Annotated in this window: 44 protein-coding genes and 2 pseudogenes (1 of these 46 running past the window's edge); 17 read left to right on the forward strand and 29 right to left on the reverse strand. The window is 43.5% G+C overall.

The annotated features are described in order from the left end of the window. Nucleotides 1-184: 184 nt before the first annotated feature. From HXY43_RS14750 to HXY43_RS14780, 7 genes are all read right to left on the reverse strand, one after another. Nucleotides 185-4075: a GAF domain-containing protein gene (locus tag HXY43_RS14750; protein ID WP_290884066.1), complete on the reverse strand. Its 3891-nt coding sequence runs from the start codon at nucleotides 4073-4075 to the stop codon at nucleotides 185-187. Next, nucleotides 4076-4624, reverse strand: a complete 549-nt coding sequence (locus HXY43_RS14755; RefSeq protein ID WP_290884068.1) for a chemotaxis protein CheW — start codon at nucleotides 4622-4624, stop codon at nucleotides 4076-4078. Between the two features lie 12 nt (nucleotides 4625-4636). After that, nucleotides 4637-5002, reverse strand: a complete 366-nt coding sequence (locus tag HXY43_RS14760) for a response regulator (RefSeq protein WP_290884140.1) — start codon at nucleotides 5000-5002, stop codon at nucleotides 4637-4639. Nucleotides 5003-5082: 80 nt separating this feature from the next. Then, complete coding sequence (locus HXY43_RS14765) at nucleotides 5083-6273, reverse strand: response regulator (protein WP_290884070.1); 1191 nt, start codon at nucleotides 6271-6273, stop codon at nucleotides 5083-5085. 730 nt (nucleotides 6274-7003) lie between these two features. Beyond that, a complete protein-coding gene (locus tag HXY43_RS14770; RefSeq protein WP_290884072.1) occupies nucleotides 7004-8137 on the reverse strand; it encodes a glycosyltransferase family 4 protein in 1134 nt (377 codons plus the stop codon). 26 nt (nucleotides 8138-8163) lie between these two features. Further along, nucleotides 8164-9030 carry a glycosyltransferase gene (locus tag HXY43_RS14775; RefSeq protein ID WP_290884074.1) on the reverse strand — a complete coding sequence of 289 codons (867 nt, stop codon included), beginning with the start codon at nucleotides 9028-9030 and terminating at the stop codon, nucleotides 8164-8166. Nucleotides 9031-9117: 87 nt separating this feature from the next. After that, complete coding sequence (locus tag HXY43_RS14780; RefSeq protein WP_290884142.1) at nucleotides 9118-10290, reverse strand: glycosyltransferase family 4 protein; 1173 nt, start codon at nucleotides 10288-10290, stop codon at nucleotides 9118-9120. Nucleotides 10291-11367: 1077 nt separating this feature from the next. Between HXY43_RS14780 and HXY43_RS14785 the strand changes: the two genes are divergently transcribed. Further along, nucleotides 11368-13743, forward strand: coding sequence for a hypothetical protein (locus HXY43_RS14785; RefSeq protein WP_290884076.1), 2376 nt, complete (start codon nucleotides 11368-11370; stop codon nucleotides 13741-13743). A gap of 81 nt (nucleotides 13744-13824) precedes the next feature. On the opposite strand, the gene HXY43_RS14790 is transcribed toward HXY43_RS14785, so the two are convergent. Next, on the reverse strand, nucleotides 13825-13995 hold the full coding sequence (locus tag HXY43_RS14790) for a hypothetical protein (RefSeq protein WP_155960508.1): 171 nt from the start codon (nucleotides 13993-13995) through the stop codon (nucleotides 13825-13827). Nucleotides 13996-14337: 342 nt separating this feature from the next. Here HXY43_RS14790 and HXY43_RS14795 point away from each other — a divergent pair, with 342 nt between their 5' ends. Both HXY43_RS14795 and HXY43_RS14800 read left to right on the forward strand, forming a co-directional pair. Continuing rightward, the gene (locus HXY43_RS14795; protein WP_290884079.1) at nucleotides 14338-15456 is read left to right on the forward strand and encodes an RRXRR domain-containing protein; all 1119 of its coding nucleotides are present in this window, start codon (nucleotides 14338-14340) and stop codon (nucleotides 15454-15456) included. A 68-nt stretch (nucleotides 15457-15524) separates the two neighbouring features. Continuing rightward, nucleotides 15525-16448, forward strand: a complete 924-nt coding sequence (locus HXY43_RS14800) for a tetratricopeptide repeat protein (RefSeq protein WP_290884145.1) — start codon at nucleotides 15525-15527, stop codon at nucleotides 16446-16448. 105 nt (nucleotides 16449-16553) lie between these two features. Here the strand turns inward: HXY43_RS14800 and HXY43_RS14805 are convergent, their stop codons facing one another. From HXY43_RS14805 to ligA, 7 genes and pseudogenes are all read right to left on the reverse strand, one after another. Further along, the gene (locus HXY43_RS14805; RefSeq protein WP_290884149.1) at nucleotides 16554-16823 is read right to left on the reverse strand and encodes a hypothetical protein; all 270 of its coding nucleotides are present in this window, start codon (nucleotides 16821-16823) and stop codon (nucleotides 16554-16556) included. A 134-nt stretch (nucleotides 16824-16957) separates the two neighbouring features. After that, on the reverse strand, nucleotides 16958-17830 hold the full coding sequence (truB, locus tag HXY43_RS14810; protein WP_290884081.1) for a tRNA pseudouridine(55) synthase TruB: 873 nt from the start codon (nucleotides 17828-17830) through the stop codon (nucleotides 16958-16960). A gap of 131 nt (nucleotides 17831-17961) precedes the next feature. Next, nucleotides 17962-19626, reverse strand: coding sequence for an alpha/beta hydrolase (locus HXY43_RS14815; RefSeq protein WP_290884083.1), 1665 nt, complete (start codon nucleotides 19624-19626; stop codon nucleotides 17962-17964). Between the two features lie 455 nt (nucleotides 19627-20081). Further along, a pseudogene (locus tag HXY43_RS14820) lies at nucleotides 20082-20351 on the reverse strand (EamA family transporter); the annotation flags it as partial. Further along, on the reverse strand, nucleotides 20264-20503 hold the full coding sequence (locus HXY43_RS14825) for a hypothetical protein (RefSeq protein ID WP_290884151.1): 240 nt from the start codon (nucleotides 20501-20503) through the stop codon (nucleotides 20264-20266). The gene HXY43_RS14825 and the pseudogene HXY43_RS14820, both read right to left, overlap by 88 nt. A 104-nt stretch (nucleotides 20504-20607) precedes the next feature. Then, complete coding sequence (locus HXY43_RS14830) at nucleotides 20608-21174, reverse strand: TetR/AcrR family transcriptional regulator (RefSeq protein ID WP_290884085.1); 567 nt, start codon at nucleotides 21172-21174, stop codon at nucleotides 20608-20610. Between the two features lie 47 nt (nucleotides 21175-21221). Continuing rightward, nucleotides 21222-23270: an NAD-dependent DNA ligase LigA gene (gene ligA, locus HXY43_RS14835; RefSeq protein WP_290884087.1), complete on the reverse strand. Its 2049-nt coding sequence runs from the start codon at nucleotides 23268-23270 to the stop codon at nucleotides 21222-21224. 359 nt (nucleotides 23271-23629) lie between these two features. On the opposite strand from ligA, the gene HXY43_RS14840 reads away from it, so the two are divergent. The 4 genes from HXY43_RS14840 (at nucleotide 23630) to HXY43_RS14855 (ending at nucleotide 27913) form a co-directional block, all read left to right on the forward strand. Next, nucleotides 23630-24613 (forward strand): glycerophosphodiester phosphodiesterase, encoded by a 984-nt coding sequence (locus tag HXY43_RS14840; protein ID WP_290884089.1) that lies wholly within the window; start codon nucleotides 23630-23632, stop codon nucleotides 24611-24613. 747 nt (nucleotides 24614-25360) lie between these two features. After that, entirely contained in the window at nucleotides 25361-26395 is a 1035-nt protein-coding gene (locus tag HXY43_RS14845; RefSeq protein WP_290884091.1) for a chlorophyll a/b binding light-harvesting protein, read from the forward strand. 188 nt (nucleotides 26396-26583) lie between these two features. Continuing rightward, the gene (locus HXY43_RS14850) at nucleotides 26584-27543 is read left to right on the forward strand and encodes a chlorophyll a/b binding light-harvesting protein (protein WP_290884093.1); all 960 of its coding nucleotides are present in this window, start codon (nucleotides 26584-26586) and stop codon (nucleotides 27541-27543) included. 91 nt (nucleotides 27544-27634) lie between these two features. Further along, nucleotides 27635-27913: a hypothetical protein gene (locus HXY43_RS14855; RefSeq protein ID WP_290884095.1), complete on the forward strand. Its 279-nt coding sequence runs from the start codon at nucleotides 27635-27637 to the stop codon at nucleotides 27911-27913. Here HXY43_RS14855 and HXY43_RS14860 read toward each other — a convergent pair. The 3 genes and pseudogenes from HXY43_RS14860 to HXY43_RS14870 all read right to left on the reverse strand — a co-directional run. Next, nucleotides 27910-28071 (reverse strand): annotated as a pseudogene (locus HXY43_RS14860) (SAM-dependent methyltransferase); the annotation flags it as partial. The gene HXY43_RS14855 and the pseudogene HXY43_RS14860 sit on opposite strands and share 4 nt — an antisense overlap. Before the next feature lie 407 nt (nucleotides 28072-28478). Then, nucleotides 28479-30305 (reverse strand): penicillin-binding protein 2, encoded by a 1827-nt coding sequence (locus tag HXY43_RS14865; protein ID WP_290884097.1) that lies wholly within the window; start codon nucleotides 30303-30305, stop codon nucleotides 28479-28481. Between the two features lie 66 nt (nucleotides 30306-30371). Then, nucleotides 30372-30968 carry a hypothetical protein gene (locus HXY43_RS14870; protein WP_290884099.1) on the reverse strand — a complete coding sequence of 199 codons (597 nt, stop codon included), beginning with the start codon at nucleotides 30966-30968 and terminating at the stop codon, nucleotides 30372-30374. 23 nt (nucleotides 30969-30991) lie between these two features. Between HXY43_RS14870 and HXY43_RS14875 the strand changes: the two genes are divergently transcribed. Continuing rightward, nucleotides 30992-31156 (forward strand): hypothetical protein, encoded by a 165-nt coding sequence (locus tag HXY43_RS14875; protein WP_290884101.1) that lies wholly within the window; start codon nucleotides 30992-30994, stop codon nucleotides 31154-31156. A gap of 249 nt (nucleotides 31157-31405) precedes the next feature. Continuing rightward, entirely contained in the window at nucleotides 31406-31603 is a 198-nt protein-coding gene (locus HXY43_RS14880) for a hypothetical protein (RefSeq protein WP_290884103.1), read from the forward strand. Nucleotides 31604-31989: 386 nt separating this feature from the next. Here the strand turns inward: HXY43_RS14880 and HXY43_RS14885 are convergent, their stop codons facing one another. The 5 genes from HXY43_RS14885 to HXY43_RS14905 all read right to left on the reverse strand — a co-directional run bounded on the left by HXY43_RS14885 (nucleotide 31990) and on the right by HXY43_RS14905 (nucleotide 37334). Beyond that, nucleotides 31990-32778, reverse strand: a complete 789-nt coding sequence (locus tag HXY43_RS14885; RefSeq protein ID WP_290884105.1) for an ABC-2 family transporter protein — start codon at nucleotides 32776-32778, stop codon at nucleotides 31990-31992. 68 nt (nucleotides 32779-32846) lie between these two features. Then, nucleotides 32847-33833 carry an ATP-binding cassette domain-containing protein gene (locus tag HXY43_RS14890; RefSeq protein ID WP_290884107.1) on the reverse strand — a complete coding sequence of 329 codons (987 nt, stop codon included), beginning with the start codon at nucleotides 33831-33833 and terminating at the stop codon, nucleotides 32847-32849. A 226-nt stretch (nucleotides 33834-34059) separates the two neighbouring features. Continuing rightward, the gene (locus tag HXY43_RS14895; RefSeq protein WP_290884109.1) at nucleotides 34060-35703 is read right to left on the reverse strand and encodes an AarF/ABC1/UbiB kinase family protein; all 1644 of its coding nucleotides are present in this window, start codon (nucleotides 35701-35703) and stop codon (nucleotides 34060-34062) included. Nucleotides 35704-35818: 115 nt separating this feature from the next. Then, nucleotides 35819-36079: a membrane protein insertion efficiency factor YidD gene (yidD, locus tag HXY43_RS14900; RefSeq protein WP_290884111.1), complete on the reverse strand. Its 261-nt coding sequence runs from the start codon at nucleotides 36077-36079 to the stop codon at nucleotides 35819-35821. Between the two features lie 190 nt (nucleotides 36080-36269). Then, entirely contained in the window at nucleotides 36270-37334 is a 1065-nt protein-coding gene (locus HXY43_RS14905) for a mannose-1-phosphate guanylyltransferase (RefSeq protein WP_290884113.1), read from the reverse strand. 117 nt (nucleotides 37335-37451) lie between these two features. Between HXY43_RS14905 and HXY43_RS14910 the strand changes: the two genes are divergently transcribed. The 4 genes from HXY43_RS14910 (at nucleotide 37452) to HXY43_RS14925 (ending at nucleotide 42305) form a co-directional block, all read left to right on the forward strand. Further along, entirely contained in the window at nucleotides 37452-38891 is a 1440-nt protein-coding gene (locus tag HXY43_RS14910) for an LCP family protein (protein WP_290884115.1), read from the forward strand. 1 nt (nucleotide 38892) lies between these two features. Continuing rightward, nucleotides 38893-39045: a hypothetical protein gene (locus HXY43_RS26960; protein ID WP_367161486.1), complete on the forward strand. Its 153-nt coding sequence runs from the start codon at nucleotides 38893-38895 to the stop codon at nucleotides 39043-39045. A 332-nt stretch (nucleotides 39046-39377) separates the two neighbouring features. Next, on the forward strand, nucleotides 39378-40994 hold the full coding sequence (gene murJ, locus HXY43_RS14920) for a murein biosynthesis integral membrane protein MurJ (protein ID WP_290884117.1): 1617 nt from the start codon (nucleotides 39378-39380) through the stop codon (nucleotides 40992-40994). A 768-nt stretch (nucleotides 40995-41762) separates the two neighbouring features. Further along, nucleotides 41763-42305 carry a DUF6174 domain-containing protein gene (locus HXY43_RS14925; RefSeq protein WP_290884119.1) on the forward strand — a complete coding sequence of 181 codons (543 nt, stop codon included), beginning with the start codon at nucleotides 41763-41765 and terminating at the stop codon, nucleotides 42303-42305. Between the two features lie 259 nt (nucleotides 42306-42564). On the opposite strand, the gene HXY43_RS14930 is transcribed toward HXY43_RS14925, so the two are convergent. The 5 genes from HXY43_RS14930 to HXY43_RS14950 all read right to left on the reverse strand — a co-directional run bounded on the left by HXY43_RS14930 (nucleotide 42565) and on the right by HXY43_RS14950 (nucleotide 52630). Beyond that, the gene (locus HXY43_RS14930; RefSeq protein ID WP_290884121.1) at nucleotides 42565-45024 is read right to left on the reverse strand and encodes an acyl-CoA dehydrogenase; all 2460 of its coding nucleotides are present in this window, start codon (nucleotides 45022-45024) and stop codon (nucleotides 42565-42567) included. Nucleotides 45025-45140: 116 nt separating this feature from the next. After that, nucleotides 45141-46322: an acetyl-CoA C-acyltransferase gene (locus HXY43_RS14935; protein ID WP_290884124.1), complete on the reverse strand. Its 1182-nt coding sequence runs from the start codon at nucleotides 46320-46322 to the stop codon at nucleotides 45141-45143. 100 nt (nucleotides 46323-46422) lie between these two features. Next, nucleotides 46423-48747: a 3-hydroxyacyl-CoA dehydrogenase/enoyl-CoA hydratase family protein gene (locus HXY43_RS14940; RefSeq protein ID WP_290884126.1), complete on the reverse strand. Its 2325-nt coding sequence runs from the start codon at nucleotides 48745-48747 to the stop codon at nucleotides 46423-46425. Nucleotides 48748-48858: 111 nt separating this feature from the next. After that, nucleotides 48859-51162 carry a long-chain fatty acid--CoA ligase gene (locus HXY43_RS14945; protein ID WP_290884128.1) on the reverse strand — a complete coding sequence of 768 codons (2304 nt, stop codon included), beginning with the start codon at nucleotides 51160-51162 and terminating at the stop codon, nucleotides 48859-48861. Between the two features lie 562 nt (nucleotides 51163-51724). Further along, the gene (locus tag HXY43_RS14950) at nucleotides 51725-52630 is read right to left on the reverse strand and encodes an alpha/beta hydrolase (protein WP_290884147.1); all 906 of its coding nucleotides are present in this window, start codon (nucleotides 52628-52630) and stop codon (nucleotides 51725-51727) included. Between the two features lie 730 nt (nucleotides 52631-53360). Here HXY43_RS14950 and HXY43_RS14955 point away from each other — a divergent pair. Then, a complete protein-coding gene (locus HXY43_RS14955) occupies nucleotides 53361-53492 on the forward strand; it encodes a hypothetical protein (RefSeq protein ID WP_290884130.1) in 132 nt (43 codons plus the stop codon). 83 nt (nucleotides 53493-53575) lie between these two features. On the opposite strand, the gene HXY43_RS14960 is transcribed toward HXY43_RS14955, so the two are convergent. Continuing rightward, nucleotides 53576-54439 (reverse strand): hypothetical protein, encoded by an 864-nt coding sequence (locus HXY43_RS14960; protein ID WP_290884132.1) that lies wholly within the window; start codon nucleotides 54437-54439, stop codon nucleotides 53576-53578. 356 nt (nucleotides 54440-54795) lie between these two features. Between HXY43_RS14960 and HXY43_RS14965 the strand changes: the two genes are divergently transcribed. The 3 genes from HXY43_RS14965 to HXY43_RS14975 form a co-directional block, all read left to right on the forward strand. Continuing rightward, complete coding sequence (locus HXY43_RS14965; RefSeq protein ID WP_290884134.1) at nucleotides 54796-54933, forward strand: hypothetical protein; 138 nt, start codon at nucleotides 54796-54798, stop codon at nucleotides 54931-54933. Nucleotides 54934-55722: 789 nt separating this feature from the next. Next, nucleotides 55723-57072, forward strand: coding sequence for an efflux RND transporter periplasmic adaptor subunit (locus HXY43_RS14970; protein ID WP_290884136.1), 1350 nt, complete (start codon nucleotides 55723-55725; stop codon nucleotides 57070-57072). A gap of 125 nt (nucleotides 57073-57197) precedes the next feature. Then, nucleotides 57198-57671, forward strand: partial view of an efflux RND transporter permease subunit gene (locus HXY43_RS14975; protein WP_290884138.1) — the 5' portion only. Its footprint extends 2712 nt past the window's final position; only the first 474 of its 3186 coding nucleotides appear in the window; its start codon is at nucleotides 57198-57200; its stop codon lies off the right edge, out of view.

Below are 57671 nucleotides of genomic sequence, written 5' to 3' on the forward strand. Positions count from 1 at the left end.
GGATTGGGGATTGGGGATAAGGGGTAATGGGGATTGGGGATTGGAAATAACCAACCACTAACCACTAACCACTAACCACTAACTACTAACCACTAACCACTAACCACTAACTACTAACCACTAACCACTAACCACTAACCACTAACCACTAACCACTAACTACTAACTACTAACCACTAACCACTTAATTGACCTTAAATTGTTCGCTCTTGGACTGGAGGTCGTGAGCCATTGTCAGAAGATCTTTGAAAGATGCAGAAATTGTGATAGAATCCTTTGAGGTTTTGTTGGCAATGGCTGCTACCTTCGTCATGGTTTGGCTTAACGATTGGCACTGCTGGGTCTGTTCCTGGGTTGCGTGGGTAATACCTGTTACCAGTTCGCTAATTTGAGCCGTAGCATTGACGATCGCGTTGAGATTCTGGCGAGCCTCATTCACTACAGCGGTTCCGGAAGCAACCTGTTGGATACCCATCTCCATCGCCATCGAAACTTCTGCTGTATTCACCTGGATTTCCTGCACAAGTTCCTCAATCTCAGTGGCTGCATTCGCAGACTGACGAGCGAGCGAGCGCACTTCATCAGCAACGACACCAAAACCACGCCCAAACTCTCCAGCCCGTGTGGCTTCGATCGCCGCGTTCAAGGCGAGTAGTTGGGTTTGGGTCGTAAAGTTGCTAATCAAGCTGACGACTCTGGAAATCTTCTGGGAAGATTCAGACAGACGCAGAAGCCGTTGGTTGGTTTCCACCACAGTTTCTCGGATGTCTTCCATCTCATCCACGGTGCGATCGATCGCCGCATCCCCCGCCATCACCGTCTGGTTTGCCTGCTGAACTGCGGCTTCGACTTGCTGAGCATTGATCTTCACCGCTTCGGTTGAGTCAACCATCATCTCAATTCGTTCGAGGGCTTGTTCGAGAGCGTGGAATTGCTCTTGAGCCTGGGCTGCAAGCCTAGCGATGGCAGAGCCATTCGCTTGGGAGATTTGAGTAACTTGATTGGCAGCGGTTTGCATCTGGATGACGATTTGCCGTAAGCTGCCTAGGGTGTTGTTATAGGCATCAGCGACAGTACCCACTTCTGTATCTGTGACTGGAGCACGGACGGTGAGATTGCCTGCCAATGCAGGTCGCACTACTGTTAGTAATTGGATCACTTCCTGCTGAAGCCGCTCTTTAGCTGTTTTTTCTCGGTGGGCGGCTTCTGCCAGTTGCTGCGATTGTTGTTGGAGTTGCTTGATGTACTCTCCCTGTTGGATGGCAATGTTGAGTTGAGCGGCAATTTGTTTGACAAATTCAATGTCTGCTTCTTGCCACTGCCGAGGGCCGCTGCACTGGTGGATGCAGAACAATCCCCACAGTTCTTCCCCTTTGAGTAGGGGCACCACTAAATTGGCTTGCACCTGAAACTGCGAAAGAAGCTCAATATGACAATGTGCCAATCCTGCCTGGTAAATATCTTCGATCGCACAGAAGCGTCCTTTTTTGTACTGTTCAGCCATTTCTTTGCTGAAGCAATTATCTGTGACTTTGACTGCTAACGCTGAAACGTAACCTGGTCTGACATCTTCAGCAATAGTTTCTCCATCACGATAGCCAGAGTCGAACTTGAAGAGTGCGACGCGATCGACCTCCATGAAATTGCGGATTTCTCTGGCAGTGGTCTTAAAGGTCTTTTGCAAATCAAGAGACTGGCGAATTCGCTCAACTGTCTTTGTAATTAAGCGTTCTCGCTCTGCTGTCTTGGCTAGTTGCTCTGATGTGGTTCGCAGTTGCGTGATGTAGTCTATTTGTCGCATTGCTACATCCATTTGCACGCAGATCTGTTTTAGCGCTCTAACTTCAACCTCTGCCCATGAACGAGCTTCACTGCTTTGGTAGGCACCGAGTAAACCCCAGAGCTTGTCCTCCTTGAAAATTGGCGTAATTATATAAGCTTTGACCTCGATTCCCTCCAAGCTTTCAATTTCTTCGAGGGAGTAACCAGATGTGTAGATATTATTAACTACTAAGCTTTCACGCTGGCGATACACATCCTCGGTATTTGGGAAGATTGCTTTCAGATACTTTTGCTGCCAAGCATCCAAGCTTTTGATTGCTGACTCAGTCACGAGATCGCTACTCCCATCAGCATTGCAGCGACAAATTGCCACGCGATCGCACTTCAGCAATAGCCGAACCGCTTGGCTGGTAGTGCGAAAAATGGTGTCTAAGTCTTGAGATTGGAGGATCTTAGGAACGATCTGGGCAACTGCATGGTCTACTTGAGCTGCTTTAGCCATCTCAGTGGCTTGTGTCTCTAGGCGCGAGACGTACTCTCTCTCTTGCAGAGTTCTCCCCAGTTGCAGAGCAATGCCAGTCAACAAGTTGACATCAATCTCCAGCCAATGCTTGGGGCCGCTGTGTTGAAATGCACTCAATAAACCCCAAAGCTGATTTCCTTGCTTAATGGCAACAACTAGGCAAGATTTGATACCAAAGTACTCCAAGGACGCTAAATGGCAATCAGTTAGACCAGCCGTGTAGACGTTATTAATGATGTAGGGTTCATCGTTGCGAAACCTGCCCCCCTGGTGTTCTTTTATATAGGTGTCTTCCCAAGCGCTGCCAACCAGTTTTGGCCATCCCCCAGACTCAGACTCAAAGATAAAGTCACCGAAATAGTCTGGGCGAAACTTGTAAATGGCGACTCGCTCTACGTCGAGGAGTTGTCGGGCTTCTTGCACGGCAGTTTCGCAAGCTCTCTCAATGTATGAGGCAGTGTTAATCTTTTGGATGATTGTGGGGAGCGACTGCTTGTGCTTTACAGCTTTGGCTTTTTCTTCTAATAACTGTGCTTGCTGTAAAGCTACCCCAAGCTGGTTGCTAAACTGAGTCAGGAGCTTGATTTCATCTTCTACCCAATGGCGTGGGTTGCTGTGTTGATATACACACAGTAAGCCCCAAAGTTCCTGCCCTTGAAAAATGGGAGCGATCGCACAAGCTTTGATCTCGAATTTCTCCAAAAGTTCTACATGGCAATCGCTTAAACCAGCCTTGTAAATATTATCTACAAAATAGGGTTCACGATCGCGGAACCGAACGCCCTGATGTTCTTTAATACAATTATCTTCCCAAGTACTACCGACCATTGGGGATAAATCCCCTGCCTTAGACTCAAAGATAAAGTCACCAAAATAGTCTGAGCGAAGCTTGCAAATAGCAACTCGCTCTACGTTTAGCAGTTTCTGAACCTCTCGGGTTGCAGTCTGGAAAATAGTCTCAAGATCCGATGTTTGGCGGATCTTATCGCTCACACGGGCTAACGCTTGCTGTTCGTTGCGAAAAAGCAATGACTGCAAGCTGAGCCTCAGTTCAGTCACAACCTGATGGAGTAGGGCGATTTCATTTTCTTGCCATTGTCGGGGACGAGAACATTGCTGTACAACCAACAAGCCAAACAATTTATCTCTGAGGAAAATCGGCAAGCTCAAGCTAGCTTGAACCTGAAACCGCTCCAGTATTTGGCATTGGTAATAACTCAAGCCTGCATTGGTAGCATTATCAAAGCCTACGCATGGCTGCTGCTGGTAGTTCTCTGGCTTTTTGGCTCCGAAGGCGATCGCGGGTAGGGATTCTTTCAAGCTGGGCGTGTACCCGCTTACCAGCGACTCAGCCAGCACGACGCCCTGATTTTCACTTTGAACGCGGTAGATCAGCACTCGCTCGGCTCGTAAGTTTTGCTGAACTTTAGCGACTGTGGTTTCAAACAGAGCATCAATGGTTTGTGCCTGGTGCATTTGTTTAGCAATGGCAAATAACCAATCCTGACTGGCATAAGACTCACTCTCAACAACTACTTCAGTACTGTTGTCATTTCTAAATGATGAGTTACCAATAACAGTAGGGTTGGAGCTTGGTTCAGGTCGCCCTAGTTTTTGCATAGTTGTATCTTTATTTCCGTCATCATCTGGTTGAGAAAAACTGGGAAGATCTACCTCTGGAGTCGAACCTTCTAGCCGATCTGTAATCGTTTGGTCTTGTTGGCTATCACCTGTGATGAATTGCCTCATGAATCGCACGAATGGAGACATTTAAGGCTCTCCTTGCTGATGTTTTTGCCAGAGAGGGCAATGAATAATGTCTTGGAGGTCTAAGACAGCATCGCTGCACCCAGGTAGAGTCCCTCGAATCAGTGGCAGGAGATCGGGCGGAAATAAACCAACAGGCACGCTTTGGAGTTGCTGTAAATCGTGCAACTCAATGTCGTTGACTTGCTGAACTCCGAGTCCTAGCGACTGGTTATGAATTTGAACTACTATGACTGCGATCGAGGTTGAGGTTGGCTCCAATTGAAATAGGGACGGATAACCAACAAAGCTGTTGAAATCTACGAGCCAAAGCATTTCTCCTCGCCAGTTGCAAATTCCCAGAACGCAATTAGGCATTTCCGGAACTGGCAGAATTTCTACCACATCTATTTTGAGAATTTCTGCGATTTGCTCTAGAGGCAGCAGCATACTGTCCTGTACACCTAAAGGAAAGCGAAGCAGGCGCGCTCTAGTTTCTGGAGGAAGTGGGTCTAATATCAGCGTGTCAAGGCTGCTAGTTGCTATTAGCTGTGAATTGCGTGATTGCATCATAGACATGGGTTCCTATACAGCCGTTAATCGCAAGACCGTGTTTGTCAATTCTTTCTGGTCTACTGGTTTGGGGAGATAAGCATCAGCCCCTAGCATAGCACCCCACAATTTGTCAACCTCGGTTCCTTTCGTGGAACAAATCACGACCGGGATTTGCGAAGTACTGGCATGGGTTTTGAGTTCACGGCAGAGTTCAAAGCCGCTTTGCCCCGGTAGGATCACATCGAGAATCACCAGATCCGGTTTCTGCTGGCTGAGTTTTATCCGAGCCTCTTCACAATTAGTGGCGCTAACCACTGACAGACCCGCTTGCCTGAGGTAGTAGGTTAGCACCTCAGTTTCTGTCAAACTATCTTCAACTAAAAGGATCGTGGTCATAGCCATGTTCTTGTGGTAAAACGTTCTGCAAATCCATACTCCTCGGCTCCAAACCAATAAGCTGGAATTTTCTACCCCTGTTAAGCGGATAGGGGCGAAACTGATAGATATTGCTGCAAAACAGATAGTACTTTTTGCTGTTCAATCGGCTTTGCTAAAAAGCCTGAAGAACCGACAATCTTTGCCCGCACGCGATCGACAATGCCGTCATTACTAGTAATAATAATCACTGGGGTGTTTTTGAACGCCGAAATCCGGCGAATCTGGGCACACACTTCATACCCGTTTGCCACTGGCATGAGCAAATCCAAAAATATCAGGTCAGGTTTGTACTCTAGCAGCATCGGCAGTGCTTGTATAGAGTCCCGAATATTGATAAACCGATAGCCAGCCGGAGCGAGAATGCGCCCCATCGTCTCGCTATCGAATCTACTATCTTCAATGTAGGCAATTAGGGAACCGGTAACAGGCTTGACGTAAAAGCTAATGTCTCCAACGTGGGTTAGTCCCATCATCCCTTGGTTGACATAAGGCATAATCGATTGCGTCAAGGCCACTAGGGGTTGTCTCAATTTGACTGCTAAATCCCTCAAAGTCCAACTGCCGTTTGCCATAGCGGTGAGATTTTGGTAAGCAAGCTGTGAAGTCTGCTGTCGCAGTCCTTCATTGTCCCAAATCACGGGAGCCAGATTAGGGGAAAAGCCAGCTAAACCAGCTTGTTGCCAGACTACCCAAGCTTTCTCTGCTTGCTGCCAAGCCTGATCGATCTGGAGCGAAACCAACGTCGAGTCAATCAGGTCTTGAGGAAACTTACTGTAAGTCAGTTGCAGTTCTGAATGCTGGCGGGGTAGGTGTACTGACTGGATAATATCAAACAGCAGTTCTAAAATGTTTCCTCCCACGATCGCTGCCAGCTTTGCTTGCTGCATTTTCCCCTGTTTGACCTGATTTAACAGAGAACCGTAATCCCAATTCGGAGGACGCTCTGTTTTCTGCTGAAAAGAGTCAGCCGCCAATTGTGGAGAGTGTTGATACAACTGTCGATTCCAACGACGGAGCGGATGCAACTCACCAGCACCCCAAGTTAAGCAACCCTGTCGAAAAAACAAACTCCACATCACTCCTCGGTTGCCTGGAACACTTAAATCCAGACGACCTGAAATTTTATCTCTACTACAAATCTGAATATGCTTTGCTAGTTCATAGCTATTTTCTACTTTGTAAGTCGCGATTGGGAGATTTATCGATCTCACAGATGAAGGAGTCAACATTGGTGAAAATTTGGGGTTGTAATTAAGCTTATTTCTTGGCTGAAACACCGAGTATTTTATGGGTATAGAAAATAAAACATAGGGTATTGGTTTTTTCCCATGCTCTATGGTCAATGCCCCAAGTTGACAAATAGGGATTTTTATCAGCCCTGGCAGAAAATAGGTTTTCTTACCGACTTTACTGTGATTTGAAATAAGTTGGCACCCTTAATTTCGATCATTTGGCACCCCTGTAATTTTGAATTTTAAACTAAAGTCAGTTCTTGAATACAAGCGGAAAATATACAAGAACAATATCTTATAACCAAAGCTACAAATTATCAAAGTTATCAAGCAATTATCAAGTCAGTATGATATTTTGCACCATTTCCAATCAGAGTCACAGGCTCTAATTCTCGTTACCAGGTTGAACCTGGTAACGAGGGTTTGGAGACTCTATCTTTAGGGGTATTGCAATTGGTGTCAAGATGTAAATAAAAGTAATAAATTATCAATTGTCAGGCAATTATCAAGTTAATAAACATTGGGCGATCGCGTACAAATTTTGCTGTAGTTGTGCTCAGTACAACCGTGAATCCAGAATAATTAACCAGATGTTTCAAATATTTTGGTATAATAAATTACGCTATCAAAAAGTTTCTTAGGGATTTAGATTTTTCTTTTTAGAATGAAACAGCCCTGCTTAAAAAGGGGGCTAGGGGGGATCTGATCTTAACTGAACTGTATTGCTTTATAACTTTGTTAATAATTGAGCAATTTGCTGATTAATATTTGTCACGTCAAAACGCTGACTGGCGGTAATACGCGCATGATTAGCGATAGTTACTGTATTCTCTGAATCGTGAAGACAATCATTAATCACTTGTGCGAGTTCTTGGGGTTTGCCTGGTGTGACTAAAAAGCCATTAATACCATGCTCTACTAATTCCACTGCACCGCCTGCTTTTGCTGCGACTACAGGTTTTCCACATAGCATTGCTTCTACAATCACCCTTCCAAAAGGTTCAGCAGCTGTGGAGGTATGCGCTATTAAGTCACAAGCTGACATTAATTGGGGAATATCTGAACGAAATCCTAAAAATTTGACTTGGTTTTCTAGTCCCAGTGTAGTAATTTGTTGATGCAACTTTTGCACATATTCTTGTTCGCCAAACAATGCATCACCAACTAAAATTACGGTCACTTCTTGAGGACATTGTACAAGCGCTTCAATTAATATATGTTGCCCTTTCCAAGGTGCAAGACGGCTAAAGTGTCCAATGACAAATTTTCCTTCTAGTCCCAGTTGTTGCCTAGTTTGGTTAACAACCAACTCATCTATTTGATAATTTTGGGGATCAAAACCGTTGTAGACAACTTCGCTGATATCTGCACGTCCTCCCGCTTCTATAAATGCTGTTTTACTTGCTTGGGAGTTGGCAATTACTAATGAGGCACGATTTGCAGCAGTGACAGCAATGCGACGGTTGATTTTGCTGAAATGCTCAGGAGAAAGAATATCGTGTAAATGATAAACCAAAGGACGACGGCTCAAAAAACTTGCGATCGCTCCAACCACCAATGCTTTTTGAGTATTGGCATAAATTAGATCGTAGGCACGAACTGTTTGCACTACTTTTGCAATCAATGGTACAAGCTGCCCAAGGCTTCCTAGCCCTTGTGCTAGAGAACTGTCTTTGCGAACTTGTATGTTTTGAGTTGTCAGAACTTGAACCGGGATGTGATTTTCTGCTAATAAGCTTTTGAAAGAACCATCAGCAAATAAACCAACTAAGCAGTTATTTTGATAAGGTTTGGCGATGTCTATTAGGCACAGTTCTGCACCTCCTGGTTTACCACTTTGGTCTAAAAATAGAATTTTCATAATTTAACTCTTTCACCTTTCCAGCATTAAAAGGGTAGATACCCATACTTGATACAACCCCGCAATTGACCTCCACGCCACGCCAAATCCATTAAACACTGAGTTAAGCTTACTTTGTTACGGACTTTTAGCAGCAAGAAGCGCAAAGGAAACATTACCGCTGTTCTGACAAAACTCTTCCATGACATCAGTTGAGGCATCCCCATAGATCGATGCTTTTTATACAACAAAGCTTCCTGACTACCCATATCCCAAGCACGACGGCATATACCAATTATGCTGTTGCGAAATCGATAGTGAACTAGTGCATCTTTGACTTCATGCGGTTTTATCCCTGCCTGTTGAAGTCTCCAAGAGTAGTCAACATCGTCGAGTATAAAAATATTTTCATCGAAACCACCAATAGCTTCATGTAGTGAACGCTTGACCCCAAGGTTACAGCCACTTTGTAAGGGCAGATATGGGTGATTCATAAATATTCCATCACCTTCTTCACAACCGTAAACTTTCACTAACCAAGGTTCATTTAGTTTCCAATGTTCATTTCGACCTCCAACGAGGTCGTACTTAGAGAGTGCCTCACCCATCGCTGCTACCCAGCCAGGGGCAACTTCATCATCTGCGTCACAAAATACCAAGGCTTCTCCTTTGGCAACACTTGCACCAACATTGCGGGCATGTGCAGCTCCCGGTTTTGAAGATGCATCAACAATTTGCAGCTTAGGTAAACGTTCTTGGTAATTTTGGGCGATCGCTACTGTTTGATCGCAAGATCCGTTGTCTGCAATAATAACTTCCCAAGGTTCAGACCATTCCTGCTTTGCTAGCGCTTCTAGTTGCAAAGAAATAGTGTCTGCTGCATTTAAACATGGTATGATTACGCTTAATTTCATAAGTAATTACATCCCTGATAATCATTACTTATTTTGTGTCTGAGAAGTATGAAATCTCCCCTTCACCCCTTTTTTTACAGACTACTATTATGTTTGCGCTAATATGACTTTCCTGACCTCTTGGGCGATTTTATGCCAATCAAAATTAGCAGTAACATACTGGCGACAGGCTTCTCGTGAAGGCGTTGGCACTTTTCCTAGTAACACCTGTTCTAATTTTTCAGCAATAGCTGAGGCTTCAGTAGAAGAAGTAATTAACTCTGGTGAAAATGGTTCTATAATTTCTGGCATTCCACCTACAGGAGTACACAAGACGGGAGTACCACACGCAAGGGATTCTACTACTGCCAATCCAAACCCTTCAAAAGACTGACTGGGCATGACACTTATATCAGCGGCTTGGTAGGCTATGGGCAATTGCTCATCGGGTAAAAATCCTAAAAATTTAACGTGGTCGTTGAGTCCCAATTCGGTTGCTTGTTGTTGAAGTGCTGTTTGCAGATGACCTCTACCGGCGATCGCCAACCAAAAATCAGGAATTCTTGGTTTGATTGCTGCTAGGGCTTGCAACAATTTATCAATTCCAACTCGATGTACTAAGCGGCGGGTTGTAAATATAATTGCTCTATCTTGCGGCCAGCCGAGTTTGGCACGAGCCTCAGTAGGTAATAAGTCGGGTTGAAACCGATGAGTATCAACTCCACCAGGAATGATGTGAATTTTTTGCCAAGGAATTTGATACTGTTCGTGCAAGATGTGACCAAATGCTTTGCTAAGAACTATAAAGCGATCGCAGCGATTGTAAGTTCTTTTTTCTATTAGCCAATGCTTGAGAAAAACACTTAATTGGTCATGAACTGCCTCTTGCTTACTTTCAGATGCCCAAGGGCCGTGAAAATTAAAGGTAATGGGTACTCCTTGGGGCAGCAAATCCAATATCGGAAAGCTGTACAATGCAAAATGCAAATTAATTGCATCTGGTTTTCCTGTTCTGGTTTTTTGAAAGTTATTGCGAATTGACCACAGTCGTTTCCAGATTGGACTATCTGGTGAACCCAAGTTAGTCAACTTGATCTGTTTATTTGGTTCAGTTTCTGGTAAACCAACTCCACATAATTCAATCTGGTCTTGATTGGCTGCTAGTTTCTGAGTCAGTTCGTAGATATATCGTTCCAGCCCTCCAGGCGTCGTAGGAAACCAACCTACTCCTACACAGAGAATATGTGCGGTTAAACTATGGTTTTCTTTGTGACATTTCACCTGCTTCTCTCCTAATGACAAGCTAATTGTATTTGTATTCATTTTTACTTATATTTGGACTACTTTTTGAAAATAGCAAAATATGAGTACCTATAATACTTCTATTCCTTTATTGAACACACTAACAGAATTTTTTCATTCCGACCTCAGCAGGTTTTCAAGAAAAATCTTTTACCATTAAACATAAATTTTCCTAAGGAAATTACTTAAACAATTACAGTTATTTAATATACTTTAATTTTCCAGCCCTAAGATTCATCAATAGATTGGTAAACAGATCTATTGATGTTATAAATCAAATCCTGCTTGCAAAAGTTGGGAAAAAGAGGAGTTGCTTTTGGTTACAGGTTTGACAGTTAAAATTTATCTAACCAAAAGATATTGAAGTCACTGGAAATAAACATTAAATATGAGGTTTGTTAGCTGTTGATCCTTTTGATCGCTAGCCATACTACAGGTGGGTTTAGTCATAATATTTGTCAGTCTAAAAAATGGGATACTTAGCTCGATCCGTCCCTAACAGCCTCTCCGAATAATTATTATCCATATTTACCTAATCAATATCAGACTTTAGGGTATGATAGTTTACTCTTTTATAGAAGACTAGCTGAAGAGCATTACAACTCTAAATAATATTGATGAATTTTTACCTATGTTTAATTAAACAAATAATGTGTTTTTTATAAAGTTTTTGTAAAAGCAAGTTTGCTATCTCTAATTTTGGCTATTTTTATGTATGAGCATGACAAATAATCAAAAAGTATGACTTTTTGCATAACATATAGTGCATAGTGCAATGCTAATTGTAGATATATTTATATGCTTAACAAGCAAATAATTTAAGAAATTATCAGAATTTACATCTGATGTGAATTATCAAAACCAATGTTAGATCAAGGATTCTGGGCTTTGTAGAGACGCGAAATTTCGCGTCTCTACACCGAAAATACAAGGTTTCAGCCTCTAATTCACATTAAGCGTAATTTAGTAAATACTAAGTGATGAAAAATCTCAATATTTTTGAGAAAAAAGAAAATAAAAAATGAAATCCAATTGATAGTTGATCAGTAACTAGAGATGAATAATAGATTAATGCGTCAGATTGGCAACTTCTACCAAAAGCAACACAGAAAAATACAAATTTTCAATCAGCGTATCAAGAACTTATTCAGGACAGATAATTTTCAACATTATAAAATATTCAAGTTTTTACTCGGTCTGATTGCTGGAGTTACAACTGCAACAGTTATTGCAATCTACTTGACTGGAAGGGTTACACCTTCTACAAATACCTCTACAGCACCTACTGCCAACACCTACACAGCACCTTCTATAAATACCTCTACAGCACCTTCTAGCAATACCTCTACAGCGCCTAATATAAACACTAACACAACACCTTCTATAAATACTGACACAGCGCCTGCTACAAGTATTAAAACAGCATCTACTACAAATGCCTACACTACATCTTGGTTAGGCAATACTTTTGGCGGTGGTGACAAGTGGGTGCAGATCCAGGTAAGTGGTATTTATGTTGCTCCTGACGGTACTGTCTATACCAATAGCCCATGGGATGAAGCCGCGCGAGAGGTAGGAATTTATAAGGATGGAGATGCGATCGGCAAGGCTGATGACTTGCATGGATGGGGAAGAGGGGGTGGATCTGCGATCGCTGTCGATCAAAAATATATGTACGTAGCGATGGGGCAATCTCCTGAGGGTAAAGCAGGAGAAGATTACCCCCCCAAAGGCACGAATTGGTATTGTGTCAGACGCTACAAGTTGTCTGGAAAGCCTGCACCATTTCCAGGTGGGCGTGGCTGGGATAAAAGCATGTTAATAGTCAGTACCAAAGATAAAGTAACTGGGTTGGCAGTTTCAGATGGACGGCTGTATGTAAGTGACAAAGCAGCTGGGCAAGTTCGCGTCTACGATACCGCCACAATGAAGGAATTACGCAAATTTGCCGTTTCCAATCCGGGCAATATAGCTATTGACAAACAAAAGAATCTGTGGATTATCCAAAATAAAAACGGTAAGGCTCCAGCCAAGATTGTGCATTATTCACCAACAGGAAAGCAATTGCCTGGTGCGATCGCAGATATTGGTGAACCAACAGCGATCGCAGTCGATAATCAAGGCAGGCTGTTAGTAGCAGATAACGGGCCGCGTCAACAAGTGCTGATTTATGATATTAAGAGTAAACCAAAGCAAGTCGGCACATTCGGAACCAAAGGCGGGATTTATGCCGATAAACCGGGCGAAATCGGGGCTTTGAAATTTTACGGTTTGAGCGGAATAGGTACAGATGCGGCTGGAAATATCTACATTAGCAATGATGGGTTTAACCGTTCAGGTGTAGACTTGCGGAAGTTTTCTCCATCGGGACAATTACAATGGCAGTTGCTGGGTTTGCAATTTGTAGATAACGCCGATGCCGATCCTAGTACTGATGGGGTAGACGTCTTCACAAAAGACGAACACTTTGTCATGGACTACAGCAAAGGTAGCGGTAAGGAATGGCAATATAAAGGATACACCTTAGATAAATTCCGCTACCCTAGTGATGGGCGACTGCACACTATGCCAACAGCTCCTTTCGTTCGTCGCATACAGGGAAAGCGTTTGATGTATATCTCCTCAGAAATGATGTCAGAACGCTTGTTAACCTATCGTTTTGATGGAGAGATAGCAGTTCCGTGCGGTATCTTTGGCAAGGGCAAAGAAAAATGGCTAGCTGATGAACCGACTAAAGGCAGTTGGATATGGGTAGATGTCAACGGTGATGGTTCTCCTCAAGCAAAAGAATATCAAGCTACAGGTGAAAAGGATGATACTGTTTGGGGTTGGGAAATTGATAGCAAAGGAGATGTTTGGCAAGCAGCAGAAGCTGGCTACATCAAACATTATCGCTTCCAAGGACTGAATGCTCATGGCTGTCCTCGGTACAGTCGCACAGCCGTGGAAAAAATACCCATGCCCAAACCTTTTAAAGTTTTAACAAGGATCAAGTATTTTCCCGAACAAGACGTCATGTATTTGAGCGGCTATACTAGCGATCGCCCCAATATTGATGGCGACTGGGGATTGGCTGGTACAGAAGTAGTGCGCTATGATAACTGGAGCAAAGGCAAAAATAGAAATCCCAGCTTAAGAATAGTACTACCTTATAACCCCAGTCTTAATCCTAAATTGCACATCAAAGCAATCGATATAGCAGGGAACAGGCTTTTTGCCGCTGATAGTAAGCATGCAAACGTGTTCATTTACGACACAACTACAGGAAAACTAGTACAACAGTTAAAACCAGGCCCCGAAGTTGCAGGCGAGACTGGTTGGGTTGATATACCTTATGGTGTCCGCGCTTTTCGCCGCTCAAATGGTGAGTACTTGGTGTTTGTAGAAGAAGTTCACAAAGCTAAGGTGATTATGTATCGCCTACCAGCATAGTCAAAAATCCACAAAAAGCCCCCCTTTCCAAGGGCAGGGCTGTTTCATTCCACAAGGGCAAGGAGTTTGTCAATATCATGTTTAGAGAAATCTTTGGGCAGTTGTGATGGAAGTATGACCATTTCGGCGGAGTATATTAATGGCGATCGCTCTCAAGATGGAGAGATTAGCAGGGGCATTGCCCATACGTATTTTTAGAAGTACGGGTATATCATCGACTCGTTCGTTTGTGATTATGGGTTCAGTAGCCATAACACCGAACATATACCTACTTGCTTATTTTTGGGAATATGTCGTTTGGTATACTTCTGACTGCCCATTTTTCCTAAATCATTAAAAAATGGGCGAACCGGGAGTGTTGAGAGGGTCAACTACCCCGCACTTCGCTCACGCTACGTGACGGGGCTTGAAAGAGACAAGGCTTTCAACGCAAGAGTTGACTAGCATGTAGAGCCTCTATCTGGCACGCACTCTCAGGTACCTCCCTAGCCTGAGTTATCTGCAAAACAGCTTGTCACTGTTTCGTCTCAAAGGCGGAATCATCTTGATAGAGGTGTGCGAAGGGACTAAAAACTTTACTCAAGGATTATCTCCATGCGAGTACCAGTTTTATCGCCAGAAGGAAAACCGCTCATGCCGACTAAACCAAGTCGTGCCAGACGGTGGTTAAAAAGTGGAAAAGCCAAAGTAGCCTATAACGATTTAGGAATTTTCACTGTTCAATTAGTATCTGAACCATCAGACACCAAAGCCCAGCCAATCAGTGTTGGCGTTGACCCCGGCAAAAAGTATACAGGAATTGGCGTTCAATCAGCAAAAACTACTCTATGGATGGCTCACTTGCAGTTGCCATTCGAGACAGTCAAACAGCGAATGGAGCAACGCCGCATGATGCGTCGCGATCGCAGAGGGAGACGAATTAACCGTAAAGTCCCTTACAGCCAAAGAGCGCATCGTCAAGCCCGATTTGATCATCGGCGCTCTAAAAAAGTTCCACCATCCATCCGAGCCAACAGGCAGCTAGAACTGCGAGTAATCAAAGAACTCACCAAAATCTATCCCCTAACTACTGCCGTTTGGGAAGTGGTCGTGGCTCGTGGAGATAAAGGCTTTTCTCCAGTTATGGTCGCTCAATACTGGGCAATTGACCAACTGAAAAAGTTACTACCAGTCGCTACTCAAGAAGGCTGGCAAACCTCTAATCTCAGGCAGTGGTTGGGGCTGGAAAAGCAAAAAACTAAAAAAGGTGATGCAATTCCAGAGACTCATGCAGTCGATGGAGTTGTCCTAGCTTCAACACAGTTTGTCCAGTACAGAACTTGGGTGACAAACAATGCTTGTGGTGGTAGCTGGATTGGCTCGGTTGAAATAACACCAGCAACGTTCGCTGTAGTTCGCCGTCCCCCCATCTGCCGTCGCCAACTTCATTTAATGGTTCCATCCATTGGTGGAGTCAGACGTAAATACGGTGGAACAACTACCCGTCATGGGTTACGCAAAGGTGATTATGTCCGAGCCCAAATGGCAGGTCGCGTTGTTTACGGATGGGTTAGTGGCGATACCGAGCGTCAAGTCTCGGTTAGCGACATCAACTGGAAACGATTAGGACAGTTCTCTGCCAAGAAAACTTGTTTGGTCAAGCGTAGCACTGGGTTACTGGTGTCACCACACAAGGGATTGTCAAATCTTCCCCCATTGAGGGGTCAGATTTGACCGCTTACCTCCCCAGGTTCCGCTACGCGGAACCTGGGGTCTCACGCGAGAAAACGATGAAAAATATTATGAATTGCTGCTATCAATTCATTCTCAATTTAATTACTGCTGTTGCACTTACCTGTTTTTTTCTCGCTTCACCTGCGTATTCATTACCCACTTCTATCATCCCAGTCACAGCAGACGACTTATTTAAATTGGGAGTACAGAATACACTATACGGTAACTATCAGGAAGCTATTAAATATTTCCAACAGGCAATAGAGGAGAAGAAGGATTTTGCCGCAGCTTACAGCAATCGCTGCCTTGCCTATATCAATATACAGGATTATCAAAATGCGATCGCCGACTGCACGCAAGCAATCAATTTTTTACCGAACAACGCTGAGGCTTATCTAAACCGTGGAATTGCCCAGTATAGACTAGGATACTATGAAGCGGCGATCGCTGATGATGAAAAAGCGATCGCACTCAAACCTAATGATTTTCGAGCTTACTACAACCGAGGAATCGCAAACGCCTCTTTAGCAAAATACCAGCAGGCAATAGCAGACTACAATATTGCCTTGAGCCAAATTCCCGAAATCTCTGGCCCTCTGCTTGCCGACATCTACAATGATCGAGGGTTAGCGCGTTTTGAATTGGCAGACCTGCAAGCTGCTATGCTCGACTTTAATATGGCGATTCGCCTGAATGCCAGCAACTACAGAGCTTACTTTAACCAAGGTTGTGCTTGTGCCAAAAGCAATAATTACCTAAGTGCAGTGCGTAATTTCACTGAAGTAATCCGACTTGATCCCAGCAATGGCAATGCTTATATTAACCGGGGGATAGCCTTCCATCGTCTTGGTTACGAACAAACTGCGATCGCAGACTTGCAAAAAGCCGCTGCTTACTTTGGACACAAAGGAGAGAAGCTGGCATACGAAAAGACACTATATTTAATCAAGACCGTGCAAAAACAAATACCACCAAAAGTTGTAATTGCCTAATTGAGTTCAAGGGGACTGGGGATTAGGGCATGGGGTATAAAAATTATGAATTATGAATTATGGATTATGAAATTTTTAGCATTCAGTATTCATCATTCATAATTTTCACCTATTCCCAATCCCCAATCCCCAATCCCCAACTAATGCAAAAGTATGACAGCTTGTCTTTTGACAGCTAATTGCGATAACCATAAAAATATCACTGAGTATTTCTACGATCAGTGATAAAAAGTGAAAAAGTGCCTTTGCTATTGTCGTTTGCTGAGTCTGGTTATTTGGGTTTTCGGGAAACTGTACTAGAGTTTCCCGCATCTGGAGAAATTCCAGAGGTTCTGCGAGATGTTTCGACTTTTTTTTAAGAGTGTCATTAGTCATTAGTCATTAGTCATTTGTTGGTTGCTAACTACTAACTACTAACCAATGTAGAGACGTGCCATGGCACGTCTCTACAACCACTAACTACTAACCAAAGAACAACCCTGACAGTAAATACGCAACTTAGAGGCACATTATATTAAAACGAGTGTAGGAATTAACACATCACCATTTGATTTTCCGATACCCAAAAAGCGCTCGTCTTCAGCGTAAACTCGTAAAATCTCCGCAGAAGAATTATCTTGCTTAGTAATTCGCTGACCTTGACACCATTTTTGAGCAGCTGTTGCTGATAAGCTAACAAATGGCAAATGCTGTAAAGCTGCATCGGGGGGAAGGGGTTGAAAAGTTCCAGCTTGCAGTTGTGCTTCTAAGTCAGCAAAAGTGAGGCTATCTGCTAACTTAAACCCACTACTCGCGGTGCGTTGCAAAGCGGCGAGAGTACCACCAGTTTCTAAGACAGTACCCAAATCACGAGCGATCGCTCTTATATATGTTCCCGCACCACAGGCTATAAATACATCCACTTCGGGAAATTCCCCCTCTCGCCAATCTAAAATTTCCATCTTGAATACTTCTACCGTTCGCACAGGCGCTTCCACTATTTCGCCTTTACGTGCTAAATCGTATAGGCGCTTTCCTTGCACTTGAATGGCACTGTAACTCGGTGGAATTTGCTCTATTTTGCCCTCAAATTTTTGCAGCGCGGTTTTTACTGTTTCTAAAGTTAATCCTGTCACTGGCTGTTGCGTGATGATTTCCCCTTGCAAATCATCGGTTGTAGTACGTACACCCAAACGAATTGTTGCTTTATATGCCTTTTCTCCAGGAAGATACTGTAAAAGACGAGTTGCTTTACCAAGTGCAATTGGTAACACTCCCGTAGCGGCTGGATCTAAAGTGCCAGCGTGTCCTACCCGCTTAAGGCGCAAAACCTTTCGTGTCTTCGCTACACAGTCGTGGGAAGTCCAGCCAAATGGTTTGTTGAGGTTGAGGAAACCAAACACAATGAATTATGAATTATGAATTATGAATTATGAAACTAGATGTTGCTTGGTGGCTTTGTGCCTTGGTGGTGAAAAAATCTTTCTTAAACCACAGAGACACTAAGACACAAAGGTGACAATAACATAAATAATCACTTTGCTGTGGCTCGTGCTAATTCAGTTGGAGTTAAAGACTGGATGAGACTCAAACCCATAGTCTGACTAGAAATAGATCTAGCATAGGCGGCGTTCAGGTAGGGAGAATATTTTGACATCCTCCCTACATAAGTTGCAAGGAAAGGCAAGCTCAAAGTATTTATATAACGACGCGCCAGGGTTGGATTATCCCCGACTAAATCTGAAGGTAATGCCACTTGATTCTGTCTATTTTTAGTCTCGCCAATGACAGAAAAGTGTGTTCCCCCAGCCATCAGAACAAGATACTTTTGTGAATTATTAATCCAGGAGAAAGGCTGAATTTGTTCGTATAAAGCTGGTGCGATCGTATCATCAGTGCCGGCGACAATCATGACTGGAGTTTTGATCTTGCTTAAGCCTGTTTCTCCAAAGATGCTACTAGTAATTGGGTTAACTGCTATTACAGCTTTGACTCGCTCATCCCGCAAGTTATAATCCTTGCCATACAAATCCACCGCGCGACACTGAAGTAACAAAGACATATTCCAGTTTTGTTTAAGCGCCTGTTGATTACAGTCTTTATTTAGTTGCTCAAAGTTAATTTTTGCACCAGCTAAGGCTAAAGCTGTGTAACCACCTAATGATTGACCAAATACTCCTACTTGTTGTAAATTTAGTCGATTTTTGAGTCGTGAATCAGCCTCTAGCTGATTTAGTATGTATTTTACATCCAAAGGTCGGTTGTAAAATTCTTCCGGTTGTGCTATCTCACTAGCACTGCCATTTAATAGCGATCGCAATTGTTTACTATCGCTACCCGGATGGTTAGGAACGACGACAGCCAAACCGTAGGAAGCTAGATAATTGGCTAAGTATTGAAAGTTACTGCTGTCTGTACCTAATCCATGAGAAATCACGATTACAGGTACTTTAGTACGGGTGTTAGGCAGGTAAATATCAGTCAATAAAAGTCGTCCCCGTCCCGGTGCGCCGTCAAAATACTTCAACTGCATTTTTTTTGCTACAAATCTTCCTTGACGCCGTAAATCTGGCAATTGAGAAAGATTCAATGATGCTGGAATAGTAGCGGTTTCTGTTATTGACTTTTGGAAAACTGCTGCGACAGCACGGTTGGTTTCATTGACCATTTTTTGCAGTTCGGCTGCTATTCCTAAAGTACGTGTCAAATCAATGTGAATGCTGGAGTTGGGATATTTACGCACTAAATTCAATAGGGTTAAGCCTTCTGGCTCCTTTGCTGCTAGAATCAAAGCCGCTCGCAAAGCATGAAATCCTGCTTCTGGTTGGCGAGATTCAGTCCTAATCACTTCTGTCAAGCGCCGCAGCAGAAATTCTCCTTGCGGGGTGTAGAGGAATTGTGAAACTGCTACCGGATCAACTTTAATCGGACTGAGTAGTGTCCGTCGCAACTCCTGAAGCTGTCCTGGTTTCAAAAATTGTGTGTAAACCGCCAATTCTTCATCAACTACACCGTTTTTGGCGAAGTTTTCTAAAGCTGTAACGGAAACAGAACGTTCTAAGGTTGAATAAGACGCATAGATACGCTGTGCTGTAAGGGCAGAATAGCTCAACCCAAATGTTGGTAGCACCGTTGAGAGAAGCAGCAACAGCCAATTTTTTCTCAGGGTGCTAGCCCACTTACCAAACAAGCTGTTCATCGTTCAACTATACACAGTGATGTTGTTGAAAAGGCGTGTGCTGTGGTAGTTACTCCTACACCCTAGATTTGGTTCGTGTGATGCGCCTCAAATGTATTGTATTTTTTGGATTTTTTCTCTTGCCCAGAAATTCAAAATTGAATCTCAACAGATTCTACCAGGTAAGATGAATTACTTATCTGGTTGCCAATCAATCAATTAGCTTGTGCTAACCATGACATCATAACAGATAAAAAAAACATACGCTTCCGTATTTTTAATACTAATATTAGAGTGCTATTAACTTGATTAAATCAGCAGTAAAATTACTTAAAAAATTATTTTTTTACTAGTGTTTACCCAAGGCGATCGCCACCGAACCAGTTGCAACTAAAATTGCCCCCAAAATTCCTATGAAATTGATTTTTTCTGGTGATATTAAGTTCGGTACTATTACTGATATAATTCCAACTGAGGAGGTAAAGAATGTAATTACTAGCTAAGAAAATTGTGGCGATCGCTAATAATTTCCAAGAGGTAGAATGCAACTGTCTTAGTGTCGGTAATTTCCCTTGGGTGCCTAAATAAATTGCTAGCAAAACAAACGAAATCAAAAAACGAAACCAAGTTACAGTGTATACATCTACTTCTTGTAATGTTACTGATAAGGCAATCGGTAGAATTCCCCACAAAAAAACTGAAGATAATATAACCTTCGGGTTGGTTTTTTGAACCAATCTGATAATTGATGGAGGATACGGAAATTTTCTACACCAATACAGTTGATGTAGATTTCCTCGTCTCCGGGTGTACCAACAAAACACTGGTTGAGGATTTCCCCTAATCGTTTTATATCTTCTGCATTAGCAAGCCTACTGTATTCATATTCAGGTGTCATAGCACCTACCGCCTAACATCAATAAACTACAACTATACTACAAGAAGCGGTAACATCGGTGCATCACCCCATAGGTTCATCCGAATGGAGGAAGCTAAATTTTTCTAGGTTTGTAACTCTGCTATCAGTGTGCGGACAACCCAAGCAACTGCCTTAGCTGATTCTTGACCATCTAGCCCATATTCATCTTTCATCACGTTCCACATTTCTGCACTTGCCAGGTGTTGGATAACAGCACATATTGCTTTTGCTTGGGCTGCATCCAAGTGTTCAACAACTGGCTGTAGCGATCGCGCCACAGACTCTCGCCGTTTGATGCGTAGTCGCGCTCGCACTGACTTGCCCAATTCTGATAACAGCAAAGCCTGCACTAGCATAGCCTGTTCATCAAACTTAGGGAAGACTTGTTCTACCATATCCGCAATATCAGCCGGAGAACTGGGGTAAGGAGGATCTCCCAATTGTTCGTCTACCCATAGCCCCAAAGCTTCCAACAGTGCATCTCTATTGGGAAAATAACGATAAATCGTGCGGGGAGATACTCCAGCACGTTGAGCTGCATCGGCGATCGCAAAATCCTGGGAACCGTCAATAACTAATTGTTCTGCTAATGCCTTCAGGATCAGATTGCGCGTTTGGGAGGCTTGCTTTTTGCGAAAGCTAAAAAACAAAGCCCGCGAGGCGGGCTATACAGGAAGGTTGTAAAAAAGATTTGGTATTACCCTTGCAAAATCTCCAATAACTGCGTCTCACTCAACTGCATAATTCCCAATGATTGCGCTTTCTCCAACTTAGAGCCTGCATCTTCTCCCACAACTAAATAGTCTGTTTTTTTACTTACAGAATCAGTAATTTTTCCACCAGCTTTTTTAATTAATGCCTTTGCTTCATCCCGTTTCAAGGTTGGTAATGTACCAGTAATCACAAAGGTCTTACCCGCCAATTTTTGATTGCGATCGCTTACTACTGGCGTTTCCTCTGTAGAGGCAAGTTGCAACCCAGCTGCTTGCAAGCGTTCAATCAAAGCTTGATTGGCGCTAATGCGAAACCACTGGTACACAGACTCAGCAATTTCCGCACCGATACCGTAAATACCTTCAATGTCTGAAACTCGTGCTGCTGCCAACTGTTCGACGTTCTTAAACTTTTCTGTTAGCAATTGGGCATTGACACTACCAACGTGACGAATGCCCAAACCATACAATACCCTTGACCAAGGTTGATTTTTTGATTGGGCGATCGCATCCACTAATTTCTCAGCCGACTTTTTCCCCATGCGTTCCAATTCACACAACTTGTCGGCTGTCAAGTCATATAAATCGGCAACAGAATGCACTAACTGTTTATCTACGAGTTGATGCACGAGTTTTTCGCCAATACCGCGAATATCTAAGGCATCACGGCTTACCCAATGTTCGATCGCCCCCTTGAGAATAGCCGGACAGGAAGCATTGACGCAGCGAGTCACCGCTTCACCCATTTCCCGTACTACAGCACTTTTACATACCGGGCAGTGAGTGGGCATAACAAAGGGTTGTGTATCTGGGGGACGCAGTTCTTTGAGGACGCGCACGACTTCCGGGATAATTTCCCCAGCTTTGCGGACAATCACAGTATCGCCGATGCGGATATCTAATTGAGCAATGCGATCGGCGTTGTGTAAAGTAGCGCGGGAAACTGTAGTTCCTGCTAGTTGGACGGGGCGCATTTCTGCTAAGGGAGTCAGCGCCCCTGTTCGTCCCACATTCACCGCGATATTTTCTACACGAGTGGGTGCTTCTTCTGCCGCATACTTGAGGGCTACTGCCCAACGGGGAAACTTTTGTGTAAATCCCAGCTGTTCTTGCAGTTTAAAGGAATTTAGCTTCACCACTACCCCATCAGTCATATAGGGTAAATTCAGCCGTTCCGTATCCCAATGCTGATAATATTCAGCCACTTCCTGTAAAGAAGCACACAGACGCTTGTTGGGATTAACGCGAAAACCCAACTTCTGTAGTAATTCCAGGGCTTCCCACTGGGTATTGGCGATACTCGCATCGTCCATACCGGGAATGTACAGCGTATAGGCAAAAAAATCTAGTCTCCTTCGCGCCACAATTCGAGAGTCTAGCTGTCTGAGTGTACCAGCTGCGGCGTTGCGAGGATTGGCAAATAACGACTCGCCCGCTTTTTGCCTTTCTTCATTCATTTGCTTAAACACATCTAGAGGTAAAAATGCCTCGCCTCGCACCTCCACCCTTTCTGCTAGAGACGTTGCATGCAACGTCTCTACATTCAAACGCAAGGGGATTGAACGAATTGTCCTCACATTTTGGGTGATGTCTTCACCTATCACGCCATCACCCCTAGTAGCACCTCGGGTGAGAACACCATTTTCGTAAGTTAAAGCCAAAGCATTTCCATCAATTTTTAATTCGCAGACATACTCTACTTCTGTTTGTGGGGATAGTTGTCGCCGCCAGCGCTGATCCCAAGCCTGCAATTCGTCTATGTTAAACGCATTTTCTAAACTATACAGTGGGATATTGTGGCGCACCGAAGTAAACTGTGTTGCAGGCTTTTCACCCACCCGCTGAGTAGGGCTATCCGGTGTTACCAATTCTGGATACTGGGTTTCCAAGTCTTGCAATTCTCGATACAGCTGATCGTAAACTGCATCTTCCATCATTGGAGAATCGAGGACGTAATAAGCATAACTAGCCTGTTGTAGTAATTGTCGCAGTTCCAGAACTCGCTGTTTTACTTCCGATTTTATCGGTTCCACCAAATGTATCTCCTTTTTCGCCCAAAGAATAGACTTATTGCAGAAGTCGGGAAAAGGGCAAGAGTTCAAGGAATTATTTTTTCCTTTCACCTTTACCCTTTCGCCCTTTCCCCTTCCTGACTCCCTAGTTCCAGCTATATAGCTTAATCAAATTTAACGAACTCAATCCTCTACTTCAGAAAATATTTTTTAAACCAAAGATATAGACACCTGTCATGGCGGCTTCCCGCAGTGTATACAGATAAATTGTCTGTTGATTTTTCAGCTTTAGTATCCTAGAGAGTACTTAAAGAAAAATATCTCTTTAAGCTTTTCCTTTTGCCCTTTACCATTTTCCTTAATTTTTAATGCTTACAATTTTGACGCAAAAACCCCCAATTATAATTGCACACAGAGGCGCAAGTGGCTATCGACCAGAACATACATTAGCTGCTTATGAATTAGCCATTGATATGGAGGCTGATTTTATTGAACCAGACTTAGTTATCACAAAAGATGGTATTTTAATTGCTCGCCACGAAAACGAAATTTCTGCAACAACAGACGTTGCTATTCGCCCAGAGTTTGCTAATCGTAAAACTATCAAAGTAGTTGATGGAGAGGCAAAAAATGGCTGGTTTACCGAAGATTTTACTCTAGCAGAAATTAAGACTTTGCGAGCTAAAGAACGAATTCCTCAACTGCGCCCTCAAAATACAGCCTATGATGGACTCTGGGAAATTCCAACTTTGCAGGAAGTTATCGATTTAGTCAAGCACAAAAGTGTAGAAACGGGACGCACTATTGGTATTTATCCGGAAACAAAGCACCCAACTTATTTTCAATCTATTGGATTACCATTGGAAGAAACTCTAGTTGTAAATTTGCAAGCGAATGGTTACGAGGGAAGTAATGCACCTGTTTTTATCCAGTCTTTTGAAGTTAGTAATTTGCAAGAATTGTCTATAAAAACTGATTTACCTCTAGTGCAACTGCTCAATGTCAGCGGCAAACCTTATGATTTTGTGGTAAGTGGTGATGAGCGTACTTATGTGGATTTAGCAACTGCGGAAGGGTTAAGGGAAATTTCTAGATATGCTCAAGCGATCGGTATTCATAAAAACCTGCTTTTACCTAAAGATAGTGAGGGTAAATTGCTGTCGCCGACATCTTTAATCAGCAATGCTCATAAGGCTAATTTATTGGTTCATGTTTGGACTTTACGAAATGAAGATTTCTTTTTGCCACCGGACTTGCAAGGAAACCCTCAAGGGGAGTATGAATTGTTTTTTAATTTAGGAATTGATGGTGTATTTAGCGATAATCCTGATACGGCTATTTCTGTACGTGTAAACAAAAAGTAGCTGTAGTAATTATGTACACTACTACCTTTATATGATGGAATGGCACTTACTTAAGCGATCGCTACATGCGAGAAAATAGGCTAAAAAAGTCTGCAAGTCTGTACTAAACAAAGATTATGAGACTTGCAGATGCAATTAAAAACAACAATTATTGGCTTCTTCGTCCCGAAGTTTCAATCCCTAATAGGGATTAGATAAAGTTTCAAAAGTCCTAAAGTAGGAGATATTATAGCAGGCTATAAGGTGTTTCAATCCCTAATAGGGATTAGATAAAGTTTCAAACGCAGCATTCAATGGCGAAAATTGGCTTACTCCTGCTATCCCATATCACTTATCCTCTATCCCCTTTCAACTGATACATACAAATTTACCATCAGGCTGAATCGCAAGTACTGCAAGTGCGATCGCACGCCAAGTTGCCTAGAAAATATTACGTTTTGTAAATATGCTTGCTTATTAGTACTGATTCTCAATAAACTTGATTTTAAATTACAGAGTATTGCTTATCAAATTCAACAGACTCAGGGTGCAACTTCATCTATGAATATTCGTTTATAGGTTATTTATGGTTTCCTAAAACCGAAAAATAGCCATAGGCGAGTCTTTCCTCTGACAGTGTTTCTTAGCAACATCCAAGTAAAGAGCTTGCTTGTAGATCTTGTTTACAAGTTTACAAGCAAGTATTTTTTGCAAAAACTGAAGCAATCTCTTGATTATGAATAGCAATAAGGAGTAAACAGCTAGGCAATGCAAACCTACGGTAATTCCAACATCAAATATGATTGGTGGGCTGGTAACGCCCGCTTCGCTAACCTTTCTGGCTTATTTATTGGTGCTCATGTGGCGCAAGCAGCGCTGACAGCTTTGTGGGCAGGGGCTTTTACTTGGTTTGAAATTTCTCGATATAACCCCAACATACCAATGGGAGAGCAGGGGCTAATTTTGTTACCCCACTTAGCCACTTTGGGTATTGGTGTGGGAGCAGGCGGTCAGATCATTGATACTTATCCCTATTTTGTGATTGGGGCGTTACATCTAATTTCGTCTGCTGTTTTGGGTGCAGGTGCCTTATTCCATACCTTCAAAGGGCCTGAGAACTTGAAAAACGCAACTGGACGCGCCCGTAAATTTCACTTTGAATGGGATGACCCAAAGAAACTCAGCTTTATCTTAGGACACCACCTAATTTTCTTGGGTGCTGCGGCTTTGCTTTTAGTGGCAAAAGCTATGTTCTGGGGTGGACTATACGACGCCACGATTCATGATGTCCGGGTAGTGACCGATCCCACCCTTAACCCATTTGTCATTTTTGGCTATCAAACTCACTTTGCGACTGTTGACAACTTAGAAGATTTAGTCGGTGGTCACATTTATGTAGGCTTACTCCTAATTGTCGGTGGTGTGTGGCACATTCTCATAGAGCCTTTCTCTTGGGCAAAGAAACTGCTCATCTTTTCCGGCGAAGCAATTCTTTCTTATTCTTTGGGTGGTATTGCCTTAGCTGGATTTGTTGCGGCTTACTTTTGTGCAGTTAATACTCTAGCCTATCCTGTGGAATTTTATGGAGCTCCTTTAGAACTCAAGTTTGGTGTTTGTCCCTATTTTGCCGACACCGTACAGTTACCCTATGGAAATCATACTGCCAGAGCATGGTTAGCAAATGCCCATTTCTTCCTAGCTTTCTTCTTCTTACAAGGTCATCTCTGGCACGCACTACGGGCAATAGGCTTTGACTTCAAACGAGTTGAACGGGCATTAAATGCCATTGAAACTAGTTCTTAAGACTGGGGACTAGGGATTAGGGATTGGGGACTAGAGACTGGGGACTAGGTAGTAGATGAGAAGAATCTTCTTCCAATATCCAGTAACTAATCCCCAGCTTTCCCCAATACCCAATACCCAGTACCCAATCCCCGATCCCCAGTACCTTTTCATCATTCAAAATTCCATATTCTAAAAGGTATTCAACTGTGACAATTTCTACTGAAAAAACATTCGCAGCAAGAACAAATTTACCTTGGTTAATTGGTAATGCCCGTTTAATTGATTTGTCAGGTCAACTACTAGGTGCTCACATTGCTCATGCAGGTTTGATAATGTTTTGGGCAGGAGCAACTACCATATCAGAGGTGACACGCTTTGTCCCTGATATACCAATGTATGAGCAGAAATTGACTGTGTTACCCCACTTAGCAACTTTGGGGTGGGGTGTAGGGGTTGGGGGTGAAGTAGTCGATACTTATCCTTATTTTGTCATTGGAATTTTGCATTTAATAGCATCTGCTGTTTTGGGTGCTGGTGGGCTTTTCCATGTTTTTCGCGCTCCAGCAATTTTACATAATGGCGGAGGATTAGTTGCTAAATTTCACTATGAATGGAATGACCCAAAAAAGCTTGGTATTATCTTGGGTCATCACCTAATTCTTTTAGGCTTTGGTGCATTTCTACTCGTGCTAAAAGCAATGTTTTTTGGCGGAATTTATGATACTCACATCCAAGATGTGCGTTTAATTAGCAACCCAACGCTTAACCCAGCGACAATCTTTGGATATTTGGTAGGACTAAAAGACGGTGATTGGAATATTTTGGGTATGGCAAGTGTTGACAACCTAGAAGATGTTATCGGTGGTCACATTTGGATTGGGTTAATACTAATTTTAGGTGGTGTGTGGCATATACTTGTGCAGCCTTTTGTATGGGCTAGACTAATTTTGCCGATTGAAAACGGTGAGGGCATTCTAGCCTATAGCTTACTTGGTTTAGCTTTAATGGCTTTTATTTCTGCAATTTTTGTAGAGCATAACACGACAGTTTTCCCAAAAGAATTTTACGGCGATAAGCGTCTTGGTTCGGTATTTATCCAGTTCTTGTTAGGTGTATTGGCGCTTGCGGGTTATTCATGGCATTCTTGGCGTTCTCGTCAAGCTTAAGCTGAGTTCACTTTCCCCATAATGTTTTATGCCTGCGGTTTACAGCAGTTAGCTGCGGGCATTTTTTTGGAAATTTTTTGAAGGATAAATCATGCTGGGTAATGTTTTTTGTGGCTTCTGTGCTTGGGCGATCGCTCTTTTAGGTTTTTGCAGTATTGTGATTTCCATGAGAAAAGGAATCAATCACTTGAAAAAACTGCATCAAATACCTTGTTCTGGTTGTGAATATTTCACCAATGACTATCGCCTAAAATGCACGGTACATCCAATTAAGGCTTGTACAGAAGAAGCTCTCAGCTGTCGTGATTTTGAAGCAAAAACTTATGCTTGTAATGCTTGTAATCTTCATTTGCGAAAATTGAAAGTCTAATTTACTAGGCTTGTCATTACTTGTGCTAGCTCATTAGATAAATCAACCACAGATTCTTCTTGACGCTTTTTGAATAAAACACCAGCTAGAAAGTAATAATCATCTGAAGAAAACGCGATTTTGTGTTTGCGTAATTCTTCTATGTGTTTTTTGACTTTGCAGAGGTATTGAGTTCAAATCCATCTAAGCCTCCGCAAGGGTACTCCCGCCACAGCAAAGCTTGGCGGTGAGGGGAATTGCGGAGGCTTAGATGGAATCTTTGGTTACTTTGCACTCGATGTAAACGAGTTCTACTTCTTATACTTAGATTCCCATTTAGTAGCTTTCTCTACTTCTCTCTATAGTTATAAAGAAAAATTAAGCAGTAGTTCAAATATTCTACCCAAAGGGGGCAGGAGAGATGGGGAGTAGTCAATTAAAAATTAAAAATTAAAAAGTATGGGTAACCACTGTACGGGCGGGTTTAGCCATGATACTTATGAGCTTCGATGACAAAACATCCATCAAAACCCGCCCCTACTAACCACTAACCACCAACAACCAACAACCAACAACCAACCACTAACTATTGATTAATTGGCTGGCTGGGCGGAATCTGTTCAATTGTAATCAATGTTTCCATCACTGCTTTCACAATAGGTGCGGCGACAGTACCACCAAAAGCATTCTCACCTTGTGGTTCATCCACCAATGCCAACACTACATAGCGGGGTGCTTCTACAGGCAATATACCTACAAAGCTGGTGATTTTTGCACCGCTGATGTAACCTCCGGAACTACTGGCTTTTTGAGCTGTACCAGTTTTGCCAGCGATGCGATAGCCTGGAATTTTTGATGCTTTGCCGCTACCGTCTGCGACTACAGTTTCCATCATTTCTACTACTCGTTGAGTGGTTGCAGACGAAAAAATTTGTCGTGGTGCTGGTCTTGTGGGCGTATAGTGTATCTGATCTTTACTATCTACCAAACCCTTGACTACATAGGGTGTGACTAATTTACCACCATTGGCTAAGGCTCCCTCCATTTGTACCAGCTGCAAGGGTGTGAGCGAGAAACCTTGACCAAAGGAGGTAGTTGCTGGTTCGATCGGTGTGGCAATAAATTTATCTTGACTTTTAAGTTGACTGCTGACAACAAAGGGTAGATCGGTAGCCACTGATTGTCCGAGTCCCAACCGCTCCAACCAACTATAGTAGACAGAAGGCTGCAAGCGTTGCATGATTTGTACCATGCCAATGTTGCTGGAGTGTTGGAGAATCTGGGCGATGTTAATCCGTCCGTAACTTTTGTTTTCAGAATTTTTGATTGTGCGATCGCCTACTTGAATATAACCGGGGTCATTAAAAACATCGTCAGGTTTGATGATACCATTTTCAAGGGCGATCGCTACGTTCAGAGGTTTGAATGTAGAACCTGGTTCATAGAGATCCGCCACAGTCCAGTTTTTGAACAGCGAGATATCAGCTTTGGAGTATTCATTGGGATTATAAGTAGGCAAACAAACCAGTGATAGTAGGGAACCATCCCACGCATCCATCACAATTACCGCACCGCGTTTGGCACGGTATTTATCCATCTGTTCCTTGAGTACTGTACGAGCAGTTCGTTGCAAGCGACTATCAATAGTTAGTTGCAGTTGCAAATTATCAGAATGCGGAAAACCATCTGGAGCATGATCTGGCATCAGCATACCATTACCAGACTTACTCAGCCGTACAGTTTGCATTGGACGTTCTAGCAACTTCTCCTGACTATATTCCACACCTGCCTGACCTCGACGGTCAACATTGACATAGCCTACTACTTCCGCCACCAAATCTTGTTGTGGATAAAATCGGGAGTATTTGGGGATCAACTCTAAACCATTGAGGCGCAATGAAATAATCTGATCGGCTATTTCTTCAGGCATTGCCGAGGCAAGCAAAATACCACTTTTTTTACTTTCAAACTTGTTCGCTAACTCAGCAGCTTCTTTATCTACTATGGGGGCAAGCTGTTTTGCCATTTGTTGGTTAGATTTGCCAAACAGCTTCGGATGGGCGTAGACAGTATACACTGGTCGATCAATCGCCAATACATCCCCATTACGAGCTATCATTTTGCGACGAGGCACAAAAGGTCGTAAATTCACCATCTGCTGATTGCGTGCTCTCTGCGTCAGCTTTGGCCCGCGTATAATTTGCAAATTGTATAAATTGAAAGCCAGCCCCATCCCAGCCGCAATTAACACACCCCAAGCTAGAAAGAGTCGGGTTTTAATGTTGGGTGTTTGCGGTTGCATATTAGAGGTAAACGAAGGAAAAAACCCTCGTATTGTTTTCCGACGCTGTCGCTTGGGGAATTCTGCTTTCGGAGAATTTCTGAATTTTCTTCTACCTGGAGACTTTTGCATAAAAATTGTCCTTTGTCATTAGTCATTGTCGAAGAACTAATGACTAATGACTAATGACTAATGATTTTAATATCCAACAGGTGTCAGACTTTGCTGTTGTATTTGGGAGTTTGATTCTGGATCTGAGGTAGATGGTGTAGAGTTAGAATTTTTCGGTGCTGGGGGCAAGAAAATTGTATCAGCAGGAGATGGAGATACCAATCCTGCTGCTGGTTTTTGTGCTTCTTGTGCCATTTTGTTCTTTAGCACTTCGTTAGTTGTTGTCAACTGTCGCTCGTTACGCTGTAAGTTTTGCAGCTTGCGGTATCCTTTACCCCAAAGTTGTTGAGAATATACCGTCCAACCATAAACTATGAGTGTGGCTGCTACCAACAAAAACGTCACAATCGCAGAATGACGATGTAAGGCATACAAACGCAATAACCATAAAGGAGTCGTTGCTTGTTTGTTTAAATCTGGGACAGGTGCAGAAGGTGCAGAATCTGATACCCTTTGCGGCGATCGCCTTTGTCTTCTAGAGGAAACTGGTGTAGGCGAGTCTTTCTCAGTGGCAGTTTCCATCGACTGGAATCGCCTTCCTCTGCGAGTATTTCTCGAAAACAGGGCTTCTTGACGGAACCAACTGCGCTTTGCAGAAACATCTGATTTGCGAGCAACAGCCATAACTTTTTTGGAATGAAAATATAGTGTTTTATAAGGCATCGGGCATCGGGCAAGGAGCATCGGGCATAGGTAATAAAACTAATCCCCTATTCCCAATCCCCTATTCCCAATATCCAGTACCCAATTTAAGCATTCACATCGCATCTAAGTATGGCAATGCGAAGCTGCAAGGGCAAGAGCTTGCTTAATAAGCATATTTTTTGGTATAATAGCTTTCCTGATTAGAAGTTTTGGCAATTTTAATTGTGAAAAATTATGTTGTAGCTTTGAGCATGATATTTACCAGATCTACTCAAAAATAAAAGATTGCCTTTAAATATCTAACCTGAAATAATTTAAAAAAAAACAACAAATGAGGTATCTTATTCAAAGGCCTAACATTGTTATTGTTCAACAGGCCTAAAATTGTTATTGCCGCATTTGGTGACAGAGGAGTTATGAAGATAAAAATCTTTGGTTTTGCTCTCTTACTCGGTCTAGCTGCTGCTCTCGGAGCTTGTGAAGGTGGTGGTGGCGATACCACTGCTCCAACTACTCCAGGCGGCGAACCTGCTGATACTGGCGCTACTCCTGCTACTACTCCTGCTACTACTCCTGGTGCTACCGTCAGTCCAGCTCCAACCAGCAGCCCCTAGATTGTAGTCTCAAATCAGCCCATAGCTCGTATTTGAGAGCGCTCCTCACTACATTCTCTGATTTCTAGGGATTAATAAGCACCATTGAGTTGAGTAATGCAAGCTTTAGCTTAGCTTTACTCAAATTCTCTTATATAGAGGAGCCTACTTACTTCTTAATTAAGCTGCCTGTGTTGGTTTTTCAGATTTTGGTCGCCATTGAAAAGGCAAAGAGCGCCATCCCTAGTTGGATTGAAATACCTATTACTAAGCATTTTAGATAGAATGTAATTATTCTCAGTAGATGATTGAGGATTCCTATAATAAATTTATTCCTGTTTTGAATTAACTATAAAATAATCTATTGTATTTTGAGCAAATGGTTGTTATTTGGAGAACCTCCAAAATTACGCTCCCATTCCTGAATACCGCCTCAAACCTCGCCGCCACAGCCAACGATTCAAACCCAAAAACAACAGAATCCAACCCAACATTGCTAAAAACCCCCGCGTCAGATCTACAGGTATTCCCACCAGAATACTGGCAGGAAAATCAATTAGATAGGGGAAAGGAGTAAAAAGCACCACCGTCCGTATAGGTTCAGGAAAAACATCTAGAGGAGCTATCATACCGGATAAAAACAGATAAAACAGAAACCAGAAATTTTCTATAGCGTTTGCCCTTTCTGTCCAAAAGGAAAATATAGAAAAAGTGTGTTGAATAGCAAAGCGTAAAATAAAAGCCAGTGTCACTACCAAGGCAAACAGTAAAATGTTTCCTAAACTTGGTATCCAAATAGCTTGAGGATAGAGTATAAAAAATAATCCTACTAATAGGAGTGAAAAAGGCATACGAGCAGCTCTTTCACCTAAATGAGCTGCGACGTGATGCCATACTGGATCGATTGGTTGCAACAATCGGTTAGAAAGCTTACCTTCTACTACCTCTTTTTCAACCTCCCAAATTACCCAAACAACTGTAAACTGTCTGACAATAAAAACCGCTAAAAAGTAACGGGCAAAATCTACAGGTGTTAAACCAAACTGTCCTCTTTGGGCTGCTTGTATCCAAACTCCCATCATGATAATTGGTAAGGAACCGGCTAAAACCCATAAGATTAGTTCTGCCCGATACTCCACCATATAGGCATAGTACACAGACAGAAAAGTTAATATTGTTCTGATAATTCTTCTCATAATTAATCATTTGTTAGTAGTTAGTAGTTAGTAGGTGGTTTCTAAAAAGTACTACTATCCACTATCCACTATCTACTAACCACTCCCGCTTGAAACACTCGCCCAATCACTTCTTCCACTGGTGGTTCAGTCACCGTTAAATCAATCACATCTAAATCTGCTAAAATCCGCGAGACGGTGCGTGTAAGTTCTTCTTGCTGTACCATAAAGCACACCATCCGTCCGTCTAAATTTTGTACATCACCATAGAACATGAGTCTTTGTTTTGATAGAGGTTGCATTAACTCCACATGAACCTCTCGATAAGGCGCAAACTTTTCCAGCAGTTCATCTAGGCTGCCATCATACATCAACTTACCTTGGTGAATTAACAGCACTCGTTGACATAATGCGGTAATGTCTGCCATGTAATGGCTAGTTAACAGCACTGTGGCTTGATAACGCCGATTATATTCGCGTAAGAAATCGCGTACCCCTACCTGAGCATTAACATCTAGTCCTAGGGTTGGTTCATCTAGAAACAGCACTTGGGGATGGTGCAAAAGTGCTGCCAAAATTTCTGCTTTCATACGCTCACCTAAAGACAATTTGCGTACTGGTTGATTCAGCTTGCCTTCTAGAGAGAGCATCTCGGTTAATTCACCTACTCGCTTGCGAAATTCGCGATCGCTAATATTGTAAACAGCAGCGTTGATCCTTAAAGAATCCATAGCTGGTAAGTCCCAAAGCAATTGCTGCTTTTGTCCCATCACCAGGGTGATTTTTTGCAAAAATGCCTCTTGGCGACGATAGGGAACGTATCCAGCGACTGTGACTTTACCGCTAGAGGGATGAATTAGTCCCGTAAGCATTTTCAGTGTAGTAGTTTTACCAGCACCATTCGGCCCTAAAAACCCCACCACCTCCCCAGCTGCAATTTCAAAAGAAATATCTTGAACTGCTTTGATTTCGCGGTAGGTGCGACGAAAAAAGTGGGTGATTGTCCCAACAATGCCTGGTTCTTTAACAGCAACAGGATAAACTTTGCTCAAGTTTTGAGCCTCGATTATCGGCATAATTTGTTAGTAGTTGGTGGTTGGTGGTTGGTGGTTAGTAGTTAGTAGTTAGTGGTTAGTGGTTGGTTGTTGATTGTTAGGAGTTAGCTGTTAGTTTATGGTAGTGATTTATAAGTTGTTTACTACTAACCCCTGAACGGTGGGTTTAGCCAAAATATATGTGTGTTGAAAAATTAAATCCACCCCTACCTACTAACCACTAACCACTAACCACTAACAATTTTTTTTAACGTAAATTACCCGATCGCAAAATACTGATAATCAACCATAAACCTAATAAACTAGCAGTAGCAAATAACACATTACTTAAAAAAGATAGTTCTGCTGTTCGGGGATTACTAGAAATAATTGCTGCACCCATAATCAGTGAACCTACCAAAATACTAAAAGACAGCCGATTGGCGGCATCATCTGTGGTACGGCGCAAGCTATCTAGACCGCGTACGGTTAAATTCCACTGGAGTGTTTCCGAAGTAACTCTATCTAAGAGCAATTCAATTTGCCGGGGAGATTGTAAAGAAAGACTTTTGAGATCCAGTGCTGTTCTCAAGAGCGATCGCACCGGAGTTTCCCCAAACAGTTGGCGACGGAACAAGTCTGTCAGCAATGGCTGAATTTCATCTATAAAGTTAAGTTCTGGGTTAAATGAGCGTGCCACTCCCTCTAAATTAGCCAGGGTTTTCGCATATAAACCCATATTGCTGGGCAAGCGAATTTTATTATTACGGGCAACTTGCAGTAGCTCATAAATGATCTGACTGAAATTCATTTGCGACAAACTCAAGTTGTAATACTTCCGCAGCATTCGGTCATAATCATTTTCGAGACGAGCCAAAATCACTGGTTGGGCAGAATCCGCTAGCTGCAAAGTTAACTGCGCGCACCGCTGAGCGTCTAAATCGACAATTGCCAACAACATCTCTGTCAAAATCTGCTGCGTGCGGGGATCGAGGCGTCCCATCATGCCACAGTCGATCAGCGCAATGCGACCATCTTTAAGATAAAAAATATTCCCTGGATGGGGATCGGCGTGAAAGAACCCATTTACATATAGTTGTTGAAAGAAGGCGCGGAATAATAAAGTAGTAACTCTTTTTCGCTCTGCGGCAGGATTTTTACCGTTTTCGCTGCTCAGACTTGCTGATAGTAGTGGTACACCGTCTAACCACTCCATCACCATTAATTTAGGTGTGGTTAAATCCCAGTAAATTTCTGCAACCACTATTTGATTGGGATCGAACCAGCGACTCTCAGATAAATTGCGTCGCAACTGGTCGGTATAATCGGCTTCGCGGGTAAAATCTAATTCTGCTTCCAGCGCTTTGGTAAATTCTTCAGCAATAGATTTGATTTCATAGGTTTGCCCAAATTCGGTACGTGCTACTAGATCGGCAATACCTTGAATTAAGGCAATATCCTGGTTAACAACAATATCAATTCCCGGACGTTGTACTTTCAGCGCGACTTCCCGACCATTTTTGAGTGTAGCTCGGTGTGTTTGAGCGATCGAGCCAGCTGCCACTGGCACAGGATTAATTGTGGTAAAGGTTTCTTCTAGAGATTGTTTTAGTTGTTTGCGGATGAGTACTTCTACTTCTGCCCAGGCAACTGGCGGTACTTCATCTTGCAGGGTTGATAGTTCCTCAATGTAAGCTGCACTAAGTAGGTCTGGACGAGTAGAAAGTAGCTGGCCTAGTTTGACATAGACAGGCCCCAAATCTACCAAGATATTTTTTAAAACTGCTGGTGTGGGTAGCTGAGGCTCATCGGCTTTACCGCCTGTGAGCAATCTTCGCATGTAATCCCAGCCATTGCGGAATAAGACTTCGATGATTTCTCTTTGACGAGGAACAGTTTGAGTGAGGAACATAGTTTTGATAAATCGCCATGTGATGGGGAAAGGGGAAAGGGGGAATGGGGAATGGAGAAAAACTATTAGCAATTAGCAATTACCAACCCTGGTAGTTACGTTTGTTTACGACCCATTAAAGAGGTATGCAACAGGGGATGATAATACACCGGAAGTTGTTTGCAGAAGTGGTAGTTGTGAGAATTTTGCTAGCACTAGCGCAATCTTTAAATCTTTGTAAAGATGATTTTACGGCTTCTGTCAAACTTTGTTCGGTCAAGCTTCGTTTGATGTAATCAGAGCAGGAATCTCCACCGTGCAATAAACGATGGGGGCAAGAAAATCCTTTACGCGGAGAAATATAATTTTGATAGGCAATAATAGAGTTAATTGCCATTGTTTTAGCGAGAGGCTGAAAATTGATGCTTTCCATAACTAAAAAACAAGCACCCAACAGTCTACATATATCGGAAATTCTGCCTTTTCAGCCTCTGTCATTGGTAGTTAGTAGTTAGTTGTTAGTGGTGAGTAGTTAGTAGGTGGTTGTTTACCACTAACTACTATCTACTAACCACTAACCAATTCCTTCATAGCAGTTCCGTGAATCGGGGATCGCTTTCTAAAGTTTTGAGGATCTGCTTGATTTCTTGAGTACGGTCTTTTTTAACAACCAGGGTGACATTGCGATCGCGAACAATGACTACATCATCCAGACCAATGGTAACAATTACATCATCAGTATTGCTGGCATAGACAATTGCCCCCTGCGTATCCAATCCTACATGGTTAGCTAGTTCCACATTTGGTGCATCTTCTTTTTTCAGTAGGCGCTCGATCGCATTCCAATCACCCAAATCATCCCAACCGAACTCAACTGGTAAGACATGTGTCAAATTCGTTTTTTCCATGAGAGCATAGTCTATACTCTTCTTAGGTATCTGGGGATAGATATCAGGGCCGTGCTTTTCTAACGGTTCAATGATTTCTGGAGCGTGGATATGCAGTTCCTTAAGAACAACACCCGCCCGAAAAATAAACATCCCACTATTCCAGCTAAAACGCCCCGTAGCAAGGAAATTTTCTGCCGTTTGACGGTCAGGCTTTTCAGTAAAGCGGTTAACGTGATAAGCTGGCAAGTCATTAAAGCAACCAATCCTTTCCCCTTGTTCTATGTAACCGTAGCCAGTTGATGGAAAGGTGGGCTTGATCCCCAGTGTGACAATCGCTGCTGTGTTCGCCGCTAGCTCAGTTGCTGCATATAATGTGCGTGCAAAAGCATCCTGGTCGGCAATCCAGTGGTCAGCAGGGAAAAAGCCAACAACAGCGTCATCTCCATAACGCTGTTTAATTTCCAAACTTGTCCAAGCAACTGCGGCGGCAGTATCCCTTCCCTGAGACTCGACCAGTAAGTTGTTAGTTGGCAGTTCGGGCAGTTGGTCTTTAACTCCTTGAGCTATCTGACTAGAAGTAATTACCCACAAGTTGTCCCAACTGCCTGCAAATGGTAGCAGTCGGTCAGCGGTTGCTTGTAAGAGACTTCTAGAACTGCCATCTAAATTTAAAAACTGCTTGGGTCGGTTTCGGCGACTCAAGGGCCAAAAACGCTCACCTTTACCACCGGCAAGAATTACGGGGAACAATGGTCTAGTCATGTTGTCATAAAAACTTACTCAAGGACACTACTAAGTGTACTGTGATGTCCTTCACTGGCAAGATTTGTTGCTTGCATTAACATTAGGTTTAGGGAGTGGTTGAGTGGGGAGATAATTGTGGTTAAACAAGTAGCACAGATCAAAAATCAGGGTAAATCTCAAAGAGTACAACAGTCAACTGAAGAGGGAGCCGCACAACAGCAAGCAAATGTTTCCTCTAACCTGGTAGAGTCAGTGGGTTCTATTCCCAGCCAGCTTTACTACAGATTGGGTTTGGCAATGCCCCGGTGGCTGTTTTGGCTGTTGACTATAGTTGTGGGGTTCACACTCTCAGGGTTGCTGGTATCGACATTGGCACTTTGGACTCCATTATGGAGCGATATAGATAGAACAGACGAAGAATTGGGCATGGGGGGAGCCGAAGCAGAAAAAACACCATTGCCTGGGGAAATTTGGAACAATATTTCCGAGTACAAGCTCACACGCCCGATGAATATTCTGGTGATGGGTATCGAACCAGTTCGTGGTGCTGTGAATGGCTCACCAGAAAGTTTTGCCGCTGATAGCGATACCATGCTACTGGTAAGGCTGAACCCTGAAGACAAAACAATACGAGTGCTTTCGATCCCTAGGGATACAATGATTGCAATTCCAGAATCGAAAGGATTGACTAAGGTATCCGATGCCAATGCTAAAGGAGGGCCAGTATTGGCAGCGCGGGTGATTAGCCGTACTTTAAGTAATGCACCTATAGATCGCTACATCCGTATCTCTACTAGTGGGTTGCGGCAGTTGGTAGATCGATTGGGTGGGGTAGAGGTGTTTGTTCCCAAACCAATGGAATATAAAGACTCTGCTGGCAAGTTTTCGATTAATTTAGTCAGTGGTTGGCAAACTCTCAACGGTGAACAAGCAGAACAATTTGTACGTTACCACGAAACTAACACGGGTGATCTAGAGAGAGTGCAACGGCAACAAGCACTGCTAGTAGCATTACGCGAACGCCTGTTTAGTCCCACAGTTTTACCGAGGTTGCCGCAGTTAGTCCATATCATGGGCAAGTACTTTGACACTAACCTGAAAGTCGAAGAAATGATGGCACTGGTCAATTTTTCTCTCAACTTAGAGCGAGAGAACTTCCAAATGACCATGCTACCCGGTATTTTCAGCCGTTTAAGTGCAGATCCCAATAGCTATTGGCTGAATCTGACTGGAAGAGGTGAGTTGCTAAATAATTATACAGGAGTGAATATCGGTGGTCTGAAGCCAGATGGGCGTCCCCTACCTAGCTTAAAAATTGCTATTCAAAATGCTTCTAATCAACCCCAGCTAACTGGAACAGTTATTAACTCTCTCAAACAGAAAGGCTTTCAAAAAGTTTATGCTGTGTCAGATTGGCCAGATCAGCGCAGCGAAACTAAGATTATCGTCCAAAAAGGCAACCGTCAAGCAGCAGAAAAACTACAAGAATTACTAGGCTTGGGAACTATTGAGGTATCGTCAACTGGCGATTTAGAATCCGATCTCACTATTAGAATAGGAAAAGATTGGAAATAGTATGTTAGTGGTTGGTTGTTGGTTGTTGCTTGGAACAATCACCAAACAACAAACAACAAACAACAAACAACACTGTTGTTATGAAAAAAATTTTGCTGCGCTTGTTTGGTTTGATAGGAATTTTGGTTTTGGCCTTTTTATGGGTATTGCTTAATGCCAAACCAGCTTTCGCTTGATTCAAAAGTAGAGACGCGAAATTTCGCGTCTCTACAACCTGTAATTTTTTTTAGGGGCGGGTTTATAAACCCGCCCCTACTATATTAGGAGACTTAGGCCTCCTCTATTTTTTATCTTATTTTTACAAGTGTTTGAGCTATTGCTTGAGCATCTTTGCCAAAAAAAGTTTCTCTGTCACCGTTGCTCCAAATGATGACGCAAACTGTTTGTAACGACATATTAAAATGAACTTTTTACCCTGACAAACTACTTGATTTCCGGTTAAATGTTTTCAGATATGCGCCGTTTCTTGGTTGTCAGGTACTGTTTGTGACAGAAGAACAAAAAGTCTCTCGTTCTCTAGTTGGAATTGCTGGCATTGTTGCTGTTGCCACAATTATTAGTAAAGTTGTAGGTTTAGCACGGCAAGTCGCTATTGGTGCGGCTTTTGGTACTGGTGCTGTTGCTGATGCCTATAGTTTTGCTTACATTATTCCTGGGTTTCTGCTGATTTTACTTGGTGGGATTAACGGGCCCTTCTACAGTGCGATCGTCAGTGTTTTAGCCAAGCGCAAGAAAGAAGAAGCAGCCCCATTGGTAGAAACGATGACCACCCTTGTTGGTGGTGTGCTGCTAGTTGTTACCGTTTTTTTGGCAATCTTTGCCGGACATATTATTGACTTAACTACACCAGGGTTAGAAAAACGTCTAGATGGGCAGTTGGTGAAAGCGATCGCCACTCAACAACTCCAGATCATGTCACCAATGGCTGTCCTCGCAGGATTAATAGGTATCGGTTTTGGCACGCTCAATGTGGCTAATCAGTACTGGCTACCCTCAATTAGCCCTTTGCTATCAAGTATCACAGTTGTGATCGCAATGGCTTTTCTGGGTCTGCAATTAGGTGATAAAATATACGCACCAGAAAATCTCATGTATGGTGGTGCAGTATTAGCATTCGGAACTCTAGCAGGTGCGTTGCTGCAATGGCTCGTGCAGTTAGTAGCGCAAGCACGGGTTGGTATGGGTTCATTGCGCCTGCGATTTGATTTTAATCAGCCGGGAGTCAGAGAAGTCATGAAAATCATGCTCCCAGCGACTTTTTCCTCTGGGATGCTCTACATAAACTGGCAGATAAATTCTATTTTCGCTTCCTTCATTCCCGCTGCTGCCTCTGGCTTAAATTATGCCAACTTATTAGTACAAACCCCTTTGGGGGTAATTTCCAACGTCGTTTTAGTTCCCCTGCTACCGATATTTTCTCGACTTACCGATCCCAATGACTGGCATGAATTAAAATTACGCATTCGCCAAGGACTGATCCTTTCCGCTTTTACCATGCTGCCCTTGGGTGCTTTGATGATAGCTCTATCAAATCCGATTGTGCGTGTAGTATACGAGCGCGGAGCTTTCAATCAAGCTGCCTCTGATATGGTATCTTCTCTGCTGATTGCTTACGGTGTGGGGATGTTTGTTTATTTGGGACGTGATGTCTTGGTACGGGTATTTTATGCTTTGGGCGATGGTGATACGCCTTTTCGCATCAGCCTGTTTAATATCTTTCTCAATATCTTCTTAGATTGGATTTTCATCAAATCTTTTGGCGCTCCTGGTTTGGTGTTAGCAACGGTAGGGGTAAATTTGAGTTCCACATTGATGCTTTTATGGTTGCTCGATCGCAGGCTGAATGGTTTACCCTGGCGAGAATGGAGTGTACCGATTTTGGGTTTGACTGTTGCTAGTGTAGTCGGAGGTTTTGTCAGCTACGGTTCTCTTGTAGTTTGTCAAAGATTGTTAGGTGCAGATGGTTTGCTGACTCAACTGTTGCAGTTGGCTATATCTGGTTTGATTGGTTTGGTAGTTTTTGGTGCGATCGCCACTCAAATGAAATTACCAGAAGTGAATGTTTTTGTTACTCGTCTGCGTCAGCGGTTTTTGAAGAAATGAGGTGCGATCGCTCTACGCTAAAAAATAAATTCTACTTTTCCGAAATTGCCAACTCCGGGGTTGTAGTCTTTATCAGAACAGCGACTTATCGAAAAACTGGGTTTAAAACTTCCCCCTTTTAGGGGGACAGAGATGAAGGTTTACGACTTTTGGCGGGAGGGCATCTCGCTACCGCTTCTGGAGAAAGAATAAGACCAAGTAAAAGCACTGCTTTTACAAGGCGTTTTTCTGTGAAGGAAGAATCCCCAGCATGACGGCTGGGGAGTTGTCAAATGTAACTTCTATAACTAAACGTCGGGGAATATAGCCCTACCAAAGCCCAGCCACTGATGACTGGGTTTTTTGGTGAGTGAGTCCTACTCCACAACAACAAAAAACCCCGGTGAAAAACACCGAGGCAACCATGAGGAATCCAAATGTCAATGGGAGATACCAAAACCGAAATCAAAAAATTTTGTTTGTTTTTGTGTTTTGTTACCTTATGTAAATAAAGTTAACAATTTTGTTACAAATAGTCAACAGGACTTGACACAAAAACACTGATACAAATGATAAGAAAAGCTTATCAGAAGCTGTTCTAACAAAAGTTCTGATTTTTCCGAAATGGATAACCTAAGCTTGGTAGTCTTTATCAGAACACTGATTTATAACTAACTTCTTATAACTAACCTTCGGGGAATATAGCCCCACTGCTCATTATTAAAAGCTCGGTCATTGTGACCGAGTTTTTGACATGTAGTGACTTCCGTTGGAAATTTGTTACTAAATATGGCTGTGATCAATCAATCGCGCCTGCAATGGCTAGCTATTATAACATTATTCGCAATTAGCGGTCTTGCACTGTATGGCGATCGCGCATTGTTATTGAATTCTTCTACTAATCAACTAGCAGCAGCAAAGCAAAAGTGGGTTACGCAGGCTGTAGAGCATTACCGTTTGAGTATTAACTATTTCCACCTCAATTGTCAGCAAGAGGTGGAAATTAAGAATGAAAAGGTGGTTGCTGTCCGCAAAAATACTTGCTCAACAATACCCGTACAGACTATTACCGACTTATTCAACCAAATTGAATCAAAGGCAGGCGGCAAGAAATGCGGGCCCAATGGATGTGCGTGTGATGGCCCGTTGGGCGTAGATGCCATTTATGACGATCAATTTGGATATCCGCGTCAAGTTGAAATTAGATTACAACCAGAAAAGCGCTGGTTATATTTCAATTCTTTGAATGACATATTTCCAGGGAGAATGTGTACGGCAGTTGGTTTTATTGACCAAAATATTACTGTTCGTGAGTTCAGTCCTATTCAGTGAATTTTGTGTGCTATCTAGTACAAGATGACGGAAATAAATCGACCATAGTTAAGAGGTCAAAAGCTGGGAAAAAGGAATTTTGACTTCCGCATAGATGCACATTGGCATCCTTTAGGGCGGCATTACTGTGAATGTAGGGAAAAATTCAGCTTTTATCCCCGTTGTAACCGATGCTCCTGACCAAGAGGTGATTGTCTGAATTGATTTTATCGGTTTGTAGCGCCACCCTTACGGGAAGACGCTACTGCGCCTAAAGGACTTACTCCCTTACCGCTACAAAATCGCCCATTTCTTCCTTCCTGTCCCTTGTGGTTCGTTCAAAAAATCTCTTACCTTCTAGCTGATACTCCTCCAACGTAAACGCATCCACTTGAATCGCATCATTGCGAACAGACTCTGCCTCGCGAATTATTTCAGCCTCTTCGGAACTAATCACCCCTGCTTCTAGTGCTGCTGCAACTAGCTTTTCTGGTCTTTGCTGTGGCAGCTTACCGACACGACTGGCAGCTTTGATAGATTTGAGAATAGGCTCAACTTGGGATGATAAAAGGAAAGCACGTTCCAAGCGCCCTAATGCTTCATCCACAGCAGCAGGAATATAAATATTTGCGGTGAGTCTGTCTCGTAACTGTCCTGGAGTTTGGAGGCTGTGGGCAACTTCGCTACCAAGTCGATCGCTAGGCAAGATGCTAATCGGATTTAGTCGCCACCACCAAGCAAGTAATGGCATAGACATATTACTGAAAATACCCTCAAACCCTTGCTGAATTTGAGTAAAGGCATATTGCATTGCCCAGTGAACAAAGGGCAAGTCTTCCGGTAAACAACCTTCCGCCTCAAAGCGACGCAGGGTAGCAGTTCCCAGATACATCCATGACAGAATATCAGCAAACCGTCCGGTCAACTTTTCCCGTCGCTTCAGCGTACCACCAAAGCTGAAGAGAGCAAGGTCGGTAAGAAAGGCAAAAGTTGCAGATGCCCACTCCAGTTTGCGGTAGTATCTAGCTATCGCTCCTTTGACCGGAGACAAAGCCAAATACCCACGGGAAATATTGAGGAGAAACGCGCGGAAACCATTACGCACCATCAAGCCGATGTGATTCCAAAAAGCACTATCAAAGGCGCTGACATCCGACTGATTAAGGGCGGCAATTTCTTTATAGACAAAGGGATGACAGCGAATCGCCCCCTGACCAAAAATCATCATCGTGCGGGTGAGGATATTCGCCCCTTCAACGGTAATAGAAATAGGAGTAGCTGTATAAATATTTGCCAATAGGTTTCTCGGGCCTCGACAAATTCCCGCACCTCCCACAATATCCATACCATCATTGATAATTTTGCGGGAGAGTTCTGTCAGATTGTATTTGGCGATCGCAGAAATTACCGCAGGCTGTTCACCCTTATCTACAGCACCGCAGGTATAAACGCGCGCTGCTTCCATTAAATACGTCAAACCGCCAATCCGCGCCAGGGGTTCCTCAATCCCCTCAAAACGACCAATAGGCAAACCAAACTGCTGCCGCACCGTAGCATGAGCGCCTGTAACTCTTGCTACTAGTTTGCCTACCCCCGTACAGCTAGCAGGGAAGCTGATACCTCGACCTGCCGCCAAGGTCTGCATAAGCATTTTCCAACCCTGACCAGCCTGTTCTATACCACCGATAATCTGGTCAGCAGAGACGACTACATCATGTCCTTCTGTGGGAGAATTGTAGAAAGGTACACCCATCGGGTCGTGGCGTTTGTTCAACACTACACCAGGTGTATCAGTATGAATAAGGGCACATGTAATACCTACATTTTCTCCTTTGCCTAAGTAATTTTCCGGGTCGCGCAGTCTAAAAGCTAGTCCGAGGAGAGTGGCGATCGCACCCAAGGTAATATAACGTTTCTTCCAATTCAAACGTAGATAAAGCTTGCCATCTTCACCCTTAAACACTACCCCTTCTGATGTGATACTTGCCGCATCCGATCCGGCAGTTGGTTCGGTTAGCGCAAAACAGGGAATTTCTTCTCCCCTCGCTAAGCGTGGTAAATAATAATTTTTCTGTTCCGGCGTACCATAACGCAGCAACAGCTTAGCCGGCCCCAAGGAATTTGTGACGCCAACAGTAGCGATATGGGTGAAAGAACGCGACGCTAACTTTGTCATCACGGTACTGTAGGCGAAGTTGGAAAAGCCCAAACCACCATACTCTTTAGGAATCATCATCCCGAAGAAGCGCTCTTGTTTGAGATAATCCCACACTTCGGGTGGTAAATCCTTACGTCGGTAAATTTCCCAATCACTTGCCATGCGACAAACTTGATCTACTGGGCCATCCAGAAATGCCTGAAGTTCTGGTGTAACCTGAGGATAAGGTTCGCTGTTCATGCGTTGGAAATTTGGTTTACCAGAAAAGAACTCGCCATCTACCCAAACAGTCCCCGCTTCAATCGCTGCCCGTTCGGTATCAGAAATTTTTGGTAAGATATTGAATTTTTTTATACCGTAAATTAGCGGTGAAGTGATTAATGTTTTCCGCAAAAACGGTATGTTCAACACGATAGCTACCGTACCGAACAGTATCCAAATCCAAAGCGGTGCATTGCTTGCTACCAGTACTGTTGCAAAATAAAGCGACCATGCCCACAATGGCACACCGATGTAACCCAGCAATAGGAACAGCAAAACAAGCATGGAAGAAACTATTGCTGGGTGAAAAAGGTTAATCATAGCTTTACCCCAAAAAGGTAAGAAACTTACACAAACATCTTTAGGGCGGGCAAGATGCCCACCCCACAATCAATAGAGTTTTCTTGTGGGGTAGGCTTCTAGCCTGCCCTATTTTTCTAAAGCATCAAATTCTCAAACACCGCTGCTGCTCCCATTCCGCCACCAACGCACATCGTCACCAGACCATAGCGGACACCACGTCGTTTCATTTCATGAAAGATCGTGGCTGTGAGTTTCGCACCCGTGCAACCCAAAGGATGCCCAAGGGCGATCGCACCTCCATTTACATTCACAATTTCTTCATTCAGACCAAGTTTGCGAATCACGGCAAGGCTTTGGGCGGCAAAGGCTTCGTTTAGTTCAATTAGCCCGATATCATCCAAAGTCAGTCCTACTTGCTTCAGTACCTTGGGTACTGCTTCTGTTGGGCCGATACCCATAATTTCTGGTGGTACACCAGCCACAGCGTACCCTAACATTCGTCCCAGAGGTTGTACGCCGAGTTCCTTGACCATGCGATCGCTCATCACCACCGTCGCCGCTGCACCATCTGACATTTGTGATGAGTTACCCGCCGTGACTGTACCACCCATGCGAAACGCAGGCTGCAACTTAGCTAAAACTTCTAAGCTAGTATCGGGACGCGGGCCTTCATCTACCTGGAAAACTTTTTCTACCGTCTGTGGTTTGCCATCGATATATAATGTTTCTCGCACCGTTAGGGGTATAATTTCTTCGGCAAACCGACCTTGGGCAATTGCAGCTAATGCTTTTTGGTGCGATCGCAGGGCAAAGACATCTTGCTCTTCACGGGAAATTTGGTAACTCTGCATCACGTTTTCCGCTGTAATGCCCATCGTAGTGTAGGCGTTGGGAGTCTCCACCATCATTTCTGGGTTAGGAGCCAAAAAATGTCCTCCCATCGGAATCAAACTCATTGATTCGGCTCCACCCGCAACAATGACTTCTGCTTGTCCTGCCATAATCGCCTGGTTTGCCATCGCGATGGTCTGAACGCCGGAAGCACAGAAGCGGTTAACGGTGCAACCTGCAACAGAGTCAGGTAATCCTGCTCGCAGTACGATCGCCCGTCCCAAATTGAATCCTTGTTCTGCTTCTGGAAAGGCACAACCAAAGATAACATCATCTATGTGCGCTGGCTCAAGACCTTTGACTTGTGCGATCGCTGCTTTAGTGACAACAGCTCCCATATCATCTGGGCGCATATTACGTAGTGTACCTCGTGGGGCTTTACCAACAGCAGTCCTAACGCTGCTGACAATATAGGCTTCTTTCATAGGTATTTACCAAATGTGGGTTTTGAAGTGTTGACTGGGATAAGAAGCACGGTTGTAGGGAGGTAAGTTAACAATTCTCTGTCCCCCCTCTCCCCCACTCTTAATTCCTAAGTGGCTTTTTCGTCTTGAGCATGTGAGCAATTCGCTCTTGTGTTTTTGGTTGACTCAAAAGTGGTAAGAAGGTCTCCCGTTCTAATTGCAATAAGTAGTTTTCATCTACCAGGCTAGGTACGGTTAGTTCCCCACCAGTCATGACATAGGCTAAGCGGCTGGCAAGGAAGCGGTCGTATTCGCTGATGTAACCTCCCTGATACATGATGTACGCGGCGTGTTCTAGCATTGCCCGCGCTGGACGACCCAGCACCATAATGGCGTTGCGCTCAGGGGGTGGTGCGTAACCTTCTCGCTCTAAACGTAGCACTTCTTCTTTAGCGACATACAAACGGCGATCGCTATTCATCACAATTTTGGTTGTGGGTGCGAGGTAGCCAAATTCTTGCGCTTCGTAGGCACTATTGGCAACTTTTGCCATACCAATGGTTTCAAATGCCTTTTGCAAGAAGGGTTGGATATGATGGGGTGATTCTGTTGCTGCTCGATCGGCTGCCCAAGTTACCATCCGCATCAGGCCGCCAGCACCAGGAATCAACCCCACACCGAGTTCTACCAGTCCTATGTAAGTTTCCGCCGCTGCTACGACCTGCGGACAAGCCATGACTAATTCACAACCGCCTCCCAGCACACGCCCATTAATAGCGGCAACAATTGGTTTCGGGAAGTAGTGAATTCGTTGCATTAATGACTGAAACTTAACAATGAGGTTGGCTATTGCTTGGATATTTCCCGACTGTGCCAGCATCGCCATTTCCGCCAGATTTGCCCCAGCAGAAAAATTCGCGCCGCTGTTACCTATCACCAATCCCCGAAAATCCCCAGTTTCGAGGATATCTAGCGCTTCTGCTAAGCCATCCACCACCTTTAAGCTGAGGGTATTACCTTTGGAGCGAAATTCATACAAGGCTACTCCATCTCCTAAATCCAACAACGCTGCTTCGGGATTTTGCCACAGCGTATTTTTGGGATCTGCCTTCAATGTAGCCAAGTTAATTTCATCTAGTGGAGTTGAAGGAGACATGAGAATACTTTCATTCCTCCCATCTCCCCATCTCCCCATCTCCCCATCTTTCTTCACCCACTCCGCCACCGGAATATCGACGGCTTTCATATCTGCCAAGACAGTCTCAAACCCAAGGGCATCCCAAATTTCAAACGGGCCGAGTTCCCAACCAAATCCCCAGCGCATTGCTTGGTCAATCTCAATCGGACTGTCGGCAATCTCAGGAATGCGACGGGCACTGTACCCCAGCAAGTTTAAGATGAATTCCCGGAAGAAAGTGCCTGCACGACCTTTGTCTTGATAAAGAGCTCGCAAGCGATCGCCCAAATCAGGTATTTTCTCTATTGCCTCAATATCCCCTAAATGCAAAGGCTTGGCTGGCTCGTAAACCAGTGTGACGGGATTGATGGAGAGAATTTCCTTGCCTTGCTTTTTGTAAAATCCTTGACCTGTCTTTGCACCTAATGACCCAGTTTCTACTAATTTGCGAAGTAGTGGGGGAACGTGGAAGATCTCGCGGCTTTCATCGTGGGGAATCGCTGGATAGATATTCTCTGCTACATACATCAGCGTGTCTAGTCCCACTAAATCCGCCGTCCGGAATGTGGCTGACTTCGGTCGTCCCACAAGCGTTCCTGTCAGGGTGTCAATTTCCTCAATCGTATATCCATGCTCGGTTAACGCCCGCAAACCAAGCATGATCGCATAAGTGCCGATCCGATTGGCGATAAAGTTTGGTGTGTCCTTTGCTACTACTACTCCTTTACCTAGGTGTAGTCTTGCGAACCACTGCATCCTTTTGATAATTTCTGTCGCTGTGTCTGTTGTAGGGATAACTTCCAGCAACTTCAAATAGCGGGGTGGATTGAAAAAGTGAGTACCTAAAAACCTTTTGCGGAAAGACTCAGAACGCCCTTGAGCAATTAAGTGAATGGGCAAGCCACTAGTATTAGTAGATACCACCGCATGATCGCGAATAACGCTTTCCACTCGTGCCATCAACTGCTGCTTGATTCTCAGATTTTCCACTACCGCTTCAATTACCCAGTCAACATCAGCAATACGCTGAAAATGCTCGTCAAAGTTGCCCAGAATCACACGACGGGCAGTCTTTTCTGTAAAGAATATTGGCGGTGACTGCTTTAAGGCTTTTTTGAATGCTGTTTCGACCAGTTCGTTTTTATTAGCGCTGTTTGCAGGAATGTCGAGCAAATGCACAGTTAGCCCTGCATTTGCGAGGTGGGCCGCTATTTGGCTTCCCATTACTCCTGCACCGAGAACCGCAGCTGTTCGGAACGGTCTATACATAGTTCTTAAACCTTCCTTGTTTGTTAGTGGTTAGTGGTTAGTGGTTAGTGGTTAGTGGTTAGTGGTTAGTGGTTAGTGGTTTATAACTAATGACTAATGACCAACAACAAATTACGTATTCAGAGATTGGGCGATCGCTGGACATGAAGGCTGGGGTATGGGAGGACAGGAAAATGAGGAAATATCCTGTTGATCTATATTTTCTATCTCCGCGTTTCCCCTGTTGTGTGTCCCCGTGTCTTCATATATGGCAGCAATTTCTTCAGCAAAAACCTCTGCTACTTTTGCGCGTCTTACCTGTTGAGTCGGTGTCAGCGTATCATTTTCAACTGTGAGGGTGGCATCAATCAGCCGGAACCGCTTCACAGTTGACCATTGGGGTAAATGACAATTCGCTTCATCAACTAATGCCTGATACATGGCCATAATGCAAGGATGTTTGAGCAACGCCTCTGTTGGTAAATCAATACCAGCGCTAAGAGCGTAGGAACGCAGATTATCCAGATTCGGGAAAATCAACATGGCACAGAATTTGCGTTCTGCTCCCACAGCAACTGCTTTTGCCACTAAAGGAGATTGTTCTAGCTTACTTTCTAAAGGCTCCGGTGTGACGTACTTGCCTGTGGAAAGTTTGAAGCGGCTTTTCTTCAAACCAGTAATTTTGAGCAAACCATCGTCTGTAATTTCCCCGAGGTCGCCTGTATGCAACCAGCCGTCTGCATCAATCAATTGTTGGGTAGCTTCAGGGTTTTTGTAGTAGCCTTGAGTGATATAAGGACTTCTGGTGAGAATTTCACCATCGTCTGCGATCGCCACCTCTACCCCAGCCATTGGCACACCCACCGTTCCCGCACGGTTGAATTGTCCGCGAGTACAAGCAAATGCTGAACTCGTTTCAGTTAAACCGTAACCTTGCAAAACTATGATACCCGCTGCGCCAAACAGGTTAGCTATCTCTGCTTTCAAGGGCGCACCCCCACTGATTAGGTATTTGAGACGACCTCCAAATACCGCGCGCCATTGCCAGAACACCAAGCGATCGGCTAGCTTGAGCATGAGGGCATATCTCCCTTGTGGTGACTTGCCTAGTTCATACTGTTTGGCAAGGTTCAGTGCCCAATTGTAGATGCGCTGAGTAAATGCTATCTCACGCAATTGAGACGCAGACACAGAGATTCGCAGAGGCGGGAACTTCCACTGCAACGGAGATAGGTGAGCACCCAAACGCAAGGAAGATAAACGAAATCTTTGCGTTTTTGGTTGTTCTGTCCTGCGTATCGTTTGCACTGCAAAAGCGCGGATACGTGACAGCACGTTATTCTTGATGTCCCTGACTGTTGTCAGCTTTGTCCGTTTGCTCCCCTCTTCCAGAATTCTGTTGTAAATTTTTTCTAGCAAAAGTGGCACCGTGGCGAATATCGTCGGTTGCACTTCTTTGAGATGCCTGATGACTCGGTTAGGAGTGGTGAGGTAAATGCTATGCCCATAGTTGATATGACCATACAGCAGAACACGAGCAAAAACATGCGTCAGTGGCAGAAATGAAAGTATTACCTCCTTAGCACCGAATTCTAGATTGGGAATGCCTGTAAAAATCGCCAGCGCATTGGCAGAAAGATTTTCATGAGTCAGCATCACTCCCAGAGGCTCTCCCTTAGCTCCGGGGATATAAATAATAGTGGCTAGGTCATTTGCTGTCACTATTGAGCGCAGTTGCTGTTGCTTGCCTTCAGAAATCAAAGTTCGTCCTCTAGCACGAACTTCTGAGAGCGAAAACACTTGAATACATTGGGGAAATTCTGGGCATGGTCGCTCTAAATTAGCTTGCGAGAGGAACTTGGGAATACACAGACATTCCGTCTCTAGAGAACTTTCCTGGGTCTTGTCCTCCCGATAACTACTTAATTGACAGGTTAAGATTTGCGAATGTATCTGCTGCCAATCAGCAGGAACATCGGCAATTATCACTACCTTCAGTTTGGGCGTGTCCCATAAATAAGACGCAACTTGATAAAGCAAGTCTAGATTAGAAATAATCAGTACCTTTGCTTCTGTGTGCCGCAAAATAAAAATTATGTGTTCAAGGGTCTGAGTCAGGTCGATTGGCACATCAACCAGGCCGGCTAACAGGCAACCCATGTCAGCTATACAGAAGTTGACATCGTTGTGCATTAATAAAGCAATGCGATCGCCCTTTTCTAAATCAAAATCCAACAGACCCAGCGCTACCTCTTCGATCGCACTTTGAAATTCTTGATGAGATAGAGATTGCCAGCCTGTTTCCGTCCATTGGTTCAAGGCGTTAGAGTTGGGATAGCGAGAACACGCCTCATCCAATAATGAAGGTAAAGTACGCCCTAGCAAAACTTCCCCGGAGTTGGCAGGAGCTTTATATATCTGATCTGACCACAACATTTTGCCCAAAAAGAGCTTGAAACTCTTTCATCTTAGTTATTAGTTGTTTGTTGTTTGTTGTTTGTTGTTTGTTGTTTGTTTTTCATATTTACCAAACAATACTCAACAACCAAAGACCAACAAATAATTTCCTATTAGGCACAAGGCTATTTATATTTGATGGATAAATATTTATCCAATTTTGTTTACTTCAATTCAAAAACAATAAGTAACTGGCTGTAAAACAGACCTCATTTAGGTTGGTGTTAATAGATGGTAGTTAGTAATTGACCACTAACTACCAACTACCAACTACTAACATTCCTCACCATCAATATTTTTATTTATGCCAACCTATTTAATTAGGTATTTATTCTGGATAACAACTTCTGATACCTAAACCCTAGTTTTCGCCCAATAACTCCTTTCAATTTGGTATCTATTCATAACAGAATTAGTTTTTTTTAAGACTTCGGTTCTGTCACACCTAAATGTCTTTTAACCATATACAAAGGACATATTATTAATGTAGACCATATGGGGATCAAAATCCACTTTTGTATCTTTTTTGCAAAAAACGCAGCTAGAGATTCATCATTTCAGAATGTAAAGAGGGAGATTTTATTTGACAAACTACGGACTGATAGTTAATTTCTCCATCTAAGTGTCGTTCCAGCCAATTTCCTAGGTCCGCGAATACATCTTGATAATTGATGTCCAAGTGGAGGTCGTGATAGTCGCCTGGATAAACGTAATGTTCTTTATCAGGAAAAGTCACCTGTTGGAAAAAAGCCAAACTACCCTCTGGAGACGATACCAAGTCTGCACTTCCATGCAAAATCAACAAAGGAACTCGCAAATCAGATGCATGGCTTTCGACCCACTTTTGTGCTGCAAAAAACTCTGTGGCCAGTCGGGCGCTACCGTATTCGTGCCGTAATGGATCTTGGGCATGGGTAGCGATGACTTTGGGGTCACGTGAACTCACACCTCGCCTAATGCCTACCCTTAAGCTGAAGTTCGGCCAGACTCGTGAGAGCATTAGCCCTAAGGCAACTTTGAGCGCTGGCACATTGACCTTTCCGATCGCTGGTGCCGTTAAGATGATTCCCTGCAAGCTTTCTGGAAAGTGCAAGGCATAGTCTAGGGCGATCACTGCTCCCAGGCTGTGTCCCCACACAAAGCAAGCACAATTAGTTGTTCGTTCTTGAATTCGCGTCAAAAAGGTATGTAAGTCTTCTCGGAATTCAGTCCAAGCATTGATATGCCCCCGTTGTCCGGGTGAACGTCCATGCCCCCGCAGGTCAAAGGCATAAATGGCATAGCCAAGAGGAGTTAAGTGTTGCACAGCATTAATGAATAAGCCGCTATGCGCTCCTAACCCGTGTACTATAGCGATAATTGCCCGTACCTCCCCCTGCGGTTGCCAGCTTTGATAGTAGAGATTTATACCTCCTGCCCCTTTGAAAGTTCCTTCAATGTGCGTCATCATTATTCTCTCCAAGTGCGTTTTTTATGCCTATGGTCTCAGTCCGCAATTGGAGATTTATAACTGAATAAGCTCCGATCAAAAATCTACTATCTGATGCCAAGCTCAGCTAATTGCCCATAGCAAACAAGACTTTTGCACTCCTCATCTGTGGTTTGGCGCATTTGCCTTCACTATAGGTTTTAATTAGGACAAATAAACAACCTTGGTATCAGTAAATAGCGTCCTGAGACCTTGGATACTAAATTTACGAAGCTATAAGTATTAGGGTTTATTTCCAGAAGTTGTTGTGCATCCAGTTCATTTAGTATATATTATACTCTTTTCCTTCTGCCCTCTGCCTTCTGTCTTATTTTCCAATATAGAAGAGAAGGATGGGGCGATCGCACTTTCTGTTGCACCTTCTAGTGATAACACCCTGTTCTCATCTGTAAGCAACACTATAAATTTATAATTTCTTTATCTAAAAACCAGATTTTAACTGATATACCTGAGCATAAATCCGAAATCTGGCAATTTCGAGTTGTAACTTGCTTTATTATTGCCAAGTTTACATTAATGTCCTTTTAATCATTAGTGCTTATATATGCAGCTGAGGTTATTCGGTCAAATCTTACCAAGAGTAGCAACAGCTGGCGTTGCTGAATCAAGATATGAATTTACAATTCACGGGTATGACCAGACGTAGCATTGCTACGTCTCTACAATGATTTGGCATCGAACTACAAAAATGTATGCACACATAATTCATGACCAAATTCAGCAACGCCCAACAGCTTCTGTGACTTCGGCTTTAGCTTTGGCAGCGATCGCCGTTACTACAAGCAACCAGCCGAGTTACGCCGGGGGTAACAAGTTCTAATGGTGGGTGTTACAGCAGTACGATCGCACAAAATGAAGTCAGAGTAAAAATGAGCGATCGCATTTTTTCTCCCAAGTTAGACATTACACACCGGCTTGAGTAAATGCCTGGCTCAAAGCATCAACTAAATCTAACCGTTCTGCCCATTCTGCCAAATATGCATAGTCCAAGCTCTGTGCTTGCAATTTGAGTATCCCCAACACATCGCGCCACTGTTTTTCAGATTGACTCCCTCTACCCCACTGCAACTTCTGTAAAATCGTATCTTCTGGGGAAGCAACCCAAAACGCAGGTATCCCTTCTAAATCGATTAACTTCCTACGTGCCATCTGCGACGTTGCAAATGGTGAAACATCAGTAATATACAGGTCGGCATTAGCAATAGTTTCGGTGTGCGTAATGTTGAGCATCCGCTCACGTGCCTGCTTTAAACCTTCAACTGCACCTGCTGGACAATAATATCCTGCTGCTTCAAGTGTCGCCACCAACAAATCGATTTGGTCGGGTTGAACCTCAATCACCAAATCTAAATCACGAGTCGAACGAGGTTCACCGTGCAGTGAAGCAGCAACACCACCACTTACGTAGTAGGGAATATTAATTGATTCAAAAAGTTGGTGTAGCTCGACTGCAAGCGAGATCGAATCTTGAATCCACATATTTTCATCAACACCTTTGGGGTGAAAATCAACCCTAAATTTCTCTGCAAGTACAGCGCGGGTAAACACACGACGAATCTCTTCCAAAGGCGCTCCACGATGCCGGGATTTAATTCCTGCAAGGCAAAGTTTCTTCACTCCACGCTCATGAGCAGCGAACATTTCTAAACGCTGTTTGGGTGAAAGTTGTCGCAGGCGAGTAAATAGATAAATATCAGCCTCAATGTTTGTATCAGCTCCTTGCGATCGGTATCCCGATGATATTTGGTTAACTTGCGTTTGAGCCATAAACAAAGCCAGCATCTTGCTCACATTATGGTATCAAATACAAAGTAACACAACATTACAACATAAAATATGTAATCAATATCTTTTAAAGGTCAAACTGCGTAGTCTCTTCAACAGTTAAGAATAAGCGATCGCACTTCTGTTTTAGAAACATGATGTTTTTGAGATGAATATATGCGATCGCAGTTTTTAGCATTTAATTTAGAAATACAGGAGTAAAATTAAGTTGCAAGAATAACTTGCTTGCAGATACGAAGAATTCTTACAATGCTTGTAGACACGTCAATATATATGTTGCAGAATCAGCTAAATGCTGGAAGTAACTTTTTGACGATTCTGTATCAAAATTTCTACTTATGAAATTTTCATCCCGGTTTTATGCAATTGTTGGTTTAGTTGGTACAGTACCTCTTGTACTGTTTGCGATCGCATCGATACCAGTAAATTTAAAAAGTAAAAAGATAAAAGTAAAAAGTAAAAAGAAAATCCGTTAACCTAAGCATGAGAGTCACCCCTGATGCTCGGCTTCAAAACCGTGCTTGATGCTTTCACATCACACGGCTCCTCTCCAAGTTAACCATTGTCATTGGTACGTTCGTTGAGTTGAAAGGTTACCTTTGCCACCATGTATCTGGTCGTGACAATGTAGGTGAACAGCAACTAAGTTTTCTAGCCGATGATCTCGGTGATTTCCATTTTTATGATGGATTTCAATAAGGTCATCGGGATAGAAATGTAATCTACATTCAGCGCATTTCCCTTTTTGTTTCTTCAGGGTTATAGTCCTATACTGTTCAGACTAGCGATCGCAAAATACATCCGATAAACTCTAGCACAACAAAACGCATTGGATCGCGCTTTGCTTATACTTGCAATATGCTTTGCAAGGCGTTGCTGAATCATGCGGATGAATTTACAATTCACGGGTGTGTAGAGACGTAGCAATCCTACGTCTGGTCAAGGATTTGGCCTAATGACAATTTATATCTTTATTCAGCAACGCCAATGATCGCTACAACCAAAGCGAATCTAGTTTTATTCTGCAATTGACATTTTTGTGTCATATTTACGTACTAAACTCAAAATTACGAAATATTACTACATAGTAGTTAACAATTGACGGTGAAGGTTTCCCGGTAGGTGTGACCTTTGCTTAGGAAATTATTTGTTGGTCGTTGTTTGTTGCTTGTTGGTTGTTGGTTGGTAAATACAAACCACTAACAACTAACAACTAACAACTAAATGTTGAGTTCTCGCTAATAAATTAAGCACACTGATAAGCCATGAATACTTCTGAAGCTAAAGTCTCACACTCTGATACGCATTCAGATAGCCCTGATGTGCCTGAGTTGAAGCCTGAAAACAGGAAACCTTGGTTGTGGCTGTTACTAGCATTATCCCTGACAGTTAACGGCATTGTCTTGTGGCGGATGCTTTCTCCCAGTGGAACACCTAAACCAGCTGTGGCTCAACAACAGCCAGCAGCGCCGCCACCTCGTCCCGTGGAAACCGTTAGCTTGACAAGGGGCAATGCCACAACCAGCGTATCACTACTGGGACAGGTTGAAGCAAGTCAGCAATCAACGATTCGTGCCCAGACTGGAGGTATAGTTAAAGAAATTTTAGTTAGACCAGGCGATCGCGTTCAAAGAGGAATGGCGATCGCTATTTTAGATGATTCCGATCAGCAGTTGGCAATATCACGGACACGAGCAGAATTAGCACAGCAACGTAGTAACCTTGCCCGCCTAGAGGTGGGAACTCGTCCCGAAATTATTGCTCAACGGCAAGCTGCCCTTAAGTCTGCGAAAGCGCGAGAGCAAGAAGCACTCGATAACCTCAGACGCACCACAGATTTGGTGAAACAGGGTGCATTGTCCCAAAGGATACTAGTAGAGGCAACAAGTGCTGTAGATGAAGCCCGAGGACAACAGCTAGCAGCCCAAGCGGCCTTGGCAGAGGCGAAAGCAGGCCCAATCCAAGAAGAAATTGCTGCCCAAAAAGCAAACGTTGCGGCAGCAGAAGCATCTTTAAATCAGGCAAAACTAGCACAGCAGCGCACCCGAATTATTTCTTCGGACTCTGGAGTTGTGCAAACACGCCATGTCAGTCGCGGCGATCTTGTCGAAAATTCCGATCAAATTGTGACATTAGTATCAGGTAATGCTCTGGATATTTTCTTAGAGCTACCAGAGGAACTTAGCGGTAAAGTCACTCCAGGAATGCCAATAGAGCTAACTGCACGGGCATTGCCACAATGGAAAGGACGCACAAAAATTACAGCGGTAGTTCCAGCCGCGGATGCTGCATCCAGACGGCAACGAGTGCGAGTGCAGCTAAATAAACCGCCTCAAGGATTGTTACCGGGAATGGCGATCGCCGGTAATCTAATCATGCCATCCAATCAACCCAGCTTTGTTGTCTCCCGTGATGCCCTGACGCGCCAACAAAATCAATGGCTGGTCTTTACTGTTGCTGGTGGTAAAGCTAAACAGTTGGAAGTGGAAATGGTGGCTGACATGGGTGAAAAGGTAGCAATTTATCACCCAGAGTTGCAGGCGGGTCAACGGATTGTTTTGCGGGGTGGTGATGGTTTATCTGATGGTGTGTCAGTGAAGGTTTTGGAGAAATAAACATTCTAATGATTAAAACGCAGAGGCTCGCGGAGGTAAACGCAGAGGGGCGCAGAGTTTTGTTTGTTCCTCTGTGTCTGTGCGGTTCGTTGAAAAATCTAAAATCCAAAATCTAATAAATTATTATGAATTTCATCCCAACTGCTGTTCGCTGGCGGCATGGTACATTTGTGTTATTCTGCTTGCTGGCTCTATTGGGCGTTTTCTCGCTTTTAAGAATGCCTTTGGAATTGCAACCAGGAGGCGACAGACCGGAAATTTCGATCGCGACTCCTTACCCTGGTGCGGGGCCGACGGAAGTAGAAGATTTGATTACCCGGCCGATTGAAGAGCAAATGGAAGAAGTGCTGGGCGTGGAGGAAATCACCAGTACTTCACGGAGTGGGCGTAGCAATATTACTTTGGAGTTTGCTGATGATGCAAATTTAGAAGACCGCCTGCTGGATGTCATCAACCGCTTGCAACAAGTACCAAGTTTACCAGAGGAAGCTCAAGAGTCAGATGTAGAACTGGTGGGTGGTAATAGTTCGCCGATGATGTGGATTCCCTTTGCCACCAGAGAAGGCTTCCAAGCTGACCCCAATCGTTACCGGGATTTG

This window comes from Fischerella sp. (assembly GCF_013388695.1).
Taxonomy (GTDB): domain Bacteria; phylum Cyanobacteriota; class Cyanobacteriia; order Cyanobacteriales; family Nostocaceae; genus PCC9605.

Excerpts from the sequence above, each read along its gene's own strand:
- HXY43_RS14890 (WP_290884107.1), bottom strand. The coding sequence starts at position 33,833 with ATGCCGATAATCGAGGCTCAAAACTTGAGCAAAGTTTATCCTGTTGCT.
- HXY43_RS14805 (WP_290884149.1), bottom strand. The coding sequence starts at position 16,823 with ATGACTAATGACACTCTTAAAAAAAAGTCGAAACATCTCGCAGAACCT.
- HXY43_RS14760 (WP_290884140.1), bottom strand. The coding sequence starts at position 5,002 with ATGACCACGATCCTTTTAGTTGAAGATAGTTTGACAGAAACTGAGGTG.
- HXY43_RS14950 (WP_290884147.1), bottom strand. The coding sequence starts at position 52,630 with ATGACGCACATTGAAGGAACTTTCAAAGGGGCAGGAGGTATAAATCTC.
- HXY43_RS14930 (WP_290884121.1), bottom strand. The coding sequence starts at position 45,024 with ATGATTAACCTTTTTCACCCAGCAATAGTTTCTTCCATGCTTGTTTTG.
- HXY43_RS14770 (WP_290884072.1), bottom strand. The coding sequence starts at position 8,137 with ATGAAAATTCTATTTTTAGACCAAAGTGGTAAACCAGGAGGTGCAGAA.
- HXY43_RS14935 (WP_290884124.1), bottom strand. The coding sequence starts at position 46,322 with ATGAAAGAAGCCTATATTGTCAGCAGCGTTAGGACTGCTGTTGGTAAA.
- HXY43_RS14880 (WP_290884103.1), top strand. The coding sequence starts at position 31,406 with ATGAAGATAAAAATCTTTGGTTTTGCTCTCTTACTCGGTCTAGCTGCT.
- HXY43_RS14895 (WP_290884109.1), bottom strand. The coding sequence starts at position 35,703 with ATGTTCCTCACTCAAACTGTTCCTCGTCAAAGAGAAATCATCGAAGTC.
- HXY43_RS14885 (WP_290884105.1), bottom strand. The coding sequence starts at position 32,778 with ATGAGAAGAATTATCAGAACAATATTAACTTTTCTGTCTGTGTACTAT.
- HXY43_RS14855 (WP_290884095.1), top strand. The coding sequence starts at position 27,635 with ATGCTGGGTAATGTTTTTTGTGGCTTCTGTGCTTGGGCGATCGCTCTT.
- HXY43_RS14815 (WP_290884083.1), bottom strand. The coding sequence starts at position 19,626 with ATGAACAGCTTGTTTGGTAAGTGGGCTAGCACCCTGAGAAAAAATTGG.
- HXY43_RS14795 (WP_290884079.1), top strand. The coding sequence starts at position 14,338 with ATGCGAGTACCAGTTTTATCGCCAGAAGGAAAACCGCTCATGCCGACT.
- HXY43_RS14970 (WP_290884136.1), top strand. The coding sequence starts at position 55,723 with ATGAATACTTCTGAAGCTAAAGTCTCACACTCTGATACGCATTCAGAT.
- HXY43_RS14750 (WP_290884066.1), bottom strand. The coding sequence starts at position 4,075 with ATGTCTCCATTCGTGCGATTCATGAGGCAATTCATCACAGGTGATAGC.
- HXY43_RS14865 (WP_290884097.1), bottom strand. The coding sequence starts at position 30,305 with ATGCAAAAGTCTCCAGGTAGAAGAAAATTCAGAAATTCTCCGAAAGCA.
- HXY43_RS14785 (WP_290884076.1), top strand. The coding sequence starts at position 11,368 with ATGAATAATAGATTAATGCGTCAGATTGGCAACTTCTACCAAAAGCAA.
- HXY43_RS14965 (WP_290884134.1), top strand. The coding sequence starts at position 54,796 with ATGAAATTTTCATCCCGGTTTTATGCAATTGTTGGTTTAGTTGGTACA.
- HXY43_RS14790 (WP_155960508.1), bottom strand. The coding sequence starts at position 13,995 with ATGGCTACTGAACCCATAATCACAAACGAACGAGTCGATGATATACCC.
- HXY43_RS14825 (WP_290884151.1), bottom strand. The coding sequence starts at position 20,503 with ATGACACCTGAATATGAATACAGTAGGCTTGCTAATGCAGAAGATATA.
- HXY43_RS14775 (WP_290884074.1), bottom strand. The coding sequence starts at position 9,030 with ATGAAATTAAGCGTAATCATACCATGTTTAAATGCAGCAGACACTATT.
- HXY43_RS14955 (WP_290884130.1), top strand. The coding sequence starts at position 53,361 with ATGTATGCACACATAATTCATGACCAAATTCAGCAACGCCCAACAGCT.
- HXY43_RS14845 (WP_290884091.1), top strand. The coding sequence starts at position 25,361 with ATGCAAACCTACGGTAATTCCAACATCAAATATGATTGGTGGGCTGGT.
- HXY43_RS14765 (WP_290884070.1), bottom strand. The coding sequence starts at position 6,273 with ATGTTGACTCCTTCATCTGTGAGATCGATAAATCTCCCAATCGCGACT.
- HXY43_RS14755 (WP_290884068.1), bottom strand. The coding sequence starts at position 4,624 with ATGATGCAATCACGCAATTCACAGCTAATAGCAACTAGCAGCCTTGAC.
- HXY43_RS14925 (WP_290884119.1), top strand. The coding sequence starts at position 41,763 with ATGGCTGTGATCAATCAATCGCGCCTGCAATGGCTAGCTATTATAACA.
- HXY43_RS14945 (WP_290884128.1), bottom strand. The coding sequence starts at position 51,162 with ATGTTGTGGTCAGATCAGATATATAAAGCTCCTGCCAACTCCGGGGAA.
- HXY43_RS14905 (WP_290884113.1), bottom strand. The coding sequence starts at position 37,334 with ATGACTAGACCATTGTTCCCCGTAATTCTTGCCGGTGGTAAAGGTGAG.
- HXY43_RS14940 (WP_290884126.1), bottom strand. The coding sequence starts at position 48,747 with ATGTATAGACCGTTCCGAACAGCTGCGGTTCTCGGTGCAGGAGTAATG.
- HXY43_RS26960 (WP_367161486.1), top strand. The coding sequence starts at position 38,893 with ATGTTAGTGGTTGGTTGTTGGTTGTTGCTTGGAACAATCACCAAACAA.
- HXY43_RS14800 (WP_290884145.1), top strand. The coding sequence starts at position 15,525 with ATGAATTGCTGCTATCAATTCATTCTCAATTTAATTACTGCTGTTGCA.
- HXY43_RS14960 (WP_290884132.1), bottom strand. The coding sequence starts at position 54,439 with ATGGCTCAAACGCAAGTTAACCAAATATCATCGGGATACCGATCGCAA.
- yidD (WP_290884111.1), bottom strand. The coding sequence starts at position 36,079 with ATGGCAATTAACTCTATTATTGCCTATCAAAATTATATTTCTCCGCGT.
- HXY43_RS14870 (WP_290884099.1), bottom strand. The coding sequence starts at position 30,968 with ATGGCTGTTGCTCGCAAATCAGATGTTTCTGCAAAGCGCAGTTGGTTC.